General features: G+C 66.3%; 53 protein-coding genes and 1 pseudogene (1 of these 54 running past the window's edge). 35 read left to right on the top strand and 19 right to left on the bottom strand.

Annotated elements, in window-relative coordinates; translation table 11 throughout:
- On the top strand, positions 1-425 hold the 3' portion of the coding sequence (locus ACESMO_RS10065) for a cryptochrome/photolyase family protein (protein WP_372708025.1). Its footprint begins 1,138 nt before the window's first position; only the last 425 of its 1,563 coding nucleotides appear in the window; its start codon lies beyond the left edge, outside the window; the stop codon is at positions 423-425.
- Here the strand turns inward: ACESMO_RS10065 and ACESMO_RS10060 are convergent.
- Positions 412-1,632: a class I SAM-dependent methyltransferase gene (locus tag ACESMO_RS10060; RefSeq protein ID WP_372708024.1), complete on the bottom strand. Its 1,221-nt coding sequence runs from the start codon at positions 1,630-1,632 to the stop codon at positions 412-414. The two genes, ACESMO_RS10065 and ACESMO_RS10060, sit on opposite strands and share 14 nt — an antisense overlap.
- 33 nt (positions 1,633-1,665) lie before the next feature.
- Positions 1,666-3,126 (bottom strand): deoxyribodipyrimidine photo-lyase, encoded by a 1,461-nt coding sequence (locus tag ACESMO_RS10055; RefSeq protein ID WP_372708023.1) that lies wholly within the window; start codon positions 3,124-3,126, stop codon positions 1,666-1,668.
- Positions 3,127-3,184: 58 nt separating this feature from the next.
- Between ACESMO_RS10055 and kdsA the strand changes: the two genes are divergently transcribed.
- From kdsA to ACESMO_RS10035, 4 genes are read left to right on the top strand one after another with little or no spacing between them, the layout of a single operon-like run.
- On the top strand, positions 3,185-4,117 hold the full coding sequence (kdsA, locus tag ACESMO_RS10050; RefSeq protein ID WP_372708022.1) for a 3-deoxy-8-phosphooctulonate synthase: 933 nt from the start codon (positions 3,185-3,187) through the stop codon (positions 4,115-4,117).
- 18 nt (positions 4,118-4,135) lie between these two features.
- A complete protein-coding gene (gene rfaE2, locus ACESMO_RS10045) occupies positions 4,136-5,587 on the top strand; it encodes a D-glycero-beta-D-manno-heptose 1-phosphate adenylyltransferase (RefSeq protein ID WP_372708021.1) in 1,452 nt (483 codons plus the stop codon).
- Complete coding sequence (gene rfaD / locus ACESMO_RS10040; RefSeq protein WP_372708020.1) at positions 5,587-6,588, top strand: ADP-glyceromanno-heptose 6-epimerase; 1,002 nt, start codon at positions 5,587-5,589, stop codon at positions 6,586-6,588. Before rfaE2 ends, rfaD begins: the two co-directional genes overlap by 1 nt.
- Positions 6,585-7,691, top strand: coding sequence for a DUF3089 domain-containing protein (locus ACESMO_RS10035; RefSeq protein WP_372708019.1), 1,107 nt, complete (start codon positions 6,585-6,587; stop codon positions 7,689-7,691). Before rfaD ends, ACESMO_RS10035 begins: the two co-directional genes overlap by 4 nt.
- Here the strand turns inward: ACESMO_RS10035 and recG are convergent.
- Entirely contained in the window at positions 7,688-9,775 is a 2,088-nt protein-coding gene (gene recG / locus ACESMO_RS10030) for an ATP-dependent DNA helicase RecG (RefSeq protein WP_372708018.1), read from the bottom strand. The genes ACESMO_RS10035 and recG overlap by 4 nt on opposite strands.
- Before the next feature lie 83 nt (positions 9,776-9,858).
- On the opposite strand from recG, the gene ACESMO_RS10025 reads away from it, so the two are divergent.
- Both ACESMO_RS10025 and mfd read left to right on the top strand, forming a co-directional pair.
- Positions 9,859-10,179 carry a succinate dehydrogenase assembly factor 2 gene (locus ACESMO_RS10025; RefSeq protein ID WP_372708017.1) on the top strand — a complete coding sequence of 107 codons (321 nt, stop codon included), beginning with the start codon at positions 9,859-9,861 and terminating at the stop codon, positions 10,177-10,179.
- The gene (gene mfd / locus ACESMO_RS10020) at positions 10,179-13,646 is read left to right on the top strand and encodes a transcription-repair coupling factor (RefSeq protein ID WP_372708016.1); all 3,468 of its coding nucleotides are present in this window, start codon (positions 10,179-10,181) and stop codon (positions 13,644-13,646) included. Before ACESMO_RS10025 ends, mfd begins: the two co-directional genes overlap by 1 nt.
- Positions 13,647-13,655: 9 nt before the next feature.
- Here the strand turns inward: mfd and ACESMO_RS10015 are convergent, their stop codons facing one another.
- Positions 13,656-14,975 carry a diguanylate cyclase domain-containing protein gene (locus ACESMO_RS10015; protein WP_372708015.1) on the bottom strand — a complete coding sequence of 440 codons (1,320 nt, stop codon included), beginning with the start codon at positions 14,973-14,975 and terminating at the stop codon, positions 13,656-13,658.
- A 143-nt stretch (positions 14,976-15,118) separates the two neighbouring features.
- On the opposite strand from ACESMO_RS10015, the gene ACESMO_RS10010 reads away from it, so the two are divergent.
- Complete coding sequence (locus ACESMO_RS10010; protein WP_372708014.1) at positions 15,119-16,093, top strand: YihY/virulence factor BrkB family protein; 975 nt, start codon at positions 15,119-15,121, stop codon at positions 16,091-16,093.
- Here the strand turns inward: ACESMO_RS10010 and ACESMO_RS10005 are convergent.
- Together ACESMO_RS10005 and ACESMO_RS10000 are read right to left on the bottom strand one after the other, a co-directional pair.
- Positions 16,056-16,286: a sulfurtransferase TusA family protein gene (locus tag ACESMO_RS10005; RefSeq protein ID WP_372708013.1), complete on the bottom strand. Its 231-nt coding sequence runs from the start codon at positions 16,284-16,286 to the stop codon at positions 16,056-16,058. The genes ACESMO_RS10010 and ACESMO_RS10005 overlap by 38 nt on opposite strands.
- Positions 16,283-16,774 (bottom strand): CinA family protein, encoded by a 492-nt coding sequence (locus tag ACESMO_RS10000; RefSeq protein ID WP_372708012.1) that lies wholly within the window; start codon positions 16,772-16,774, stop codon positions 16,283-16,285. Before ACESMO_RS10000 ends, ACESMO_RS10005 begins: the two co-directional genes overlap by 4 nt.
- Before the next feature lie 83 nt (positions 16,775-16,857).
- Here ACESMO_RS10000 and ACESMO_RS09995 point away from each other — a divergent pair, with 83 nt between their 5' ends.
- Complete coding sequence (locus tag ACESMO_RS09995; protein ID WP_372708011.1) at positions 16,858-19,155, top strand: fused MFS/spermidine synthase; 2,298 nt, start codon at positions 16,858-16,860, stop codon at positions 19,153-19,155.
- 1 nt (position 19,156) lies between these two features.
- Here ACESMO_RS09995 and ACESMO_RS09990 read toward each other — a convergent pair whose 3' ends face one another.
- Complete coding sequence (locus ACESMO_RS09990) at positions 19,157-20,308, bottom strand: bifunctional 2-C-methyl-D-erythritol 4-phosphate cytidylyltransferase/2-C-methyl-D-erythritol 2,4-cyclodiphosphate synthase (protein WP_372708010.1); 1,152 nt, start codon at positions 20,306-20,308, stop codon at positions 19,157-19,159.
- A gap of 63 nt (positions 20,309-20,371) precedes the next feature.
- Here ACESMO_RS09990 and dusB point away from each other — a divergent pair, with 63 nt between their 5' ends.
- The 7 genes from dusB (at position 20,372) to ACESMO_RS09955 (ending at position 28,707) form a co-directional block, all read left to right on the top strand.
- Positions 20,372-21,424, top strand: coding sequence for a tRNA dihydrouridine synthase DusB (gene dusB / locus ACESMO_RS09985; protein WP_372708053.1), 1,053 nt, complete (start codon positions 20,372-20,374; stop codon positions 21,422-21,424).
- Entirely contained in the window at positions 21,421-23,718 is a 2,298-nt protein-coding gene (locus ACESMO_RS09980) for an ATP-binding protein (protein WP_372708009.1), read from the top strand. Before dusB ends, ACESMO_RS09980 begins: the two co-directional genes overlap by 4 nt.
- Before the next feature lie 9 nt (positions 23,719-23,727).
- Positions 23,728-25,143, top strand: coding sequence for a sigma-54-dependent transcriptional regulator (locus ACESMO_RS09975; protein ID WP_372708008.1), 1,416 nt, complete (start codon positions 23,728-23,730; stop codon positions 25,141-25,143).
- Positions 25,140-26,003, top strand: a complete 864-nt coding sequence (locus tag ACESMO_RS09970) for a D-amino-acid transaminase (protein WP_372708007.1) — start codon at positions 25,140-25,142, stop codon at positions 26,001-26,003. Before ACESMO_RS09975 ends, ACESMO_RS09970 begins: the two co-directional genes overlap by 4 nt.
- Before the next feature lie 119 nt (positions 26,004-26,122).
- Entirely contained in the window at positions 26,123-26,368 is a 246-nt protein-coding gene (gene hfq / locus ACESMO_RS09965; protein ID WP_372708006.1) for an RNA chaperone Hfq, read from the top strand.
- Positions 26,369-26,484: 116 nt separating this feature from the next.
- Entirely contained in the window at positions 26,485-27,798 is a 1,314-nt protein-coding gene (hflX, locus tag ACESMO_RS09960; protein ID WP_372708052.1) for a GTPase HflX, read from the top strand.
- 288 nt (positions 27,799-28,086) lie between these two features.
- Complete coding sequence (locus tag ACESMO_RS09955; RefSeq protein ID WP_372708005.1) at positions 28,087-28,707, top strand: hypothetical protein; 621 nt, start codon at positions 28,087-28,089, stop codon at positions 28,705-28,707.
- Between the two features lie 97 nt (positions 28,708-28,804).
- On the opposite strand, the gene mazG is transcribed toward ACESMO_RS09955, so the two are convergent.
- Together mazG and ACESMO_RS09945 are read right to left on the bottom strand one after the other, a co-directional pair.
- Positions 28,805-29,617, bottom strand: a complete 813-nt coding sequence (mazG, locus tag ACESMO_RS09950) for a nucleoside triphosphate pyrophosphohydrolase (RefSeq protein WP_372708004.1) — start codon at positions 29,615-29,617, stop codon at positions 28,805-28,807.
- A complete protein-coding gene (locus tag ACESMO_RS09945) occupies positions 29,614-31,035 on the bottom strand; it encodes an MFS transporter (protein ID WP_372708003.1) in 1,422 nt (473 codons plus the stop codon). Before ACESMO_RS09945 ends, mazG begins: the two co-directional genes overlap by 4 nt.
- Positions 31,036-31,177: 142 nt before the next feature.
- On the opposite strand from ACESMO_RS09945, the gene ACESMO_RS09940 reads away from it, so the two are divergent.
- From ACESMO_RS09940 to wrbA, 3 genes are all read left to right on the top strand, one after another.
- The gene (locus tag ACESMO_RS09940; protein ID WP_372708002.1) at positions 31,178-32,056 is read left to right on the top strand and encodes a D-alanyl-D-alanine carboxypeptidase family protein; all 879 of its coding nucleotides are present in this window, start codon (positions 31,178-31,180) and stop codon (positions 32,054-32,056) included.
- Entirely contained in the window at positions 32,020-32,514 is a 495-nt protein-coding gene (locus tag ACESMO_RS09935) for a hypothetical protein (protein ID WP_372708001.1), read from the top strand. Before ACESMO_RS09940 ends, ACESMO_RS09935 begins: the two co-directional genes overlap by 37 nt.
- Positions 32,515-32,617: 103 nt before the next feature.
- Positions 32,618-33,220 carry an NAD(P)H:quinone oxidoreductase gene (gene wrbA, locus ACESMO_RS09930; protein ID WP_372708000.1) on the top strand — a complete coding sequence of 201 codons (603 nt, stop codon included), beginning with the start codon at positions 32,618-32,620 and terminating at the stop codon, positions 33,218-33,220.
- Between the two features lie 72 nt (positions 33,221-33,292).
- On the opposite strand, the gene ACESMO_RS09925 is transcribed toward wrbA, so the two are convergent.
- Complete coding sequence (locus tag ACESMO_RS09925; RefSeq protein WP_372707999.1) at positions 33,293-34,852, bottom strand: AMP-binding protein; 1,560 nt, start codon at positions 34,850-34,852, stop codon at positions 33,293-33,295.
- A 168-nt stretch (positions 34,853-35,020) separates the two neighbouring features.
- Between ACESMO_RS09925 and lipA the strand changes: the two genes are divergently transcribed.
- From lipA to ACESMO_RS09905, 4 genes are read left to right on the top strand one after another with little or no spacing between them, the layout of a single operon-like run.
- On the top strand, positions 35,021-35,983 hold the full coding sequence (lipA, locus tag ACESMO_RS09920; protein ID WP_372707998.1) for a lipoyl synthase: 963 nt from the start codon (positions 35,021-35,023) through the stop codon (positions 35,981-35,983).
- 7 nt (positions 35,984-35,990) lie between these two features.
- A complete protein-coding gene (locus ACESMO_RS09915; RefSeq protein ID WP_372707997.1) occupies positions 35,991-36,446 on the top strand; it encodes a type II toxin-antitoxin system RatA family toxin in 456 nt (151 codons plus the stop codon).
- Positions 36,443-37,555: an NAD(P)/FAD-dependent oxidoreductase gene (locus tag ACESMO_RS09910; protein WP_372707996.1), complete on the top strand. Its 1,113-nt coding sequence runs from the start codon at positions 36,443-36,445 to the stop codon at positions 37,553-37,555. Before ACESMO_RS09915 ends, ACESMO_RS09910 begins: the two co-directional genes overlap by 4 nt.
- Positions 37,548-38,078: a GNAT family N-acetyltransferase gene (locus tag ACESMO_RS09905; protein WP_372707995.1), complete on the top strand. Its 531-nt coding sequence runs from the start codon at positions 37,548-37,550 to the stop codon at positions 38,076-38,078. The genes ACESMO_RS09910 and ACESMO_RS09905 overlap by 8 nt, the downstream gene beginning before the upstream one ends.
- Here the strand turns inward: ACESMO_RS09905 and ACESMO_RS09900 are convergent.
- Positions 38,072-38,779 carry a cytochrome c biogenesis CcdA family protein gene (locus ACESMO_RS09900; RefSeq protein ID WP_372707994.1) on the bottom strand — a complete coding sequence of 236 codons (708 nt, stop codon included), beginning with the start codon at positions 38,777-38,779 and terminating at the stop codon, positions 38,072-38,074. The genes ACESMO_RS09905 and ACESMO_RS09900 overlap by 7 nt on opposite strands.
- A 21-nt stretch (positions 38,780-38,800) precedes the next feature.
- Entirely contained in the window at positions 38,801-39,214 is a 414-nt protein-coding gene (locus ACESMO_RS09895) for a thioredoxin family protein (RefSeq protein WP_372707993.1), read from the bottom strand.
- Positions 39,215-39,356: 142 nt separating this feature from the next.
- On the opposite strand from ACESMO_RS09895, the gene ACESMO_RS09890 reads away from it, so the two are divergent.
- From ACESMO_RS09890 to lpdA, 10 genes are all read left to right on the top strand, one after another.
- Positions 39,357-39,887, top strand: coding sequence for a GNAT family N-acetyltransferase (locus tag ACESMO_RS09890; RefSeq protein ID WP_372707992.1), 531 nt, complete (start codon positions 39,357-39,359; stop codon positions 39,885-39,887).
- Positions 39,888-39,998: 111 nt separating this feature from the next.
- Positions 39,999-40,181 carry a 50S ribosomal protein L32 gene (rpmF, locus tag ACESMO_RS09885; protein WP_372707991.1) on the top strand — a complete coding sequence of 61 codons (183 nt, stop codon included), beginning with the start codon at positions 39,999-40,001 and terminating at the stop codon, positions 40,179-40,181.
- A gap of 236 nt (positions 40,182-40,417) precedes the next feature.
- A complete protein-coding gene (gene eno, locus ACESMO_RS09880) occupies positions 40,418-41,698 on the top strand; it encodes a phosphopyruvate hydratase (protein ID WP_372707990.1) in 1,281 nt (426 codons plus the stop codon).
- A 130-nt stretch (positions 41,699-41,828) separates the two neighbouring features.
- Entirely contained in the window at positions 41,829-42,146 is a 318-nt protein-coding gene (locus tag ACESMO_RS09875) for a septum formation initiator family protein (protein WP_372708051.1), read from the top strand.
- A 113-nt stretch (positions 42,147-42,259) separates the two neighbouring features.
- Positions 42,260-43,279, top strand: a complete 1,020-nt coding sequence (gene pdhA / locus ACESMO_RS09870) for a pyruvate dehydrogenase (acetyl-transferring) E1 component subunit alpha (protein WP_372707989.1) — start codon at positions 42,260-42,262, stop codon at positions 43,277-43,279.
- A 2-nt stretch (positions 43,280-43,281) separates the two neighbouring features.
- Positions 43,282-44,652 (top strand): pyruvate dehydrogenase complex E1 component subunit beta, encoded by a 1,371-nt coding sequence (locus ACESMO_RS09865; RefSeq protein ID WP_372707988.1) that lies wholly within the window; start codon positions 43,282-43,284, stop codon positions 44,650-44,652.
- Positions 44,649-44,960 carry a DUF5076 domain-containing protein gene (locus ACESMO_RS09860; RefSeq protein ID WP_372707987.1) on the top strand — a complete coding sequence of 104 codons (312 nt, stop codon included), beginning with the start codon at positions 44,649-44,651 and terminating at the stop codon, positions 44,958-44,960. The genes ACESMO_RS09865 and ACESMO_RS09860 overlap by 4 nt, the downstream gene beginning before the upstream one ends.
- Entirely contained in the window at positions 44,957-46,273 is a 1,317-nt protein-coding gene (locus ACESMO_RS09855) for a pyruvate dehydrogenase complex dihydrolipoamide acetyltransferase (protein WP_372707986.1), read from the top strand. The genes ACESMO_RS09860 and ACESMO_RS09855 overlap by 4 nt, the downstream gene beginning before the upstream one ends.
- Positions 46,274-46,286: 13 nt before the next feature.
- Positions 46,287-46,766, top strand: a complete 480-nt coding sequence (locus tag ACESMO_RS09850; RefSeq protein ID WP_372707985.1) for a glutathione peroxidase — start codon at positions 46,287-46,289, stop codon at positions 46,764-46,766.
- Position 46,767: 1 nt separating this feature from the next.
- Positions 46,768-48,186 carry a dihydrolipoyl dehydrogenase gene (gene lpdA / locus ACESMO_RS09845; protein WP_372707984.1) on the top strand — a complete coding sequence of 473 codons (1,419 nt, stop codon included), beginning with the start codon at positions 46,768-46,770 and terminating at the stop codon, positions 48,184-48,186.
- 174 nt (positions 48,187-48,360) lie between these two features.
- Here the strand turns inward: lpdA and ACESMO_RS09840 are convergent, their stop codons facing one another.
- Both ACESMO_RS09840 and ACESMO_RS09835 read right to left on the bottom strand, forming a co-directional pair.
- Entirely contained in the window at positions 48,361-49,224 is an 864-nt protein-coding gene (locus ACESMO_RS09840; protein ID WP_372707983.1) for an NAD(P)-dependent oxidoreductase, read from the bottom strand.
- A complete protein-coding gene (locus ACESMO_RS09835) occupies positions 49,221-49,730 on the bottom strand; it encodes a flavin reductase family protein (RefSeq protein WP_372707982.1) in 510 nt (169 codons plus the stop codon). The genes ACESMO_RS09840 and ACESMO_RS09835 overlap by 4 nt, the downstream gene beginning before the upstream one ends.
- 134 nt (positions 49,731-49,864) lie before the next feature.
- Between ACESMO_RS09835 and ACESMO_RS09830 the strand changes: the two genes are divergently transcribed.
- Together ACESMO_RS09830 and ACESMO_RS09825 are read left to right on the top strand one after the other, a co-directional pair.
- Positions 49,865-50,767 (top strand): flagellar motor protein MotB, encoded by a 903-nt coding sequence (locus ACESMO_RS09830; protein WP_372707981.1) that lies wholly within the window; start codon positions 49,865-49,867, stop codon positions 50,765-50,767.
- A gap of 127 nt (positions 50,768-50,894) precedes the next feature.
- Positions 50,895-51,629: an arginyltransferase gene (locus ACESMO_RS09825; protein WP_372707980.1), complete on the top strand. Its 735-nt coding sequence runs from the start codon at positions 50,895-50,897 to the stop codon at positions 51,627-51,629.
- Here the strand turns inward: ACESMO_RS09825 and ACESMO_RS09820 are convergent.
- From ACESMO_RS09820 to ACESMO_RS09800, 5 genes and pseudogenes are all read right to left on the bottom strand, one after another.
- Entirely contained in the window at positions 51,626-52,648 is a 1,023-nt protein-coding gene (locus tag ACESMO_RS09820) for a M48 family metallopeptidase (RefSeq protein ID WP_372707979.1), read from the bottom strand. The genes ACESMO_RS09825 and ACESMO_RS09820 overlap by 4 nt on opposite strands.
- Positions 52,649-52,660: 12 nt before the next feature.
- Entirely contained in the window at positions 52,661-53,239 is a 579-nt protein-coding gene (locus ACESMO_RS09815; RefSeq protein ID WP_372707978.1) for a LemA family protein, read from the bottom strand.
- Positions 53,240-53,317: 78 nt separating this feature from the next.
- Positions 53,318-55,519, bottom strand: a complete 2,202-nt coding sequence (gene parC / locus ACESMO_RS09810) for a DNA topoisomerase IV subunit A (protein WP_372707977.1) — start codon at positions 55,517-55,519, stop codon at positions 53,318-53,320.
- Positions 55,520-55,551: 32 nt separating this feature from the next.
- On the bottom strand, positions 55,552-56,130 hold the full coding sequence (locus ACESMO_RS09805) for a hypothetical protein (RefSeq protein ID WP_372707976.1): 579 nt from the start codon (positions 56,128-56,130) through the stop codon (positions 55,552-55,554).
- A 110-nt stretch (positions 56,131-56,240) separates the two neighbouring features.
- Positions 56,241-56,381 (bottom strand): annotated as a pseudogene (locus ACESMO_RS09800) (IS5/IS1182 family transposase); the annotation flags it as partial.

The raw sequence follows: 56,381 nt of genomic DNA, 5'->3' as shown, positions 1-56,381 counted from the left end.
TGACCGGCAACCTGGCCATGTTGTTGGGCGTGCATCCGGACGCGGTCGATGATTGGTACCTGGCGGTCTATGCCGACGCCTATGAATGGGTCGAGATGCCGAACACCCGCGGCATGGCGACATTCGCCGACGGGGGCATCATGGGGACCAAGCCCTATGCCGCGTCCGGGGCCTACATCAACCGCATGAGCAACTATTGCGCGGGCTGTCAGTACGACGTGAAAGCCAGGGACGGCGAGGCGGCCTGTCCGTTCAACCGGCTGTACTGGGGGTTCCTTGAGCGCAACCGGCACCGCCTCTCCGGAAATCCGCGGCTTGCCATGCCCTACCGCACGCTGGACCGCTGGGACGCCTCGCGGCGGCAGGCCCTGGTCGAAGACGCCGACGCCTGCCGGGAGACCTTGGGCGCGGTTAGGCGCGAGTAAGGGCCAGCTGGATCACATCGGTCCGCGCGGACCGGAACCCGGCCTCGCAATAGGAGAGGTAGAAGCGCCACAGGCGGCGGAAGCGTTCGTCGAAGCCGCCCATCTTGCGGATGTCAGGCCACGATGCCTGAAAACGCTCGTCCCAGCGATGCAGGGTGTCGGCATAGTCCTGGCCGAAGCGTTCGACCGCGTCCCAGCTCAGGCCGGCCTGCTCGACTACGGGCTGAAGCTGTCCCTCGGACGGCAGCATGCCGCCGGGGAAGATGTATTTCTGGATGAAGTCGGTGCGGGCGTTGTACTCTTCGAACAGGGCATCCTGGATGGTGATGATCTGAAGGCCGGCCCGCCCGCCGGGTTTCAGGACGGCGGTGATCTTGTCAAAATAGGCCGCCCAGTATTCCTTGCCCACGGCCTCAAACATCTCGATCGACACAACCCTGTCGAAGCGGCCCGCGACGTCGCGGTAGTCGACCATCTGGATTGAGGTCCGATCCGACAGGCCGGCGTTGAAAAGCCTCTGGCGGGCAAGGTCGTGCTGTTCCTGCGAAATGGTGATGCCGGTGACATGGGCCCCGACCTCGCGCGCGGCATATTCGGCGAAACCACCCCAGCCACAGCCGATCTCCAGCACGGTGTGACCGCGTTCAAGGCCGATGAGGCGGGCCAAAGTGGCGTATTTGCGGTCCTGGGCGGCCTCAAGGGCCTCGTCGGGCCTTTCGAACCGGGCCGAGGAATAGGTCATCGTCCCGTCCAGCCACGCGCGATAGAAGGCGTTGCCCAGGTCATAGTGGGCGTGGATGTTCTTCTTCGAGCCGCGGCGGCTGTTTCGCTTGAACTTGTGCGACATCCAGTTGAAGGCGAGCATCACAGCATTGCCGTCGAACAGGCGCCGGATGTGGTCGTAATTGTTGGCCAGCGTCTCCAGCAGGACTGCCAGGTGGGGGCTGTCCCACTCGCCGGCCACATAGCCCTCGGCATAGCCGATGTCGCCGTTGGCGAGTACGCGTCGGGCGAAGCGGTAGTCGATGACGTTCATCACGGCGGCCGGGCCAGGCGTCGCGCCGTTCAGTTGGTGCACCTCGCCGTTGGGCAGGGTCAGGGTCAGGCGGCCCCAGGTCCAGTTGTCGCGCAACAGGCGTAGCAGCAGGGCGAACACCGGCGGCGTGCGGGGGGCGGCGATATTGCTCTCTGCCGTGACGGAGCTCATGAGCCGAATCCTGCCGGGAAAGTGGAATGCCGGTCAATCCCCGTCGGGGCGAGCGGCGCTGACGGTCTTGAGCGCGCCGAGCGCTCGCTCTCGAGCAGAGCTGTGTTCGACGAGCGGTCGAGCATAGTCCTGACCCAGACGAACGCCTGCGTCCCGCAGGACTTCAGGCGGCGCGTTCCAAGGCTCATGGAGCCAGCGATCCGGGACGCGGCTGAGCTCTGGTATCCAGCGGCGGACATAACGACCGTCGGCATCGAATTTCTGTCCCTGTGTGATCGGGTTGAATATGCGGAAATACGGTGATGCATCCGCACCGGATCCCGCGACCCACTGCCAATTCTGCACATTCGACGCGAGATCTGCATCAACGAGCATATCCCAGAACCAGAGTTCACCCTCCCGCCAGTCGATCAGCAGGTGTTTGATGAGGAAGGAGGCAACGATCATCCGCACCCGGTTGTGCATATAGCCGGTCTTCCAGAGCTCGCGCATGCCAGCGTCGACGATGGGATAGCCGGTCCGGCCGCGCTTCCAAGCCTCGAGGCTCTGCGGGTCGTCTCGCCACGGCATGGCGTCGTATTCCGGTCGGAAGGCGGCGTCGGTCATCCGGGGGAAGGCATGCAGCAGGTGAGCGGAAAACTCGCGCCAGCCTATCTCGGCGACGAATTTATCGACCTCTGCGGCCGGGACGCGGCCATCGTCGCCGGCGCGGCGCGCCTGTTCGATCGCTCGCCAAGGACCGATCTCGCCGAAATGGAGGTGGGGCGACAGGCGGCTGGTCGCGGCTTCGGCCGGGACGTCGCGACCCTTCGAGTAAGACTTCAACCCACCGGACAGGAAGATGGAAAGGGACCGGCTCGCGCCGGTCTCTCCCGGCATCCAGTCGACGTCGCCGGACCAGTCGGGTCGGTTGGGATGAAGCGCCCAGTCGTCGATGGCATCGGAGGCGAGGCCGACAGGCGTATCGATCACGGTGGGCGACGACAGGGCAGGTGCGGGGGTGGTGGAGGCCAGAAGCGCCTTCAGGAAGGGCGTGAAGACCTTGTATGGGCCGCCCGAGCCATTAAGCACGGAGCCCGGACGCGCCAGCAGCGCGCCGTTGTAGCCCTTGCACTCGACACCTTCGGCTCGCAGGGCATGGGCGACGTCGGCGTCTCTCGAGAAAGCATCGGGCTCGAACAGGCGGTTCATGAAGACCGCACCGGCACCGGTCTCGTCGATCAGACGGCGCAATTCAGATTCGCTGTCGCCGCGCCGCAGGATCAGCCGGGATCCTCGCGCCTCGAGGGACGCGGCGAGCGCGCGAAGCGACTTGTCGAGCCACCAGAGCGACGCGGATCCCATCGGACGCGCCACCGCGCCTTGGTCGAGGATGTAGACCGGCACGATCGATCGTCCGGTCTCGACGGCGTGGGACAGGGCGGGATTATCGGCGAGGCGCAGATCCTGGCGAAACCACAGGATCACGGGACGGTCTTCGGCCTCGGTAGTCATGCGCTCGGGCTCCGTGATAGCTTGCGAACCTCGCCGTCCGACGCCACCTGATCGCCGCATGAGTGCGGCATCAGCCGCGCGTCGCCAAGCCCAGAATCCGGGAAACCCGCCTTTGTCCAAGCCGAACGCCGTCATCAACATCACTGAAGGCCTGAAGCGCCCCGTCAGCATCGGCGGCGGCCAGCGCATTGTCTTCATCGCCGGCCCTTGCCAGCTGGAAAGCCGCCAGCACGCGCTGGAGATGGCCCATGCGCTGAAGGAGATCGGCGAGCGGTTGAACGTCGGGTTCGTCTACAAGACCAGCTTCGACAAGGCGAACCGGACCTCGGCGAGCGCCGCGCGTGGTTTCGGCCTGGAGGGCTCGCTGCCGATTTTCTCGGAAATTCGCGAGGTCACGGGCCTGCCGGTACTGACCGACGTGCACACTGAGGAACACTGCCGCATCGCCGCGGAAGCCGTGGACGTGCTGCAGATCCCGGCCTTCCTGAGCCGCCAGACCGACCTGCTGCTGGCCGCTGCGGCGACCGGCAAGGTCATCAACATCAAGAAGGGCCAGTTCCTCGCGCCTTGGGACATGAAGAATGTCATCGCCAAGGTGGTGGGCGCGGGCAATCCCAACGTCATGGCCTGCGAGCGCGGTGCCAGCTTCGGTTACAACACCCTGGTGTCGGACATGAGGGCCCTGCCCATCTTGCGCGAGATCGGCTGTCCCGTGGTGTTCGACGCGACCCACAGCGTGCAACAGCCGGGCGGGCAGGGGACGTCGTCGGGCGGCCAGCGGGAATTCGTGCCGGTGCTGGCGCGCGCCGCCGTGGCCGTGGGCGTGGACGCGGTCTTCATGGAGACGCACCAGGACCCCGATAACGCGCCGTCGGATGGGCCGAACATGGTGCCGCTGGACCAGTTCGAAGCCCTGTGCGCCGACCTGATCGCTTATGACGACCTGACCAAGGCGCGGATGGCGAGCATTCTGCTTTCTGGGGCGCACTGAATCCGTTAGGCCAAGGGGATGGCTGAACGGACGCTCGATCTCGGACGGTTGCAGGCGCTGCTGGAGAGCGTGCGTGGGCTGAAGGTTGCCTGCGTCGGCGACCTGATGCTGGACCGCTACGTCTATGGAGAGGTCAGCCGCATCTCGCCCGAGGCACCGATCCCCGTGCTGCAGCAGCGACGGACCACGGCCATGCTCGGCGGCGTCGGTAATGTGGCGCGCAACACTGCGGCCCTGGGCGGGATCGCCCGGCTGGGTGCGGTGATTGGGCGGGACGCCGCCGGAGACGAACTGGCGGCCCTGATCGCCGCCGAACCGGGAGTCGAGGACGCGGTCGAACGGCGGGCCGGCGCGGCCACAATAGTCAAGACCCGCTTCGTCGCGGCGGGCCAGCAACTGTTGCGGTTGGACCAGGAGGCGGAAGCATTTCTTGGAGATGAAACGAGTGCCTTTACCGGAGCTTCCGTCTATCTGTTGTCTGATTATGCCAAGGGCGCCGTAAGCGATCTGGTTATCGGTCAGGCCCTGTCGGAGGCGGAAAAGACTGGCGCGCCGGTGGTGGTCGATCCCAAGGGCCGCGACTTCGCTCGTTATGGCGCGGTCGATCTGATCAAGCCGAACGCCAGTGAACTGGCGTCAGCGACGGGCCTGCCTGTCGAGACCGACGCCGAAGTCGAGGCGGCGCTGAAGGCACTGCTGCACGCCACGACGGTCATGGCGGTCGTGGTCACCCGAGCCGGCAAGGGCATGAGCCTGATGCGGCGCGGCGAACCTGTGAAACACTTCCCCGGCCGGGCGCGAGAGGTGTTCGACGTGTCCGGCGCGGGAGACACCGGACTGGCCGCGCTGGGTCTGGCGTTGGGCGCGGGCGTGTCGCTGGAGACGGCGGTGGAATTCGCCATCCTCGCCTCTGGCGTGGTGGTCGGCAAGGCGGGCACAGCGGTCGTGACCCCGGCCGAGCTGATCGACGCCGAGATGAGCCAGCACGCGGCCGGTGCGCACGCCAAGGTCCTGCCGCTGGATGAGCTGGCGCACGTGGTCGAGGGGTGGAAGCGGCAGGGGCTGAAGGTAGGCTTCACCAACGGCTGTTTCGACATCCTGCACCGGGGGCACGTAGCTTATCTGGCGCAGGCGCGGAGCTGGTGCGACCGGCTGGTCGTGGCTCTGAACACCGACGCGTCTGTGCGGCGGCTGAAAGGTGAGGGACGGCCTGTCAATGATCTGGACAGCCGCGCCGTCGTCATCGGCGGTCTGCAGTCCGTGGACCGGGTGACGGCCTTCGACGATCCTACGCCACTGGCCTTGATCGAGCGGCTGCGACCCGATGTGCTGATCAAGGGCGCGGACTACAATCGTGAGGGCGTTGTTGGCGGCGATCTGGTCGAGAGCTGGGGCGGCGAGGTCAGGCTGGCGACCTTCGAAGACGGCTACTCCACGACCAACACCATCCAGAAGATGAAGGACGACTGATGGCGCGGCGCATGATCGTGGTGACTGGCGGCGCGGGCTTCATCGGCTCCAACATCGTCGCGCGTCTGTGCGCCGAGGACCGGCGCGATATCGTGGTCTGCGACCGTATGGAGACGGCGGAACTGGCCAAGTGGAAGAATCTGGCCAAACATTCAATCGCCGACTTCTGGCAACCGGAAGAGTTGTTCGAGCAACTGGAGCGGCACGCCGGGGCGATCGAGGCTGTGGTGCATATGGGGGCGATCTCGTCGACCACGGAGGCCGATGCCGACCTGATCATGCGCACCAACTTCACCCTTTCCCGAGACCTGTGGGACTGGTGCGCCCTGCGCGACGCCCGGCTGATATACGCTTCGTCGGCGGCCACCTATGGTGATGGCGAGGGCGGGTTTGAGGACGACGACAGCCTGGAGGCCTTGTCTGCCCTTCGACCTCTGAACGCCTATGGCTATTCGAAAATGTTGTTCGATCAGTATGCGGCGCGCCAGTCGGATCGCGGACAATCGCCGAGCCAGTGGGCGGGGCTGAAATTCTTCAACGTCTATGGCCCCAACGAATACCACAAGGGCGGCATGAAGTCAGTCGTCGCCCAGATCTGGCCGAAGCTTCAGGCCGACGAGCCGTTAACGCTGTTCCGGTCGCACAACCCGGCATATGCCGACGGCGGCCAGATGCGCGATTTCGTTTTCGTCGACGACGTGGTCGATTTGGTCGAGTGGCTCTTGGACGCGCCGGGGGTGTCGGGGGTGTTCAACGCCGGATCAGGACAGGCGCGGTCCTTCCTCGACCTGGCCAACGCCACCTTCGCTGCGGCGGGCAAGACGCCGCGTATCGAATACGTCGATACGCCCGAGACCATCCGCGACAAATACCAGTACTTCACTGAAGCCCGTATGGAGCGTGTCCGCGCCGCCGGGTTCAGTGGGCAGGCGACCCCGCTGGAAGAAGGCGTCCGTCGCTATGTACAGGAGTTCCTCGCCACGCCGGACCCGTATCGATGACACGGTCCAGGCTGACCGTGCGCCAGTGGGCCGGCTGGGTCGGCCTGGCGCTGGTGTTGCTTTTGACCATTGGGCTCGCGGTCTGGCGCGGCGACATTCTGAGAGCCGGCCTTGATCCCCAGGTTCCGTTCCAGACCTATGAGCCGCCGCCCGCGCCTGACTACGCGGCGGCGTCGGGCTGGGCGCTGAGCGAAACCCGCGCGCCCGGCGCTGGTCCGGCAGCGATCTTCTTCGTACATTCAACCACCTACGACGGGGGACGCGAGTGGAACGGGCCGATCGGCGATGGCAAGGCCGACGCCTATCTGAATCGCGTCGTGCTGCCGAATTATGCAGGACCGTTCGCCCGAACCGGAGCCATCAGCGCGCCGAGATATCGGCAGGGTAGCCTCTATACCCGCCTGACGCTGCGAGAAGACGCGCGAGAGGCGCGGATGTTCGCCTATGGCGATGTCGCGCGGGCCTTTGACGTTTGGATCGCGCGGCATCCAACCGGACCCATCGTTCTGGCGGGGGTGGAGCAGGGCGGCGAGGCGGTTGAGCGACTGATACGCGAGAAGGTCGCTCCGAACCCGGGTTTGAGCCGCCGTCTGATCGCGGCCTACATGACCGACGTCGTGGTCGCCGCCGACGGGCTGGCCGCGCAGGTTCCAGCCTGCACCTCGCGCGAACAGACCGGATGCGTGGTCGCCTATTCGCCCGTCAGCGACGGCAACGACGGCGCGGCGAGCCGTCGGCTGCGACGCGCGCTGGTCTGGGATGAGCGTGGTCATCTGGTGGAACTGCGCGACCAGACCGCTCTGTGCGTGAACCCGGTGACGGGCTCGCAAACGACGGCCGCCGTTCCCGCCCGCGCGCATCGTGGCGCGACCAACGCCACCGGCCTCGAATGGGGGGCGAGACCGGCCTTGATCGCGCGTGAATTTTCGACCCAGTGCCGCCGAGGACTGCTACGACACTCGGAGCCAAGACTGGAATCCTTCCAGGAAACAGGCAATTGGGCTGATCGACGAAAAGCCCGACATTACAATATGTTTTACGGAGATATTGAAGAGGACGTCGAGGCACGTCTGGCTGTCTGGCTCGCCGACCGAAAGCGCTAGTCGATGCCGGACCGGTCGTTGCGCCAGTCGAACAGGGCCTCCAGCACCTTAACCGCCTCGCCGCGCGCGCTGGTCAGGTCGGGGTCGCGGCCCAGCACCAGCCGGGCGTCGTCGGCGGCGGCGAGCAACAGGCTGCGATGCTGGACAGGGTCGGCGAAGCGGTAGGCGGGGAAGCCGCTCTGCTTCAGGCCCAGCGGATCTCCGCCGCCGCGCAGCCGGAAATCCTCCTCGGCGATCTCGAAACCGTCGTCGGTTCGGCGCAGGGTCTCCAGTCGCTCGCGAGCGGTCCCGCCCAAACCGGTGTCGCCGCCGCCATACAACAGGATACAGGCGCTGACCTTTGTCCCTCGCCCGACGCGGCCCCTGAGCTGGTGCAACTGGGCCAGGCCGAAACGGTCAGCGTGCTCGATGACCATGATGGTGGCGTTTGGCACGTCCACGCCGACCTCCACCACGGTCGTGGCGACCAGCAACGGGATGCGGCCGTCGGCGAAATCAGCCATCACCACCTCGCGCTCGGCGCCGGGCATCTGGCCGTGAGCGAGACCGACCTCGATCTTGAGGATGCGGCGCAGGTCCGAGGCCCGGGCCTCGGCGGCGGCGAGGTCCGAGGCCTCGCTGTCGGCCACCAGCGGGCAGATCCAGTAGGCCTGCGCGCCGGCGTCGAGAGCGGCTCGGAGGCGTTTGGCAACCTCGCCGATGCGGGTCAGCGGCAGGACGGCGGTCGTCACCGGCGTGCGTCCGGGCGGCTTTTCAGTCAGGCGTGATACTTCGAGTTCGCCGTACTGGGTCAGTTCAAGCGTGCGCGGGATCGGGGTGGCCGACATGGTCAGCAGGTGGACGCCGCCGGTGCGCGGGTCACCCTTGGCCTGCAGGCGCTGGCGTTCATTGACGCCGAAGCGGTGCTGTTCGTCAATGACGGCGAGCGCCAGTCGGTCGAAACGGACCGCGTCCTGGAACAGGGCGTGGGTGCCGATGGCCACCTGGGCGTCACCCGAGGCGAGGGCGGCCAGGCGGGTGCGGCGCTCGGCCGGGGTGTCGCGGCCGGTCAGCAGGACGGTCGGAACACCGGCGGCCTCCAGCATCGGCGCCAGCCTTTGCCAGTGCTGGCGGGCGAGGATTTCCGTCGGCGCCATCAGGGCGGCCTGGAAGCCCGAGGCGGCGGCGTCGGCGAGCGCCAGCGCCGCCACAGCGGTCTTGCCCGAGCCGACGTCGCCTTGCAGCAGTCGGCCCATCTGCTCGCCGGAGGCCAGGTCGCGACGGATCTCGGCGACGGCCTGAACCTGGGCGCCGGTCAGGTCGAAGGGCAGGGCGGCCAGCAGATGGGCCGAGGCACCGCCGGGCACGATGCGCGGCGCCGGCGTGATCTGGCGCGCGCGGCGGCGGCGGGCGAGGGCCAGTTGATGGGCCAGAAGTTCGTCATAGGCCAGCCGCTGGCGGGCCGGGGCGTCGAGCGACAAATCTGTCTCGGTCGTCGGCGCATGAAGCGCTTCGATCGCGGCGCGCCAACCCGGCCAGCGCATCTTCGCCTGCCATGCCGCGTCCTGCCATTCCGGCAGGTCTGGGGCGTGAGGCAGGGCAGCTTGCACCAATTTGCGCATGACGCGCGAGGTCAGGCCCTGCGTCGCCGGATAGACCGCCTCGACGGCAGCGATCTCGCCGGCCTGTTCGGGCGTGAAGATATCCGGGTGGACGATCTGTACCTCGTTGTTGAACCGCTCGACCTTGCCAGACACCAGCCGCTTCTGGCCCTTGGGCAGCAGGCGGTCGATATGCTGGGCCGAGCCGCCGAACCAGATCATGTGCACGAAGCCCGTGTCGTCCAGCGCCTGGACCTTGATCGGGACGCCGGGCTTTCCGGGCACGATCAGCCGATCAATCACCACCTCGAACACCCCGACCAGCCCCTCGACGGCATTCGCCGCCGTCATCGGCTGGCGCACGATCAGGCCGGACGGCGACAGGAACAAGACGTCGCGCACCAGCGGCCCGGCAAGTTTCTGGACGAGCGGCAGGATTTTGGGCCCCACGCCCTTCAGGCTGGAGACTTCCGCGAACAGGGGAAAGAGAATCTGCGGCCGCATGACGCCTCAGCATAGCTGGCGAAACGGCCGGGGGAACGCTATCTGACGCGTCCTGTTTACTGACCGACCGGGCAAGGAACCTTGTGGCCGATATCGACGCACGCCTGACGGATGTTTCCACCAAGGAAAGGTTGGGCCGGATCATGTTCCGGGCCTGGCGGCGCGGGTTCCGCGAGGCCGATCTGGTCCTGGGTCCGTTCGCCGATCAGGTCGGGCCAGCGCTGGGAGACGACGAACTGGATTCACTGGAGGCTCTGCTGGCCGAGGACGACGATCACCAACTCTACGCCTGGATTATCGGGACCGAGCCGACGCCGGCCCGGCACGAAACGCTCGTCATGAGCAAAATTCGCAGTTTCATGCGCGACCACGTCGCCGCCGCCGTGGCCGAGGGGGCGGGTTGATGGACGGCGCGGTTCCCAGGCGGGGCGATCAGGCGCTATGCGGCGCACCCGAGGGGCTGGACGCCCTGACCGTAGCCGAACGGCTGAAGGCCGACGGGGGCGTCGGCGTCTTCGTCGCACGCGACTACGCGCGCATGGGCGAGTTCATCCAGGCCTTCGGATTCTTCGCCAATACCATCGAGATCGTGGAGTTTCCGGCCTGGGATTGCCTGCCCTATGACCGCTTGAGCCCAACCTCGTCGGTATCGGCCGAGCGGATGGCGGCGCTGACGACGCTGGCCCAGCGCGGAGCAGGCGACCGCCGGCCGATACTGGTCGTGACCACGGTGGGCGCGGCCATGCAGCGGACGCCGCCGCGCGAGGTGACCAGCGGCGCCGGGTTTCAGACCACGGTCGGCCTGGAACTCAATACGACGGCGCTGGAGCGTTATTTCGCGGCCAACGGCTACATGCGCGCCTCGACGGTGTCGGAGAAGGGCGAGTTCGCCGTGCGCGGCGGCGTCATCGACGTCTATCCGCCGGGCTTCGAGGAGCCGGTGCGGCTGGACATGTTCGGCTCGGAGCTGGAATCGATCCGCAGCTTCGATCCGGCGACCCAGAGGTCGACCGGACAGCTGCGCGAGGTGTCGCTGGCGCCTGTGTCGGAGGCCCTGCTGGACGCGGAAAGCATATCACGGTTTCGCACGGGTTATCTGGCTCTGTTCGGTGCCGTGGGGGACGACCCGTTTTATTCGGCGATCAGCGAGGGCTCGCGCAGACAGGGCATGGAGCACTGGCTGCCGCTGCTCTACGACCGATTGGAGACGCTTTTCGACTATCTGCCCGACGACGCACGCCTGTTCCTGGACAATCAGGTCGAGGCGGCGCGCGGCGAGCGCTGGGCCCTGACCCGCGACGCCTATGAGGCGCGGCGCGACGCGGCCTTGGGCAAGGGGGGCGCCGCCTACCGCGCCCTGCCGCCCGAACGGTTGTATCTGGGCGAAAACGACTGGAACAACGCTCTGGCCGGCCGGTGGGTGCGGAGGCTGTCGCCGTTCAGCGGCCCCGGGGAGGACGCGGGCGGGCGGCTGGGCCGCAGCTTCGCGGCCGAGCGGGCGCAGGACAGCGTCAATCTGTTCGAGGCCGTCGCGCGCCATGCCGAGGCGGTGAAGGCGGCCGGCAAGCGGGTACTTTTCGCCTCCTGGACGGAAGGCTCGTCGGAGCGGCTGGCGGCCATGCTGGCGGACCACGGACTGGAGCATGTCGTCGCGGTGCGTGGCTGGGCCGACGTACAGAAAGCGCCGAAGGACATCTATCTACGCGGTGTCCTGCCGGTCGAGCACGGGTTTGAGACGGACGCGGTCGCCGTCATTTCCGAGACCGACATTCTCGGCGATCGCCTGGCGCGACCGAGGAAGAAGCGCCGGGCGTCAAACTTCCTGGCCGAAGCCTCAGCCCTGACCACGGGCGATCTGGTCGTCCACCTCGACCACGGCATCGGCCGCTATGAGGGGCTGAAGACGCTGGAGATCCAGGAGGCCCCTCACGACTGCCTGGAACTGCTCTACGCCGGAGACAGCAAGCTGTATCTACCGGTCGAGAACATCGATCTGCTAACCCGTTATGGCTCCGACACGGACGGTGCGCAGCTGGATAGGTTGGGCGGTGCCGCATGGCAGGGGCGCAAGGCCAAAGCCAAGGCCCGTCTTCGCGACATGGCCGAGGGTCTGATCGCTCTGGCGGCCAAACGCTTATTGCGGACCTCGGCTGCCATCGTGCCGCCACAAGGGTTGTTCGACGAATTCTGCGCTCGTTTCCCGTATGAAGAAACGGACGACCAGCTGAACGCCGTCGGGGATGTGCTGGAGGACCTCGGCAAGGGCACGCCGATGGATCGGCTGATCTGCGGCGACGTCGGCTTCGGCAAGACCGAGGTCGCGCTTCGGGCCGCCTTCGTGGTGGCCATGACCGGGCAGCAGGTGGCCATCGTCTGCCCGACGACCCTGTTGGCGCGGCAGCATTTCAAGACCTTCAGCGAGCGGTTTGCCGGCTGGCCGATCAAGGTGCGGCATCTCTCGCGCATGGTCACGACGAAGGACGCTGCCGAAACGCGGGCGGGGCTGAAGGATGGCGCGTTCGAGATCGTTGTCGGCACCCATGCGGTGCTGAGCGAGCAGGTCGGGTTCAAGGATTTGGGCCTTGTAATCGTTGACGAAGAGCAGCATTTCGGTGTCAAGCACAAGGAGAAGCTGAAGTCTCTGCGCGCCGACGTTCACCTGTTGACCCTGACAGCGACGCCGATCCCCCGCACGCTGCAGATGGCGCTGTCGGGCATCCGCGAGATGTCAATCATCGCTACACCTCCCGTGGATCGTCTGGCGGTTCGGACATACGTAACGCCGTGGGACCCCGTGCTTGTCCGCGAGGCCCTGCTGCGTGAGAAATACCGTGGCGGTCAGGCCTACTACGTCGTGCCGCGCGTGGCCGATCTGCCGGACATCGAACAATTCCTTCGCGAGAAGGTGCCCGAGATCAAATTCGTCGTTGGCCACGGCCAGATGTCGCCCACCCAGCTCGAAAACGTGATGAGCGCCTTCTATGACGGCAGCTACGACCTGCTGCTGTCGACGACGATCGTTGAGTCCGGACTGGATGTGCCGACCGCCAACACTCTGATCGTGCACAAGGCCGACATGTTCGGGCTGGCCCAGCTGCACCAGATCCGGGGACGGATCGGCCGGGCCAAGGCGCGGGCCTTCGCCTATCTGACCACGCCGCCGAACAAGCCGATCAGCCTGTCGTCCGAGCGGCGGCTTCAGGTGCTTCAGTCGCTGGACAACCTCGGAGCCGGCTTCCAGCTGGCCAGCCACGACCTGGATCAGCGCGGCGGCGGCAATCTACTGGGCGACGAACAGTCCGGTCATATCCGCGAGGTCGGGGTCGAGCTCTACCAGCAGATGCTGGAGGACGCCGTGGCCGAGCTACGCCAAAAAGGAACCGGGCCGGGCGAAGGCGGGGGTCTCGTCGACCGCGGCTGGTCGCCGGCCATCAACGTCGGCGCTGCCGTATTGATTCCAGAGGAATACGTCCCGGACCTCAATGTTCGCCTGAGCCTGTATCGCCGCCTGTCCGACGCCGAGAACTCGGAGACGCGAGAAGCCCTGGCCGCCGAACTGATTGACCGGTTCGGCCCCCTGCCGGACGAGGCCAAACAGCTGCTGCGCATCGTCGGCATCAAGGCCAATTGCAAGATCGCCTCCATCGAGCGCATCGACATCGGGCCCAAGGGCGCGGTTCTGACGCTGCGCGACAATGCCTTCCCCAATCCGATGGGGCTGGTCGGCCTGATCCAGAAGAACCATGCCTTCTGGAAAATCCGGCCGGACCAGAAGATCGTGGTCAAGGGCGAGTGGGACACGGCGGCTGACCGGCTGAAGGTCGCCGAGCGGATCACGGCCGATCTGGCGCGGGTCGCCCGAGCAGCCTGACGTTACGAATCAGGCTGCGGTGGCTTGTTTCAAGGCGTCGGACGCGCGGGTCAGGACAGAGGCGGGCGATTCGCCCGGCGAAATTTCAGCTACGCCGACGTCGAACTCCACCACGAACGGAGCGCGCTCGGGGCCCGCGTCGAAAGCAGTGCAGCCGATGACGGCGGCGATGCGCTCGGCGGCGATGCGGGCAGCCTCGCCCCGCGTCGCGGGCAGCGCCAGGGCAAACACGTCGGGGGACAGTCTCGCGGCGGTGTCTTCGGTGCGAATCAGGCGCGACACCATGGCGCCGATCTGGGGCAAGGCGCGATCAAGCCACCCCCCCTCGCGCGCTTCGGTGAGCGTTTCTGACCCGCCGACGCGCAGGACGGCAACGGACAGCGGCCGACGACGCAGACGCGCGCCCTCCGCCACGCGGGCGAGGTGGCTGGCGAACAGTTCCGGCGTGAACAGGCCGGTCGTCGGGTCGGTCAGGCCGGACCCCCTCGCGCTCTCCAGGGCCTTGCGAATGGCGACGTGTCGGCGATGCGCCCGGGCCAGGGTAGCGATCCGCTCCGCAGTCTCGACCTCCGGTGTGTCCGCAGCAGCGACATCAGCGAAGCCGCGATTGTAGAGTTCGGACAGGTTTATCTCACCCGCGCCGCGCAGATAGAGGACCGCCGGGATGTGATAGAGGCGCGTATTCCGCTTCATGCCCGAGGCGATCGACAGAGCCGGAGCGTGGTCCTCGGCGCCCCACAGGACGGCGGCGTCGAAAGGGCGCTCATGCAGATAGTCGAAGGCCGTATAGGGCGTCGGCGCGGCCACGACCTCGCAGCCCCGGTCGGTCAGGGCATTGGACAAGGCCAGGAAATGCAGGTCCGGCTTGCCCGCCGCGAGCACCCGCAACGGGGTCGCGTCGAGATGGGGCGGCGTCAGCGGCTCGCCTCGCGCCGCGAAGGTGGCCTCGCGCACGGAGACCTCCTCTTCGGCGATGGCCGAACGCACGAGATTTTCGAGCCGGAGCGCGGCCTGGGCGGCGTGGGGCGCGATGGACATGGCGATATCGGCGATGCCGGGCGCCCAGTCGACAGCGTCCGCGCCGATGGCCAACACCGGCAAGCGGCGGGGCGTGACGGCCTGGCGCAGGGCCCCGACGCCATCCGCCGCGTCCGGAATACGAGCATCGATGATCACGGTTTCCAGCGGCCAGTCGATCAGGACCTGAATCGCGCCGGCCAGAGTCCGCGCCGTCACCGTGCGCCAGCCCAGGGCGTCGAGCCCCTGACACAGGGAGCCGATCAGGTCGTCGTCGGGCGCGACGACCAGAATGCGCGGATCGGAAGACAATATGGAATCTCCAGCCGCGGACCAGCCCGCAGCCCCGGACGAACAGGTGTCGAGCATAGCGAGGGTGGGGGGGGCGAAGCAACGGCGACGGCCGTCCTTTCCCCGACGACGAAATCGGTTAAACGTGCGGATTCGGGGCGGCTATGGGAACCGGATTGCAAGCCAAGGCTGACATTGAAGAGGCCATTCGCTGGGCCTCGCCCAAACTCTGGGGGCGGCTGGCCGTCAAGGCGTTCGCGCGCAGCTGGGGTCGCGACGTCATGTTGTACACGGGCGGGGTGTCCTTTTTCGCCCTGTTGGCGGTCTTTCCGGCCATCGCCATCCTGATCGGCTTCTACAAGGCGGTGCTGTCCATTGGACAGGTCAGCGAGCAGGCCGCAGCTCTGGCCGACGTCATGCCCTATGCCGCGAGGGCCATCTTCCGCGCCGAGGTCGAGCGACTGGCCAATGCTTCCGCCAGCACGGTTTCGGCCCAGAGCGCCTTCGCCCTGATCATTGGCGGATACGCCGCACATAGAGGATTCAAGGCTTTGTTGGCCGGTCTTAATCTTATACACGACGAAACCGAGCCACACGGATTTCTAAAGTTCAACCTGTTGGCATTTATCGTGGCCTTGTTCGCCTTCGCCTTGTTCACCGTGGTGTCGGGAGCGGTCGTGACGTCCCGCCTGCTGGATGCCGCAGCCATGACGGCGGGCGACGGCGGTGGCGGCGGCGGCGGCCTGCCGCTGGCGGGATTGTGGCCGGCGCTTGGGCTAGGGGTCGGACTCACCCTGATGTACCGATACGCCATGTCACACCGCACGCCGGTCGCCTGGTTCCCGGCGGTGACGGGTGGGGCGGTGGCCACCGTAATGTCCACGGTCTCGTCCTGGCTGTGCGCCATATACGTCGAGCAGATCGCTCCGCTGGGCGCGACCTACGGCTCGGTCGGCGCTTTCGTGGTCCTGCTGATCTGGTTGTCGTGGAACGTCAACGCCATCTTCTACGGCGGGGCCTTCGCCACCGAGATGGAGATCGCCGAAAGGTCGATGGGCGCGCCGGAGCTGGAACCGACCGAACCCCTGCCGGAATCGGTCGTCAGTTTGTCAGAGCGGCGGGCATCCCGACAACGATAGTCAGGACGCCGTCAGTCTCATCCATCGAGACCACCTCGCCGCCCAGATCCTCCATAAGGAAGGGCACGTCGATCCGGGCCATGGCGTCGGTCGCCAACAGTGTCACCCGGTCTCCCGGCCGCGTCTCCAGCAATGTCTTGCGCAGCATCAGGCTGGGGACCGGACAGCGGTGACCCCGTGCGTCGACAATCACGCGCCGATCCTGTCCAGCAGAAGGTCGAGCGCCACGCGCGTGCTTTCCAGCCGCACCCGGTCGCGGCCCAGGTCGCCGAACCGATGTTCGACGTGGATCGTCCCCGCAGGACCCACGGCTGCGAAATGAACCAGGCCCACGGGCTTGTCGTCCGTGCCGCCGCCCGGTCCCGCGACGCCCGTGACGGCCACTGAAACGCTCGCCCCGGACCGGGCCGTCGCGCCCTCGGCCATGGCGCGCGCGACGGGTTCAGAAACCGCGCCACGTGCTTCGAGCGTTTCGGCCGGCACCCCGAGCAGATCGATCTTGGCGGCGTTGCTGTAGGTCACGAATCCCCGGTCCAGCACGGCGGACGAACCCGGCACGGCGGTGAGTGCGGCGGAGACGAGGCCACCGGTGCAACTCTCGGCCGTGGCGACCAAAACACCTCTCGCCGCGGCCGCAGCGACCACGCGCGCCGCCAAGTTCTGGATGTCGTCAGCAAACATGGATCCGGGGCCTTTCCGAAGCGGGCGCGAGTCGGTCTAGGATGGTCTGCGCGCCCTTGACGGTGCCAGCATACGGGGCGGGCATGAGCGACACCACCATGGACACCGGCGCGAAAACCGGCGACCGCCTCACGCCTTTCCTTTTCGCCGTCACCATCTTCACCTCGGCTTCGCTGGTCTTTGTGGTCCAGCCGATGGTGACCAAGCTGGTTCTGCCGATGCTCGGCGGATCGCCGGCGGTGTGGAACACGGCGATGGTCTTCTTCCAGACGGCGTTGCTGGCCGGATACGGCTATGCGCACGCCTTGCAGCGGGTCGGGTCGATCAAGCTGCAGGTGGCGATCCATCTGGTCCTGCTGCTGGCCGCAGCCTTCTTCCTGCCGCTGCAGATTAACGCCCTGATGGGCGAACCCAATCCATCGGCTCCGATCGGCTGGCTTCTGGCCACGCTGGCACTCTCGGTCGGCGCGCCGTTCGCGGTGCTGTCGGCGACGGCGCCGCTGCTTCAGGCCTGGTATGCGCGCGTCCGGGCGGGATATGCCGACGGCCAGAACCCTTACGTCCTCTATGCCGCTTCAAATCTCGGCAGCTTCCTGGCTCTGCTGTCCTATCCGCTGCTGATCGAGCCGCTTTCGACCCTCTCGGCCCAGCGGCTCGGGTGGAGCGGCGGCTACGCGGTGTTCATGATGATGGTCGTGGCGCTGGCCGCCGTGGTCTGGAGCCGAAGACTTGATCGCTCGGCCGAGCCTGCGCCCCTGGCCCATAGCGCGCCCATGACCTGGCGCGACAAGGCCATCCTCGTCCTGTTGGCCGCCGCGCCGTCCAGCCTGATGTTGGGGGTCACCGCCCACCTGTCGACGGATGTGGCCTCCGCGCCCTTCCTGTGGGTCGCGCCGCTGGCGCTCTATCTGCTGACGTTCGTCATCGCCTTCCAGAACAGGCCGTGGATTCCGCTGAACGTGACGCTGATCATCCAGGGCGCGGTCGGGGCGCTGTGCGTCGTCATCGTGGCATTCCGCTCGCTGGACTGGTTTATCGCCTTCCCGCTGCACCTGCTGGCCTTCTTCTTCGCCACCCTGATGTGCCACCAGATCCTGGCGTCGCGACGCCCCGCACCAGACCGGTTGACGGAATTCTACCTGCTGATGTCGCTGGGCGGCGTGGTCGGTGGTGCCTTCACGGCTCTGCTGGCACCCGTGATCTTCAACATGGTCTGGGAGTATCCACTGGTGCTGGTCCTTGTCGGACTGGTCCGCCCCTGGGGTCGTGGGCGGCTGCGTGGCGAGGAAGTCGGCACCCTTGTGGCGGCGGCGGCCCTCTGCCTGCTTCCCGTCGTTTTGTCGATGTGGCTGACGGCAGACGACGACGCCCGCGCCGCCTTTTACCGGATGGTGCCCGGCACCACCTTCTCGCAACTGGGCATGATCATCCTGGCCCCGGCCGCTATCTGCGCCTTCCTGCTGAGAGACCGCGCCCTGGCCTTCACGGCCACACTGGTGATGATCACCCTCTCGGCCCAGTACGTCGCGCGCGGCTATGACTGGGGCTATTCGGAACGCAGCTTCTTCGGCGTGATGCGGGTGGCCAACACGCAGGACCCACGGATGGGCGGCGATGTCCATGTGATGATGCACGGGACCACCCTGCATGGAGCGCAAGCCCGCGACGAGCGGTTCGATTGCCAACCCGTTCTCTACTACGACCGTGTCACGCCCATCGGTCAGGCGGCCGAGATCATCGCGGCGCGGGGTCCAGCCAACATCGGCGTCGTCGGGCAGGGCTCAGGCGCAATGGCCGCCTACAAGCGCGCCGAAGATCAGATGACCTTCTTCGAGATCGACCCCATGGTCGATCGGCTGTCGCGCGACCCGCGCTGGTTCACCTACATCTCGACCTGCGCCGTTGGCGACATCAAGACGGTGCTGGGCGATGCCCGGCTGACGCTCGCGAAAGAGCCGGTCGGAAGCTATGACCTCTTGATCATCGACGCCTTCTCTTCGGACGCCGTGCCGACGCACCTGATGACCATCGAGGCGATCGAGGGTTATCTGCGGCTGGTGAAACCGACCGGCGTCGTCCTGCTGCATCTGTCGAACCGAAACCTGGACATCACTCTGCCGGCCATCGCCGCGGCCAATGCGCTCGGCAAGCCGAGCATGCACGCCCTGTACCTTGAGGACGACAGTCGGCCCGACATGGCGGTGGCGTCCACCGAAGCGGTGATCATATCGCCGACGGAGCAGGGACTGGCCGACTTCAGGACGAACCCCGACTGGACGGCCTCGCCCAAGGCCACGGTCCAGCCCTGGACCGACGACTATGTCAATCTATTCGGAGCGTTATGGCGAACCTTTAATCCGCCGCCCGAACGCCCGATGTAGGTCAAGCCGGCAGCTCGATGGTGGCCAACGCCTGGGCCGCCAACCCTTCGCCGCGCCCGGTGAAGCCCATGGCCTCGGTCGTCGTGGCCTTGACGCTGACGGCGTCGAGCGGAAGCGACAGCAGGGCCGCCAGCCGCTCGCGCATGGCCTGACGGTGCGGCTTCACCTTGGGGCGCTCGCAGATCAGGGTGACGTCGACATTGACCAGACGACCGCCACGCGCCGTCAACCGTTCCACCGCATGGATCAGGAACAGGTCGGACGACGCGCCCTTCCACTGCGGATCGGTGGGCGGGAAATGATCGCCGATGTCGCCATCGCCCATGGCGCCGAGGATGGCGTCGGTGAGGGCGTGCAGTCCGGCGTCAGCGTCGGAATGGCCGATCAGGGTCTGGTCATGGGCGATCTCGACGCCGCAGAGCCAGACCGAGGTCCCGGGACCCCAGCGGTGGGCGTCAAAGCCCTGACCGACGCGAATCTGTCGGGGAATGAGCGCTTCGGCCATGGCGAAATCCTCAGGGTAGGTAAGTTTTAGCAGGCGGGCGTCGCCTTCGACGATGCGCACCCGGCCGCCGGCGCGCTCGACCACGGTCGCCTCATCGGTCGCGGTCTCGCCCGTGGGCCAGGCGGCATAGGCATCGACGAGTGTCCGAAACCGGAAGGCCTGGGGAGTCTGGGCGCGCCACAGGGCCTCGCGATTCACCGCGCCCGCCATCACCCCGTCGGTCGCGCGGCGCAGGCTGTCGGCCACCGGCAAGGCGGGCAGGGCACCGTCGGCGTCCTCCAACGCGTGCAAGACGCGACCAATCACGGACGCAGTGAGCAAGGGCCGCGCAGCGTCGTGGACCAGCACGGCTCGAGTCTCCGGCCCACCGAGCGCTTCCAGTCCGTTACGGACCGAATCCGCCCGCGTCGCGCCGCCGTCAGCCAACCGCCATCCCGTCAGGTCGGACAGACACGCCTCGGCGTCCGGACGGGCTTCGGGCGCGACGACTAGGACGAGGTCCTCCGCACCGCCGTCGAGCAGCGCCTCGATCGACCAGCGGACCACAGGCTTGCCCGCAAGGCTGCGCCATTGCTTGGCACCGCCCGCGCGCATACCCGAGCCGGCGGCGACGACGACGGCGGCGAAGGGGGGAAGTGATCTGATCATCCAGGCCTTCTAATCGCCGTGGTCAGGCTTGACGAGAGGGAGATGCGGCGCGGTAAGGGGCCGATGAAGACAGGTTTGCAAATCGGCGACGTGTGGGTGCCCGGACGGGTGCTGACCGCCCCCATGACCGGTATCACCGACCTGCCGTTCCGCCGGCTGGCCTGTCGGCTGGGCGCGGCCTATGTCGCGACCGAGATGGTGGCCTCGGCCGAGCTGGCGCGCGGACGACCCGACGTGGTACGCCGCGCCGCCGTCGGCGACGGCCTTCCCCTGACCGTCATCCAGCTGGTGGGGCGCGATCCCGCGATCATGGCGGAGGGCACACGCATGGCCGAACAGGCCGGCGCGGACATCATCGACCTGAATTTCGGCTGCCCCGCCAAGGAGGTCACGGGCTCGGCCTGCGGCTCGGCCTTGATGCGAACGCCGGATCTGGCCTGTCGCCTGATGGAGGCGGCGGTGAAAGCCACCAGCCGTCCCGTAACCGTGAAGATGCGCCTGGGCTGGGACGACGCCCACCGCAATGCGGCCGAACTGGCGAAACGAGCCGAGGCCATTGGAATCAAGGCTGTCACCGTTCACGGCCGCACGCGCCAGCAGTTCTACACAGGTCGCGCAGACTGGGTGGCTGTGGGCGAGGTCAAGGCGGCGGTTGGAATACCTGTCATCGTCAACGGCGACATCCTGAACGCCGAGGACGCGCGCGAGGCGCTGAAACAGTCGGGCGCTGATGCCCTGATGCTGGGCCGGGGCGTCTATGGCCGTCCGTGGCTGGCGGCACATTTGGAGCGCGCGCTGGCGGACGGGACAGTGCTCGATGAACCCGGCGTTGACGCTCGGTTGGGTATCGTCCTGGCGCATCTCGACGCCTCGATCGACTTCTACGGCATGCCACTGGGGCTGAAGATGTTTCGCAAACACCTCGGCTGGTATGTGGAACAGGCACCATGGCCAGCCGATCCGCTCGACCGACGCGCCGCCAAGTCGCACCTGTGCAGGTTGGACGAGGCTTCGGACATCAAACGAGAGTTGACCGCCCTGTGGCTCAATGTGACGCTTTCTGGCAACTCGGCTGTTGAAATCAAGTCACAGTTGGTCGAAGCTGGAAAGGCATGACGCAAGCGCCTACCGCCGCTGAGCCTGCCGCCGCCGGACCGCAAGGCCCGGCGCGCTGGTTCTCCGGCTGGTCTGACGACAGACGACGCAACGCCTTCCTGATTGCCTATGCCGTGGCCCTTCTGATCACGGCCGCCGCCATCTGGTTGGTCGCCGCCGCGCCGGGCGTCAGCGGGGAGGGGGCTCGCGCGACGGCCAGCCGGGCCGTGATGGCCATTCTCCTGGTCAATCTGCTGCTCATCCTGGCACTGGTTTTCATCGTTGGGCGCCGCGCCTTTACGTTATTCCAGCGTCGGACGGATGCAGGCGCGCGTCTGCATCTGCGGTTTGTGACGATGTTCTCGCTGGTCGCCCTGGTGCCGGCGGTGCTGATCGCGCTGGTGTTTGGCGTGCTGGTCAACCGGGGCGTTGATCAGTGGTTCAGCGACAATGTTCAGTCGGCGGTCGAGAACGGAGCTGGCATAGGGCGCGCCTACGTGAGGGACGTCAACCTGACGGTGAACTCGGACCTCGAGGCGATCGCCAACGCGTTGAGCGCGCCAGAAGTTCGATCCGGTTTTGAGGACCGCATCTGGTTTTCCCAGTCGTTGTCGCAGATCGCTGACTTCTTCGGCTATCCAGCACTCTACATCATCGACGAGCGGGGCAATGTCCTTGCTCAGACAGAGATTGCAGGCGCGCCGCCCTATCTCGCGCCGTCCAGAACGGATCTGGAGATCGCTATCGAAGGAGAGACGGCACCGGGTGCCGTAACGGAGAATCCTGATGCCCTTCGCGTCATCTATCCACTGCCGGACTATGGCAACGTGTTCCTGTATGTCGTCCGGCCCTTGCAGCCGGGGCTGATCTCCACGCTCAGGAACGCTGAGGAATCGATCGTCGCCTATCGAGAAGCGAAGGAGAGCCGGGAGCGTATTCAGGCGGCGTTCGCCCTCAGCTATCTCGAGACCGCCCTGCTGGTGCTGGTAGGCGCCATCTGGCTGGGCATGTCGGCGGCCAGCGCGATCTCGGCCCCCATCGGCCGGCTGGTCGAGGCGGCGGACCGCGTCGCCGGCGGTGATCTGACGGCGCGTGTCGTGGGAGATGAGGGGCCCGGCGAGATCAAGGCGCTGACCGCCGCCTTCAACCGCATGACCGGCGATCTGGAGGCGCAGCAGGCGGCGTTGAGGACCGCCAGTGAGGAGGCAACCGGGCGGACCCTGTTCATCGAGACCGTGCTGTCCGGTGTGTCCGCCGGCGTCATCGGCGTCGACAAGCAGCGGCGGGTATCGGCCATCAACGACAGTGCGGTGGAACTGCTGGGTCTGTCGGCCGACGCTGAGATCATCGGTCAGCCCCTGGGCAAGGCCGCGCCGGAACTCAGCGAACTGGCCGGCCGCGCCGAGGCCCACATCGAGGAAGAGATCGACGTCATCCGCGACGGCGAGACCCGACGGCTGCGCGTCCGCATTGAAGGCGGTGTCGGGGGCGAGATGGTGCTGACCTTCGACGACATCACCCGACTGGTGACGGCCCAGCGCAACGCGGCCTGGCGGGACGTGGCGCGGCGCATCGCGCACGAGATCAAGAACCCACTGACGCCGATCCAGCTGTCGGCCGAGCGGTTGCGGCGGCGCTATCGCAAACAAGTCGGAGACGACGTCGAGGTGTTCGATCGCTGCACCGAGACCATCATTCGTCAGGTGGGCGACATCGGTCGGATGGTGGACGAATTCTCGTCATTCACCCGTATGCCCGCGCCGCGCTTCACGCCGGTGCACCCGGCCGAGCTGCTGCGGGAGGCGGTGTTCGCTCAGCGCGTGGCGGCGGCCGACATCGGCGTCGCCCTGATCGACCCTTTGCCGGAGGTCATGATGCAGGCGGATCGACCGATGGTCGGTCAGGCGCTGGCCAATATCCTCAAGAACGCGGGCGAGGCCGTGGCTGCCCGGCGGGCCATCGCGCCGAAAGACGGTGACGGTGAGCGTCCGGGCATATCGGCGCGCCTGACCATCGACGACGACAATGCGACCTTCATCATCGAGGACGACGGTATCGGCCTGCCCGCCAAGGACCGTGACCGGTTGACCGAACCCTATGTGACGACCCGCGAGAAGGGCACCGGCCTGGGCCTCGCCATCGTCAAACGCATTTGCGAAGAACACGGCGGAGAGCTGAAGCTGGCCGACGCCGAACTCCTGTCAGGCGCGCGCGTGTGCCTGATCTTCCCATTGAAATCCCCAGTGCAACCGGCCGCCGCGAGCGGGCTTCGAGACGCCAAGGTGTCCCGGGCCGCGACCGCGCGGGTCCAATAGCGAGGCGTCATGCGATCCACGGGAGCCGACATTCTGGTCGTCGACGACGAGGCGGATATCCGCGAGCTGGTCTCGGGCCTGCTGGAGGACGAGGGCCACGCCGTGCGTGTGGCGTCAAACTCCGACGAGGCGCTGGCGGCGATCCGGGCGCGCAAGCCGTCGCTGGCGCTGCTGGACATCTGGATGCAGGGCGGAGGGCTGGACGGCCTTGAGCTTCTGGATGTCATCAAGGCTCTGGACCCCGATCTGCCGGTCGTGATGATCTCGGGTCACGGCAATATCGAGACGGCAGTCACGGCGCTGCAGCGCGGCGCTTATGATTTCATCGAAAAGCCTTTCAAATCCGATCGGTTGGTTGTCGTCGTGCAGCGCGCGCTGGAAGCCACGGCGTTGAAGCGAGAGAACCGACGGCTGCGGGCTCAGGTCGCGGCGCCGACCGGCTTCATCGGACGCTCCACCGCCGCCCAAACCCTGCGCAACACCATCGCCAAGGTCGCGCCGGCCAACAGCCGTGTGCTGGTTTCCGGCCCGCCGGGATCGGGCAAGGAGCTGGTCGCGCGTCAGATCCACGAGGCCAGCGCCCGTTCGCGCGGGGAGTTTGTCGCCATCGCCGCCGCCGGCATGACGCCCGAACGCCTGGACCTGGAGCTGTTCGGCGAGGAAGGACACGACGGCCGCCCGCGCAAGATCGGTGTCTTCGAGCGCGCGCACAATGGCACCCTGTATCTCGACGACGTCGGCGACATGCCGCGCGAGAGCCAGAGCCGTATCCTGCGCGTGCTTGTCGAGCAGCGGTTCCGCCGCGTCGGTGGCGAACAGGACGTGCAGGTCGACGTGCGCGTCGTGACCTCGACCTCCCGCGACCTGAAACACGAGATCACCGAAGGGCGGTTCCGCGAGGACCTGTTCCACCGCCTGAATGTCGTGCCGATCCGCGTGCCGGCCCTGTCGGAACGGCGCGAGGACATTGTCGAGCTGGTCGAGTATTTCATCGACACCCTGTCGGCGTCGCAAGGGCTGACCAGGAGACGACTGGGCGACGACGCCATCGCCGTGCTGCAGGTGCATCCCTGGCCGGGCAACGTTCGTCAGCTGCGCAACAATGTCGAGCGGCTGCTGATCCTGGCCACCGGCGACGTCAATGAGCCGATCAGCGCCGACATGCTGCCGCAGGAGGCGACCAACGCCAATTCGACGGGAACGCTGGGCACCGAGCGGATCATCGCCCTGCCGCTGCGCGAGGCCCGAGAGGTCTTCGAGCGTGATTATCTCACGGCCCAGATCATGCGCTTCGGCGGCAACATCTCGCGCACGGCGGCTTTCATCGGCATGGAGAGGTCGGCTCTGCACCGCAAGCTGAAGTCGCTGGGCGTGTCCCCGGCGCGCGGCGGCGACGAGGACATCGAGGAGATCGTCGGGGCATGAGCCGCGTCGCCTACGTCAATGGCCAGTACGTGGCGCACGGCCAGGCCACGATCCATGTCGAGGATCGTGGCTTCCAGTTCGCCGACGGCGTCTACGAGGTCTGGTCGGTGTTCGACGGTCGACTGGCCGACTTCGACGGTCACATGACGCGTCTGCACCGCAGTCTGACCGAGCTGCGGATCGACATTCCGATGAGCGGCGAAGCCCTGACGCGGGTGCTGAAGGAGACCGTCCGGCGCAACCGGGTCCGCGACGGCATCGTCTATCTGCAGGTCACGCGCGGAACGGCGCGGCGCGACCATCCCTTCCCGGCCGAGGGTACGCCGCCCAGCGTCGTCGTCACGGCGAAATCCATCAGCGCGGCCCTTAGCGAAGCGACGGCGAAAAGGGGCGTGGCCGTCGTCACCGTGCCCGACATCCGCTGGGGCCGCTGCGACATCAAGACCGTGGGCCTTTTGCCCAATGTTCTGGCCAAACAGGCTGCCCGCGAGCGCGGTGCCTATGAGGCATGGATGGTCGACGAGATGGGGCTGGTCACCGAGGGCTCATCGACCAACGCTTGGATCGTCGACGAGAACGGCAAGCTGCGGACGCGGGACACCCAGGCCAACATCCTGAAAGGCATCACTCGCACGGCGATCATGGCCTTGATTGAGGCGGAGGGGGTCGAACTGGACGAACGGCCGTTCAGCGTCGATGAGGCCAAGCGGGCGAAAGAGGCCTTCTTCACCGCCGCCGGTGCCTTCGTCATGCCGGCGGTGTCGATCGACGGAGTCAAGATCGGCAACGGCAAGCCGGGCCCGATCACGGTCCGCCTGCGGACCCTGTATCTGGATCAGGCGAAACGCGACGCGGTCTGACCTGGCGGAATGAATTTGATCACCCGGCGCTGACGCTTATGCTGAGATCGCCGGACATCCGATCCAGCCCCGCGCCGCTCCCTCGGCCGGAGAACAAGCAAGAACAGGCTGAACCTGCCATGTCGCAAGACAAGTCCAAAAACCTTCAGGACACCTTCCTCAACAGCGTCCGCAAGACAAAGACGCCGCTGACCATCTTCCTGGTCAACGGGGTCAAGTTGCAGGGCATCGTGACCTGGTTCGACAATTTCTGCGTCCTGCTGCGTCGCGACGGCCAGGCCCAGCTGGTCTACAAGCACGCCATCTCGACCATCATGCCGTCGGTGCCCGTGCAGATGTACGAGCCGGAGGCGGATGAGGACTGACCGGTTGCCCGACGTGAAAAGTGCTAGTGAGCAGGAGGTGAGCCGCGGCGGCCACCATCCTTGCTCACCTCTTGCTCACTAGCATTCCTCACCCAAAGCCCGCAGAGACCCAGGCCCTGACTTCCAAACACATCGACCACGCCGTTCCCCTGATCCGGGCCGTCGTCATCCATCCCGAACGCTCCGGCTTCGGCGCGAGCGAGAGTTCGCGTCAGTCCGTCGAACGTCTGGAAGAGGCCGTCGGCCTGGCCCGGGCGCTGGACCTCGACGTCCGCGCCGATGAGATCGTACGCGTCCGCAAGCCTACGCCCGCGACCCTGTTCGGCACCGGCAAGGTCGAGGAACTGGCCGCCCTGGTGCGCGCCGCCGAGGCCGAGGCCGTGGTCGTCGACGACGACCTGTCGCCTGTGCAGCAGCGCAATCTGGAAAAGGCCTGGGACTGCAAGGTCATCGACCGCACCGGCCTGATCCTCGAGATCTTCGGCCGCCGCGCCCGGACCAAGGAAGGCCGTCTGCAGGTCGAACTGGCCCGGCTGGACTATGAGAAGTCGCGGCTGGTGCGCACCTGGACCCACCTTGAGCGGCAACGCGGCGGCACCGGAAGTACGGGCGGCCCCGGCGAGACCCAGATCGAACTCGACCGCCGCCTGATCGCCGACCGGATCGTCAAGCTGAAGGTCGAGCTGGACGACGTGCGCCGGACGCGGGGTCTGCACCGCAAACAGCGCCAGAAGGTCCCGTTCCCGTCGATCGCCCTGGTCGGCTACACCAACGCCGGCAAGTCGACCCTGTTCAACCGGCTGACCGGCTCGGACGTGGTGGCCAAGGACCTGCTGTTCGCCACTCTCGACACGACCCAGCGGACGATCCGTCTGCCACAGGGCCGGCCGGCCATCGTGGCCGACACCGTCGGCTTCATCTCCGACCTGCCTCACGAACTGGTCGAAAGCTTCCGCGCCACGCTGGAAGAGGTGGGTGAGGCCGACCTGATCCTGCACGTCCGCGACATCGCCAGCGCCGACAGCGAAGCCCAGTCCAGGGACGTCGAGGCGGTGCTGAAACAGATCGAGACGCCGGAGGGAAAGACCCGCCGTGTGCTGGAGGTCTGGAACAAGACCGACCTGCTGGCCGAGGACGTGCGCGAGGCCGTGCTGGGCCAGGCCGAACGCCTGGCCCGCGAAGGCAAGGCGGTCGCCGTCTCGGCCTGGACCGGGGAGGGGGTCGAGGCCCTGCGCGAGGTCATCGCCGGCCTGATCGACGACGACCCGGAGACCGAACTGGTGCTGGACCCGTCAAAGGGCGAGGCGCTGGCCTGGCTCTACGAGAACGGACGGGTGACCGGGCGCGAGACGGACGCCGCGGGCCGGACGCATGTGACGGTGCGCCTGCACCCGGCGGCGCTGGGGCGGTTCGAGCGGCAGTTCGGCTAGGCGGCTAGCCCTTCCCCATCATTCATGGAGGAAAGCGGTCCGTCGATCGCGCAGTCATCCAGGACCGACGGGGGAAGTTTTGCTTGCCTGCTTTGCCCTCAACACGAAAATTCCCCCATCCGTCCTGTTCGGCCTGCGGCCGAAGACGCACATGAACGCCCCGCAGCCCAACCGCATTCTGGATGAACCAGGCCACAAGCCGACCATGCAGCGGCCACTTGCCTCATTTTCTCCCGGGAACCCGCCCCCACGACCGTTTCTGCCGTAGGCGCATGTCAGGCTGTCCCCATGTCGATGAGCACGCAGATCAATCCCGACGACCTCGACGGCCTCGGCGGCACCTACTGGGACCATGCCAGGCGGGAGTATCTCGCAGGCGTGAAGGCGACGCACATTTGCCAGCGGTATGGCATGTCGCTCAGTTCGTTTCGGCTGCATGCGCGGGTCGGGGGCTGGCGGCGGATGGATCAGCCCGTGTGCGACGCGCCGCCCGAGGCCGGTGAATATCATCCCGACGACGCCGTCAGCTTCGCCGATCTGGCAGAAGAGGCCTTCCTGAACATCCGCCGCGCCCTGGGCATGGGCCGCGCGTCCGAGGCCTCGACCTGGCTGCGCGTCTACGACAAGCTCGCCGACCGCGCCCGCGCGCACGTCATGGCGGAGTTGCCCGACATCGTGACGCCCCGGATTGAGTCCAGTCGCGAACCGCTGACCATGATCGTTGTAGAGAGTAAGAAAGTCAACAAGTTGAACGCGGTGACCGAAGGTTCAAACGCAGTGCTTCAGGAATTGGACTCCTTGCACCCGGTTTTTTCTGAGTCCGATTCGCATTCAGAATCCCTTCTCCCATTGGGAGAAGGTGGCTCGCGTAGCGAGACGGATGAGGGTCGGGTGTGGCCTTCGGCGTAAGCCGTCGCAGGGACGGCGGACACAGCCGACCCTCACCCTTTCGCGCCAGAACGACGGCTACGCCGTGCGCTCAAGCCCTCTCCCCCCGGGAGAGGGGTTACGTCCGCTCCGCCGCCTTCGCCGCGTCCCAAAGCCCGTCCATTTCGGCCAGATCGGACTGTTCCGGCGTCCGCCCGTCCTTGGCCAGTTCCGCCTCAATGAACCCGAACCGGCGCAAGAATTTGGCATTGGCCCCGCGCAGTGCATCCTCCGGCTCGACCCCCAGTTTGCGCGCCAGATTGGCCACCACGAACAGCAGGTCGCCGACCTCGTCGCGGGCCTTGTCCAGATCCCCGGCGGCGATCTCGACGCGCAGTTCCGCCACCTCCTCTTGCAGCTTTTCGAACACCTCGTCGGTCGAGGGCCAGTCAAAGCCGACGCGGGCGGCGCGTTTGGTCAGTTTGGCGGCGCGGGCGAGGGCGGGCAGGCCGACGGGGACGTCGTCCAGCACGCCGTGCTGGGCTTTGGCCACGCGTTCGGCGGCCTTGATGTCTTCCCAGCGCGCCTTCTGGGTCACGCCGTCGGGTTTGGCGGCCTCGAGTTGCCCGTCCTTTGGGAACACGTGCGGATGGCGCTGCTCCAGCTTGTCGGCGATGGAATTGGCCACATCGTCGAAGCCGAACAGCCCCTGTTCCTCGGCCATGCGGGCATGGAAGACGACCTGGAACAGCAGGTCGCCCAGTTCACTTTCGAGATCGGTCATGTCGCCGCGCTCGATGGCGTCGGCGACCTCATAGGTTTCTTCCAGGGTGTAGGGGGCGATGGTGGCGAAGGTCTGCTCCACGTCCCACGGGCAGCCGCCGACCGGGTCGCGCAGCCGCGCCATGATAGCGTTCAGGCGGTCGATGGGGCGTGGCCGGGCGTCGGTCATGAACCCCCCTGCGGAGTCGTTGCGCGCGCTTCGAGGGCGGCTCGGATTTCGGCATGCCGCGCCTGATCCAGCGGATAGCGGTGCAGCGCCAGCGCCGCCAGCAGCAGACACAGGGCCGGCAGGCCGGCGAACATGATCTGCAGCCACATCAGGGCCTGGCTCGAGTTTTGTCCGCCGACGGCCGGGTCGAACCCGACCATCTGCAGGCCGGCAAAAGTCAGCACCGAAACGGCATAGCCCAGTTTGGAGGTGGCGGTGAGGATCGAGAACAGCAGGCCGGTGCGGTCGGCACCGTCATCCAGCCGCACCTGATCGCTGACGTCGGCCATCATCGCCCGCAGCAGCAGGTCGCCCGAGGCGAAGGCCAGACCGACCAGGGCGACCATGACCCCGGCCATCAGCAGGTCGGCATAGGGGGCCGGGGCGCCGGTCAAGGCCTCCAGCCCGGACTGCGCCGGACCGACCAGAACCGGGGCCAGGAAGGCGGCGAACATCAGGGTGACCGCGAAATAGACGCAGGCCCAGATCAGCGCCCGGTGCTTGCCCAGCTTCACCGCCAGCCAGCTCCACACCGGCGCGCCGAACAGGCCGAAGACGAAATAGACCAGCAGCAGGATCGAGGTCTCGGCGCGCTCGAAGCCGCGGGCGGCCTCGAAGAAATAGAAGAACAGGGCCCCGACCACCCCGCGCGCGACGCCCAGGGCCAGGTCCGCACCCAGAAGGCGCTGGATCACCGGACGGCGGAACAGGGCCAGATAGCCAAAGCGGTTCCCGGCCGAGGCCGGTGGACCGGGCGGCGGCTCGGGCGTGAAGGCGAAGGTCACGGCCAGGGCGACGGGCAGGGCGATGATGATGAACCACCCCTGCCACTGCACCGCGCGGGCATAGTCGCCGAGCCCGAGGTTCTGCACGAGCACCGGGATCATCAGCACCGCGAGCACCCCGATGATGTTGGCGGTCTGCCACCAGCCGTAGATTCGCGACCGCTGGTTATAGTCGGAGGACAGGGCCGAGGCCCAACTGATCTGGGACAGCAGGCTGACCGAAAAGCCCAGCGACAGCACCACCAGCCACAGCGTCAGATAGGCTGGTCCGGCCCCTGGTCGGGCCATGAAAAGCATGCCCACTGCCAGCATCAGCACCGGTGCCGCCAGCCCCATCCACAGGCGGTAGCGGCCGAAGCGGCTGTGGGTGCGGTCGATGACCATGCCGAGGGCCGGATCGATGACGATGTCGGCCATGCGGATAAGCAGGAACACCAGACCGACCACAGCCAGGTCGACGCCGACATGGCTGGCGTAGAACTCGGGCAGGGTGACATAGACCGGCAGGCCGAGCGCGGCATAGGGCAGGCAGGCGGCGGAGAAGGCGGCCAGAACGCCGTTGCTGCGGCGCGGAGCGGTCGGGGCGTCGGTCATGGTCGGGTCCGGCGATCCGGCCCGAGTCGACCGTGGCTGCACCATGCCGATTTTACGCTCGACACGCGAGCCGCGAAGCTTCGGTTAAAGCGGTCGCCTAAAGGCCTTGCGGCGAACACACGGCTGGGGTCACCCTCACAACATGTCACTGCCCCGCGCCCTCCTGCCGCTGAGCGCCGCCCTCGCCCTTCTTGCGGGTGGTGAGGCGGCGGCGCAATCGCAGAGTCAGCAAGGCCAGTGCGACTTTCACACCGCGGCCTGGGGCGGCCCGGCCTTCTCCAACGGCATTTCCCTGTACTCGCTGGAATGGTCGCCGTTCGGAGCGGTGGAATGGGGATGGGAGACCTATGTCCCGCTGATCCAGAAGACGCTGGGAACCGACTGTGTCGCGATTTCACCTGACTTCGCGCGGGCCCTGTCCGAATTCCAGACGGCGTACCAATTGCCGGCGAGTGGAATCTTCGACCAGGCCACGTTCCAAGTGTTCCGCGGTCTTTGGCAGGAAACCCGACCCTTCGTCATGGCGCGTGTGCGCAAGGAGCCATGCCCCGATCCGCCGCCCCTTTATCAGCTCGGCTATCTGGTCGAGTCCGAGGAGCATGCCGACCGGCTGACGCGCCTGCTACGCCGCGACGTTCTGGACGCCTACCGCCGGATGATCGCCGCCGCCCGCGCGGAGGTCCCGGAGATCGCGGCTGACCCGGAACTGCTGCAGATCTTCTCGGGTTTCCGCGATCCAGAGGCCGACGCCGCCCGTTGCTCGGCCCAGGGCAATTGCGACGGCCTGCGCCGCGCCGTCTGTTCGCCTCACCGCACCGGGACGGCGGTCGATCTCTATGTTGGTCAGATCGAGGGACTGGGCGTCGACAACACCTCGCCCCCAAGCCGCCTGCACATGACGCGCGGCGCGACGTATCGCTGGCTGGTCCGCAACGCCGGCCGATTCGGCTTCGTCCCTTATGTCTATGAGCCCTGGCACTGGGAGTGGGTCAGCCCAACGGGCGGCTACGCCGGGCCATGATGCGGGCGCTGACGGCGGGGGAGCGGGTCTTGGCTGAGGGGGCGTTCGGCGACGGGCTGAAACTCGATCCGATCCGGCTGCTCGGCACGCCATGGCCTTTCGACCGCGCCTTCGTGCCGGGTCGCTGGTTCGGGCGGGACTGGATTCTGTGGCCCGGTAATGGCTTGCCGGAAGACTTCGCCTACTCGCCGCTGAACTTGCAGGCAGTGCTGATCCACGAACTGACCCACATCTGGCAGGCCCAACAGGGGATCAATCTGCTGAACGGGAAGATCAGGGCAGGAGACCGTCCCGCCTCCTATTCATACCCCGTCGGCATGGACTGCGATTGGGGCGGGTTGAACATCGAGCAGCAGGCCATGGTGGTCGAACACCGCTTTCGCTTGGCGCGGGGGGGAACGGTTCCGGGCGATGCGGCCTTCTATGATCGCGTCTGTCCACTCGGGGCCCGGCGCTAGCTTCCCCAGCAAATCCACCGGGACCTTACGCCCACATTGCGGAAGGCCATGTCAGCCACACGCGCGGTTTCCAATCGAGGCAGCCTTCGCAGCGGAGCACGTGATGACCAAGGTTCTCGTCCTGTATCATTCCACCTACGGCCACATCGAAACCATGGCCGAAGCGATCGCCGAGGGCGCGCGGTCAGTGGACGGCGTGACCGTGGACATCAAGCGCGTACCAGAACTGGTGCCCGAAGCGCTGGCGAAGTCCAGCGGGTACAAAATGGACCAGGCGGCGCCGATAGCCGTGGTGGCAGACCTCGAAAACTATGCCGCGGTCATCATCGGCGCGGGCACGCGTTACGGCACCGCGTCGTCGCAGATGCGCAATTTCTGGGATCAGACCGGCGGCGTCTGGATGGAGGGGACCCTGGTTGGCAAGGTCGGTTCGGCCTTCACTTCGACCGCCACCCAGCACGGTGGCCAGGAGACGACGCTGATTGGCCTGATCCAGACCCTGATGCACCACGGCATGCTGATCGCGGGCCTGCCCTATGCCTGGGCCGGTCAGTCGCGGATCGACGAGATCACGGGCGGCTCGCCCTATGGAGCGACGACCATCACGGGCGGTGACGGCTCGCGCATGCCCAGCGAGAACGAACTGGAAGGCGCCCGCTGGCAGGGTCGCTATGTGGCCGAGACGGCGAAGAAGCTCGTCGGCTGATCCGAGGCGGCGACGCGGAGGTCTTCAACGACGTCATCGGGGGCGGATCGATCTCGATGACGGGCGTTCGGATCAGGCGGCGGTATCGACTTCCACCATCCGCTGGATCGCGACATAGTCGGTCTTGCCCGTGCCCAGCACGGGCACCTCGCCCACGCGCATGATCTTTTTGGGCACGGTCAGTTCCGGGGCTCCGTGGCTGCGGGCCCATTCGGCGAGACGCGCGACGTCGGCGTCAGTGCGGTCGGTGACCAGAACCAGCTTTTCGCCCTTGCGGCTGTCTGGGATGGAGACGACGGCGTGACGAGAGTCGGGCCATACGGCGCTGGCCAGACCCTCGACCGCGGTCAGGGAGACCATCTCTCCGCCGATCTTGGCGAAACGCTTCACCCGACCCAGGATGGCGACATAGCCGTCCTTGTCGATGTCGACGATGTCACCCGTGTCGTGCCAGCCGCCGACCAGCGGCTCGATCGACTGCGGATCGTCGGCCGACAGATAGCCCCGCATGACGTTGGGACCGCGCAGGAAAAGCCGACCGCCCTCAGAGATGCCGTCAACGGGATCGATGCGCCATTCCATGCCGGGCAGCATCTGACCGACGGTGCCGGGGCGATTGCGGTCCGGATGGTTGACCGCCACCACGGGCGCGGCCTCGGTGGCACCGTAGCCCTCGAGCAGCTTCAGCCCGTGAAACCTGGTATTGTAGAGGTGATAGGTTTCGTCCTTTACCTTTTCCGCCCCCGCCACAACGAACTGCAGACTGGCGAAGTCGTCCGACCCGGCCACGCGCGCCCACTGGTTCAAGAAGGTGTCGGTGGCGAACAAAAGCGATACCTTCAGCTCGTGGACCAGTTCGACGATCTGCTTGGCATGCAGCGGAGACGGGTACTGAAAGGCCTTCAACCCGTTCAGGATCGGCAAGAGGACCCCGCCGGTCAGACCGAAGCAGTGGAAGGTCGGCAAGGGATTGAACACGAGCCAGTCGGGGTCCAGCGGGATATGCTGGTGCACCTGGCGGCAGTTGGCGACGAGGTTCCATTGGCTGAGCACCACGCCCTTGGGTGCACCGAAACTGCCCGAGGTGAACAGAACCACGCCCGGCGACGACGGTTCTGTCTTCACCCGGAAGCGTTTGGGCATCAGCCCAGCCATCAGGCCGTAAACCTTGTCCTGAAGGCCGATGGTCGCGCGCACGTCGTCCAGCCAGACGATTTCGGCGACCGTGGCCAGATCGCCCACCAGAGCATCCAGCTTGGCCTGATCAATGAACCGTTTGGCGGTCAGTATCTTCTTCACGCCCGCGGCCTTGATCGCCGCCTTGATGTTGGCCTCGCCCGATGTGAAATTCAGCATCACCGGCACGCGCCCGTGGGCGTGCAGGCCGAAGTAGGTGACCACTACGCCCATGCTGGACGGAAGCAGGATGCCGACCCGCTCGGCCGGTTCGGTCATGGCGGCGATCTTGCGCCCCAGAACGAAGGCGGCACGTATCAGGCCGGTGTACGTCAAGGGCTTGCGATCCTGGTCTTCCAGGATCTCCTTGTCGCCGTACTTTTCGCGGGCCGCGATCAGGGCGTCGAAGATCGTCTCCTCGACGGCCTTGGGGTCCAGGGGTACGCGCAAAGACATCCTCCGTGCGGACGAGGTTCAATCCCCGCCATTTATGCTGAACACCCAAACTAGGGCCCGGAAGCCGTATTGAAAAGATGCGTTACACGGCGTGAACTCTGGACCCACCTTGCCTTCGCCGTGCGGAAGGACGACATAGCGTTCGCACAGCCCGGAGCCCGCGACGCCTTGGTCACGCTGATCGACACCCTGACGAAGACGCCCGCTGAACTGCGTCACCCGGAAAAGCAGAACCGACCGGAAACGGCCGTGCTGAGGAAGCCCGACTGGCTGCGGGTCAAGGCACCCGGCTCGGGCCAGTACAATGCGACCCGGGCCATCGTGAAGGCCAAGGGCCTCGTTACTGTTTGTGAAGAGGCGGCCTGCCCGAACATCGGCGAGTGCTGGAGCCAGAAACACGCCACCCTGATGATCATGGGCGATACCTGCACGCGGGCCTGCGCTTTCTGCAACGTCAAGACCGGCCTGCCTCAGCCGCTGGACGCCGAAGAACCGGCCAAGGTCGGCCTGGCCGTGGCGCAACTGGGCCTGAACCATGTCGTTATCACCAGCGTGGACCGGGACGACCTGTCCGACGGCGGCGCCGCCCATTTCGCCGAGGTGGTGCGTCAGATCCGGCTGCAGGCTCCAAACACCACTATCGAGATCCTGACGCCCGACTTCCTGCGCAAGGACGGCGCGGCCGAGGTGGTGATCGACGCCACGCCCGACGTGTTCAACCACAACCTTGAGACCGTGCCGCGGTTGTATCTGAAGATCCGGCCTGGGGCCCGCTATTTCCACTCCCTGCGCCTATTACAGATGGTCAAGGAGCGCGACCCCAACCAATTCACCAAGTCCGGCATCATGGTCGGTCTGGGCGAGACCCGTGAAGAAGTCATGCAGGTGATGGACGACATGCGTTCGGCCGGCGTCGATTTCATCACCATCGGCCAATATCTGCAGCCGACCCGCAAACACGCCGCCATCGACCGGTTCGTCACGCCGGAAGAGTTCAAGGCCTATGAGGCCATCGCCCGGGCCAAGGGCTTCCTGATGGTATCGTCGTCTCCCCTGACCCGCAGCTCGCATCACGCCGGCGACGACTTCGCCCGGCTGAGGGCGGCGCGTCTGGCGCAGACGGGGCGCTGACCCGCGCTTGGCCGTTCACCGCGTCACGAAAATCCTGCCGTACGCGCCCGATCAACTGGCCGAGCTGGTCGCTGACGTGCGCGCCTATCCCGAGTTCGTTCCGTGGGTGACGGCCCTGCGGACCTGGAGCCCGCGCGAAGAGTCGGCCGGCGTCTCGCTGCTGGACGCCGAGGCGGCTGTGGGTTTCTCTTTCCTCACCGAGCGGTTTTCGACCTGGGTGCGGCATGACCGAAACCGCGACATAGTCGAGGTCGGCCTCATCCGCGGGCCGTTCAGACATCTGAACAACCGCTGGGAATTCTTTCCCGACCCGGCCGGGACGCGGCTCGAATTCATGATCGACTTCGCCTTCAAGTCGCGGCTGCTGGACGGCATGCTACAGGCCAATTTCGACCGTGCGGTCAGCAAGCTGATGGTCTGTTTCGAGGCTCGCGCTGCCGCTCTCTACGGTCTGAAGGCGTGAGTTTCGACTTCGAAGCCACGGTGGTGGGTGCCGGCGCAGTAGGCCTGGCCTGCGGTCGCGCACTCGTAAGGCGGGGGCTGTCCGTGCTGGTGCTGGAAGCCGCGCCGCACATCGGACAGGGCGTGTCGTCGCGCAATTCCGAGGTCATTCACGGCGGTCTCTACTATCCGATCGGTTCGCTGAAGGCGCGATTCTGCGTCGAGGGGCGGCGGGCGCTGTACGCCTTCCTCGACAGCCACAAGGTCGATCATCGCAAATGCGGCAAGCTGATCGTGGCTACCGAGGACGCCGAGGTCGAGCGCATCGAGGCTATCTTCCAACAGGCAATAGCCAATGGCGTTGAGGGGCTGGAGCACCTGACCGGTGCCAAGGCGCGCGCCTTGGAGCCCGGCCTGAACGCCTATGCCGCCATCCTGTCGCCCGAGAGCGGTGTGTTCGACAGCCACGGCTATATATTGGCGCTGCAGGGCGAGATCGAGGACGCGGGCGGCTCGGTCGTCGTCTCGACGCCGTTCGAAGGGGCAGAACCGCTCGCGGACGGCGGCTTCCGGCTGACGGCCGGAGGGGAGGGCGGGGCGACCCTGACCACGCGGTTGCTCGTGACGGCTCCCGGCCTTCAGGCCCAGGGCGTCGCTGGCCTGATCGCCGGCTATCCGGCGGATCGCATTCCGGCGGGTCATTTCGGCAAGGGGGTCTATTTCCGCCTGACCGGCAAGGCACCGTTCGAGCGGTTGATCTATCCGCCGCCGATTCCCGGCGCGTTGGGCACCCACTATCGCAAGGACCTGGGCGGCCAAGCCGTATTCGGCCCGGACCTGACCTATGTCGAGACCGAGGACTATTCGGTCGATCCGGCCAAGGCGACCGAGTTCGAGCACTATGTCCGCCGCTTCTGGCCCGGCCTGCCGGACGGGGCGCTGACCCCGGACTACGCCGGCATCCGCCCCAAGCTGCACGGGCCGGGTCAACCGCAGCCGGATTTCCAGCTGCACGGGCAAGACGTCCACGGCCTTGACGGACTGGTCGCCCTGTTCGGCATCGAAAGCCCCGGCCTGACCAGCTCGCTGGCCATCGGCGAGGCCGTCACGGCGATGTTGACCGATGACTGAACTGTCTATTCGCGAGGGTACGGCGGCGAACGTTCCCGCCCTGCACTGCCTGATCGAAAGCGCCTATCGCGGCGAGGCCTCGCGCGCCGGCTGGACTACCGAGGCCGACCTGCTGGACGGCCAGCGCACCGATCCCGATGATCTTGCCGACATCCTCGCCGATCCGAAACAGGCCCTGCTGTCCGCCTGGCGCGGCGAGGGTCTGGTCGGCTGCGTCCTGATCGCCGACCGCGGCGAGGGGACTGGCTATCTCGGCATGTTGTCCGTTAGCCCGACCTTGCAGAACGGTGGCGTTGGCCGTGCGCTGGTCGAGGCAGCCCATGCGGAGTTGGCCCGGCGATTCGGCGCTCTGCGGGTCCGCATCTCGGTCCTTCCCCGGCGCGACACACTGATCGCCTGGTATGAGCGGCTGGGCTATGCTTGCACCGGCGAGACCCTGCCGTTTCCCTACGGCGATCCTCGCTTTGGCCTACCCAAGCGTGACGATTTGTTTTTCCTCGTCCTCGAACGCCCGCTTCAGTAGCGGGTCGTCAACTCCGTCAGCCACATCGGTGAAATATCAACCAACGAGGTCTCCAGCTCGCGGTCGACGCCGCTGAAGATCAGCAGGCCCATAATGAGCAGAAGGGTGCCGAGCAGCATCTTGCCGGCCCGACCCGCGCCGGCCAGCCGCCCACGCAACCGGGCCAGAAGCGATCGTGATGCCAGTCCGACAAGCACCAGAGGAAGCGCCGCGCCGACGCCGAAGACTAACATTGTCAGGAAGACGAGGCCAAGGTTCTCGCCCTGCGCCGCCAAGACCGACGCCGCCCCGAGCGTCGGTCCGACGCAAGGCACCCAAACCAGTCCCAACAACAGACCCATGGCCGCCTGTCCGAACGGTCCCTTCTCCTCAAGTTGGCGCATCGGGCCCTGGGCCCATTCGGTCAGGGGGCCGCCGGCGGTCGCCAGGGCGCGTTGCGCCTGGGGGATGACCAGAATCGCGCCCACCAGGATCATGATCGCGCCGCCGATCGTGCGGAACAGGTCCGCATCCAGGCCAATGGCGAATCCAACCGTGGCGACGAAAAGTCCGACGAAGGTGAAGCTCAACGCCAGTCCCAGCCCCAGAGCCACAGGTCCCAGCCGGTGACTGGACTGGGCCGAGCCCAGGACGATCGGCAGCAGCGGCAGGACACAGGGCGACATCATGGTCAGGACGCCCGCCACGAAGGCGAGGGTCAAGTTGAGATCAACGCCCATCCGTCAGCGGGTCGTCGCAACCAGGGCCGCGATCCGGTCGGGGTTGGTGTCGGCCACCAGCCGGCCCGTCTCACGCGAACCACGATAGGCGATCAGGGTCGATTGGCGCTGGGCTCCGAAGCGGCGCACCTCGGCCTTCTGGTCATCGAAATGCACCTTGAAGACGACAAGGTCTTCGTTGCCACGAGCGGCGGCGACGGTTTTGATGATCGGCTCCTGCGCCCGGCAGGTCGGGCACCACGGAGCCCAGATATCGATGAGGATGCGCTTGTCGGCGGCCTGGGCCTGTTCGAAGGCGGCTCGGTCGAAGGCGACCGGCGCGGGCGCGGCGGCCGCGGTGAAGGCGAAGGCCGCCGCAGCGATGGCGATCAGGCCGATCCCGGAAAGGCTTGCGGTGACGAGATGGCGTCGGTTCATGGTGGGCTCCCGATGATTGCAGCGTCCCGGCCCGTTGACAGGGTCGGTCCGGTTCATGACCCATTCGCCAGAGGACCGCGTTGGGTTACATCGAACCTTGTCGGGGCTTGACCGGGCAGGGGGCGAAGCGGCACTCGGCCCTATGTTTTTGTATACCCCCCGCCTGATCCTGCGCCGCGCCGTTCCGGACGATCTGGAGGCGATACACGCCGTCATGTCCAATGCCCGCGCCACGCGCTGGTGGTCAACGCCGCCGCATGCGGACCTGAAGCAGACGTCCGCCTGGCTGAACGGCATGATCGCCAGCCCGCCGGAACTCAGCGAAGATTTCGTCGTGGAGAAGAACGGCCGCGTCATCGGCAAGGCTGGCTTATACCGCCTGCCCGACGTCGGCTATATCCTGCACCCCGACCACTGGGGACAGGGGTTGGGGAAGGAGGCGGTGGGTGCGGTCATCGACCACGTCTTCCAGACCCGCGCCCTGGATGCGCTGACGGCCGACGTCGATCCCGAAAACGTCGCATCGATTCGTCTGCTCGAGGGTCGAGGATTTGTCCGCACGGGCTTCGCCGAGAAGACCTGGGAGATCGCGGGCGAGTGGAAGGACAGCGTCTACTACGGTCTTTCACGGTCGCATTGGGCGGAGCGGCGCGACAGGCACGCCAAGACTTGAAGTCCGGGGCATGATCAGGCATAAGCCCGCGCTCGCTGGCGGCTCTTTCGGGCCGCCGCTGTTGTTTTCGCGCCGTTCCCGGCGCCGCACTCTTGGAAGATTGAGACGGACATGGCCGTTCCGAAGCGCAAAGTATCGCCCTCGCGTCGCAACATGCGTCGCGCCCATGACTCGCTGGGCACGAACCCTCACACTGAGGACAAGGACACGGGCGAACTGCGTCGCTCGCACCACATCGACCTGAAGACCGGCACCTATCGCGGCCGCCAAGTCCTGACGCCCAAGCAAGACTAGGTTTTTCCAGTCCGTCAGCGGATTGAATGACGGCGCGCGGTTCACCGCGCGCCGTTTTCGCGTCCAGAGCCCGCCGCGCGGGGTATCAACGACCACACCGGGGTTGAGCAAGTCGCCGCCGGCGGACCCATCATCCGCTATGTCGAGGCCCGCACCTGATCTGCGCCGGTCATGGTTGGCGATTCGGCGGGGTCTGCGTTAAACCCCGCCAAACTCCCTGACAGCAGAGCGCTCCCATGACCGACATCGCCGACATCGTCGCCCGCCAGATTCTCGACAGCCGGGGCAATCCGACGGTCGAGGTGGACGTGACGCTGGAAGACGGCAGCTTCGGCCGCGCGGCTGTGCCCTCGGGCGCTTCCACCGGCGCGCATGAAGCCGTCGAACTGCGCGACGGCGACAAGGACCTGTGGGGCGGCAAGGGAGTCGGCAAGGCCGTAGACGCCGTCAACGGCGAGATTTTCGACGCCCTCAGCGGTATGGACGCCGAGGACCAGCGCCGCATAGACGAGGTCCTGATCGCTCTCGACGGCACCGCCAACAAGGCCAGGCTCGGCGCCAACGCCATCCTCGGCGTCAGCCTGGCCTGTGCCAAGGCCAGCGCCATCTCGTCGGCCCTGCCGCTGCACCGCTATCTGGGCGGCGTCTCGGCACGGGTCCTGCCGACCCCGATGATGAACATCATCAACGGCGGTGCCCACGCCGACAATCCGATCGACATCCAGGAGTTCATGATCCTGCCGACCGGGGCCGAGAGCTTCTCGGAAGCCCTGCGCATGGGGTCGGAGATCTTCCACGCCCTGCGCAAACAACTGAAGGACGCCGGCCACAATACCAACGTCGGCGATGAGGGCGGCTTCGCCCCTAACCTCGGCTCGGCCGAAGAGGTGCTGAGCTTCATCACCAAGGCCGGGCAGGCGGCGGGCTATCTGGCCGGCGAGGACTTTCACCTGGGCCTCGATGTTGCCGCGACCGAATTCTTCAAGGACGGCAAATACGTCATGGCGGGCGAGGGTAAGACGCTCGAGGCCGAGGCCATGGTCGGCTATCTGGCCGATCTGTGCGAACGCTTCCCGATCGTTTCGATCGAGGATGGCTGCGCCGAAGACGACTTCGACGGCTGGAAGCTGCTGACCGACCGTCTGGGCGACCGCGTCCAGATCGTCGGCGACGACCTGTTCGTCACCAATCCGGCGCGTCTGGCCGCCGGTATCGGCGAGGGGTTGGCCAACTCCATCCTGATCAAGGTCAATCAGATCGGCACGCTTTCCGAAACCCTGGACGCGGTCGAAATGGCCCATCGCGCGGGCTACACCGCCGTGATGAGCCATCGCTCGGGCGAGACCGAGGATTACACCATCGCTGACCTTGCCGTCGCCACCAACTGCGGGCAGATCAAGACCGGATCGCTGGCCCGATCGGACCGCACGGCCAAATACAACCAGTTGCTGCGCATCGAGGAGATGCTGGGCGACCAGGGCGTCTATTTCGGCGATGGCATGTTGCTGAACCGGTAGTGACCTTTCATTCCCCGCTGCGATGGAGAAAGAAGCTGCTGCGGCCAAGCTACGGTTTGTTAGGCATTTCGGTCATGATTCATCAATCGTGAGTCCACGCTCAGAAGGAGCGTCGTGAGTGCCGGAACGGATGAAGCCTTATTTTCCAGCCGCAGCCCTGCTGTTGTTGATCAGCTATCTGGGCGTCCAGGCTCTCACGGGCGAGCGCGGTCTGCTGGGTGGCGGCGAGCGCGACGCCATGCTGGTGATGCGCGAGGCCCAATTGGCCCGGATCATGGAGCAACGGCGCGATCTCGAGGTTCGGGTCCGCTATCTGCGCACCGACAGCCTGTCGCGCGATCTTCTGGAAGAGCGCGCCCGCGCCGTGCTGGGGTTCAGCGACCCGCGCGATTATGTAATCAGGGTGTCGGCGCCCGACGCCAAAGCCGCGTCCGCACCCGCCGCGTGAACTTTGGTTACAGCTTGACCGGGGCGCTTTGCCTTTCGGGAACGAAGGCTGCTAAAGCCCCTTACCGTAACGACAAGAGGCTCTGAGACCGGAGCCCAGCCGGGAGATGACGGATGGCGAAAGCCCCCGCCGCGAAGACTGCGTCCAAAAAGATTCCCAACACCCCGGCGGCTTCGAAAGAGGACCTGCTGCGCTTTTACCGCGAGATGGTCCTCATCCGCCGGTTCGAGGAGCGCGCGGGCCAGCTATACGGCATGGGGCTGATCGGCGGCTTCTGCCACCTCTACATCGGTCAGGAGGCGGTGGCCGTGGGCGTTCAGGAAAGCGTGCGCCAGGGCCACGACAAGATCATCACCGGCTATCGCGACCACGGCCACATGCTGTGCGCCGGCATGGACCCCAAACAGGTCATGGCCGAGCTGACCGGCCGTATCGGCGGTTCGTCCAAGGGCAAGGGCGGGTCGATGCATATGTTCGACACCGCCACCGGCTTCTACGGCGGCCACGGCATCGTCGGGGCGCAGGTGGCGCTGGGCACGGGTCTGGCCTTCGCCGGGCGCTATCGCGGCGATGACTCGGTCGCGTTCATTTATTTCGGCGATGGCGCGGCCAACCAGGGCCAAGTCTATGAGAGCTTCAACATGGCCCAGCTTTGGAAGCTGCCTGCCATCTACATCATCGAGAACAACCAGTACGCCATGGGCACGAGCATCGAACGCTCGTCGGCCACGACCGACCTCAGCCAGCGCGGTGCCAGCTTCGGCATTCCCGGCGAACAGGTCGACGGCATGGACGTGCTGGCCGTGCGCGACGCCGTGGCCCGGGCCGTCAAGCGCGCCCGCGAAGGCGGCGGCCCCTTCATCCTTGAGATGAAGACCTATCGCTATCGCGGTCATTCCATGAGCGATCCCGCCAAATACCGTGCCAAGGAAGAGGTCGACGAGGTCAAGAAGACCCGCGACCCCATCGACCACGTCAAGATGCTGCTGGACCAGGCTGGCGCGACCGAGCACGACCTCAAGGCCATCGACGCCGAGATCAAGACCATCGTCGCCGAGGCCGTCCAGTTCGCCCAGGAAAGCCCGGAGCCGGACCCTTCCGAGCTCTACACCGACGTTTACGTGGAGGCCTGACCGTGACCGACATCCTTATGCCGGCGCTGTCGCCCACGATGGAAGAGGGCACGCTGACCAAATGGCATATCAAGGCGGGCGACACGGTCAAGGCCGGGGATGTCATCGCTGAGATCGAGACCGACAAGGCCACGATGGAGGTCGAGGCCGTCGACGAGGGCGAGGTGCTGGAAATTCTGGTGGCCGAGGGGTCGGAGAACGTGAAGGTCAACACGCCGATCGCGCGTCTGGCGGGTGAAGACTTCGTGGGGAATTCGAAGACAGAATCCGTGGCGACGATGGAGACGACGAAGACAGACGATACGCCCGCCGCAGCCGCACCGGAGAAGGCTCACGCTCCCGCCGCCGCGCCCAGGGTCGAACTGCGCGATACCGAAATCCCCGCCGGTGCCAAATTGGTCAAGACGACCATCCGCGACGCCCTGCGCGACGCGATGGCCGAGGAGATGCGGCGCGATGAAAAGGTGTTCCTGATCGGCGAGGAGGTCGCCCAATACCAGGGTGCCTACAAGGTCAGCCGCGAACTGTTGCAGGAGTTCGGCGACAAGCGCGTCGTCGACACCCCCATCACCGAGCACGGCTTCGCCGGTCTCGGCGTCGGCGCGGCCATGGCGGGGCTCAAGCCGATCGTCGAGTTCATGACCTTCAACTTCGCCATGCAGGCGATTGATCACATCATCAACTCGGCGGCCAAGACCCTTTACATGTCGGGCGGCCAGATCACCGCCAGCGTGGTGTTCCGCGGCCCCAACGGCGCCGCCAGCCGCGTCGGGGCCCAGCACAGCCATGATTATTCGGCCTGGTACGCTCAGGTGCCCGGCCTGAAGGTCATCGCCCCCTATGACGCCGCTGACGCCAAGGGCCTGCTGAAAGCGGCTATCCGCGACCCCAACCCGGTCGTCTTCCTCGAGCACGAGATGATGTACGGGCTGGAGTTCGATGTGCCGGACGTTGACGACTGGCTGGTCCCGATCGGCAAGGCCAAGGTCCGCCGCGAGGGCACGGACGTGACCATCACGGCCCACAGCCGGATGGTCGGGTTCGCTCTGCAGGCCGCAGAACAGCTGGCCGGGGAGGGGATCTCCTGCGAGATCGTCGATCTGCGGACTCTGCGTCCGCTAGATCACGAAACCATCGTCGAGAGCGTCAAGAAGACCAGCCGCCTGGTCTCGGCCGAGGAAGGCTGGGGCCCCATGGGCGTCGGCGCCGAGGTCGTGGCCCGGGTGATCGAACACGCCTTCGACTATCTCGACGCGCCGCCGCTGCGGGTGCATCAGGAAGATGTGCCGTTGCCCTATGCCGCCAATCTGGAGGCGCTGTCGCTGCCGGGCGTGGACAAGATCGTCGCCGCCGTGAAGCGGGCGATGGCATGAGCCAGCCCGAGGAATACCAGCTGAAGACTCCCGACAGCGTCGCCGCCGACGCCGAGGCCGTCGAGATCGTGCGCATCTGGTGGTCGAAGGGCGAGCCGGTCATGTCGGTCAAACCGGCCTTCAACGATCCGCGCCAATTCGGTCAGGTGCTGGCCATGGCCGCCAGACATATGGCCCACGGCTACTCCGTCCGGCACGGCCATGACGAGAAGCAGGCCTACAACAAGATTCTCGCCGGCATCTCGGACGTGTTGAACGGACCCGGCGTCGAGACCGTGGTCGAGGAACCGACGGGGAGCGTGCAATGACTGAAATCCTGATGCCCGCCCTGTCGCCCACGATGGAAGAGGGCGTGCTGTCCAAATGGCACGTCAAGGTCGGGGACGTGGTCAAGGCCGGCGACGTCATCGCCGAGATCGAGACCGACAAGGCGACCATGGAGGTCGAGGCCGTCGACGAGGGCGAGGTGCTGGAAATCCTCGTCGCCGAAGGGTCGGAAGGCGTGAAGGTCAATACGCCGATCGCGCGGTTGAAGGACGAGGGTGGGGCGGTTGCTTCAGCGCAGAAAGCCGCTGCGGCGTCGCCCCCCTCGAACCCGCCTACGGCGGCTTCGGTCCCCCCGGCGGGGGGACAATCACCCGTTGTCTCTCCCCTCTCCGGGGGGAGTACCGGCGAAGCCGGGGAGGGGGGGAAGTCCGCAACACCCAAAAACGACGCCACCCGCGTCTTCGCCTCGCCGCTGGCCCGCCGCCTCGCGGCCCAGGGCGGGATCGACCTGTCCTCAATCAAGGGCTCAGGCCCGCACGGCCGGATCGTCAGGCGCGACCTCGAAGGCGCCCCGACCGGCGCGGCCAAACCCGCCGCCTCGTCTGCCCCCGCCGCCGCCGAGCCCCGCAAGGTCCAGTCGCTGGCCCAGATGGGCATCCCCGACGGCAGCTACGACCTGATCCCGCTGGACGGCATGCGCAAGGCGATCGCCCGGCGCCTGACCGACAGCTTCCGCGACGTGCCGCATTTCCCGCTGACCATTGACTGCGAGATCGACGGCCTGCTGGCCTCACGCGCCAGGGTCAATGCGATGCTCGAGACGTATGGCGTGAAGGTCTCCGTCAATGACTTCGTCATCAAGGCCTCGGCCATGGCCCTGAAGGCCGTTCCGGAAGCCAACGCCAGCTATACGCCCGAGGGTATCGCCATGCACCACCATGCCGATGTGGCGATGGCGGTGGCGATTGACGGTGGACTGATCACCCCGATCATCCGCGCGGCGGAAACGAAATCCCTGTCGCAGATCGCGACCGAGTCCAAGGACCTCGCCAAACGCGCCCGCGACCGCAAGCTGAAGCCCGACGAGTTCCAGGGCGGCACCTTCTCGGTCTCCAACCTGGGCATGTTCGGCATCAAGTCTTTTGCCTCGATCATCAACGAGCCCCAAGGCGCGATCATGAGCGTCGGCGCCGGCGAGCCGCGGCCCGTCGTGGTCAACGGCCAACTGGCGGTGGCCACGGTGATGACCGTGACCCTGACCTGCGATCACCGCGTCGTCGACGGTGTCATCGGGGCCAAATTCCTGCAGGTCTTCAAGGCAATGATCGAAGATCCTGTGACGATGCTGGCCTGAGCGGAGGCGCGCTGTGACCACGGTCTATGATTTCAGCGCCCAGGCCATCGACGGCACCGAGCAGGCGCTGGAGAACTATCGCGGCCAAGCCCTGCTGATCGTCAATACGGCTTCCAAATGCGGTTTCACCGGCCAGTATACGGGGCTGGAGACGCTGCATCGCCTCTACAGCGACAAGCCCTTTCAGGTCCTCGGCTTTCCCTGCAACCAGTTTGGCGCGCAGGAACCCGGCAAGGCGGCCGAGATCGCCAGCTTCTGCGCCTCCACCTATGGCGTCGGTTTCCCCATGTTCGACAAGGTCGAGGTCAACGGTCCGAACCGCCATCCTCTCTACGCCTGGCTGACCAGTCAGAAGAAGGGCTTCCTCGGCAGCCGGGACATCAAGTGGAACTTCACCAAATTCCTTACGGACCGCGAGGGGCGGGTGGTCGCGCGCCATGCCCCCCAGGTCGAACCCGAGGCCATCAAGGCCGACATAGAGAAGCTGATCTGACATGGCCGCCACGCCCGGTTCTGAATTCGACCTCATCGTCATCGGTTCGGGCCCCGGCGGCTATGTCGCCGCCATCCGGGCCTCGCAGCTGGGCCTGCAGGTCGCCATCATCGAGCGCGAGAGCCTGGGCGGCATCTGCCTGAACTGGGGCTGTATCCCGACCAAGGCCCTGCTCAAGTCGGGCGAGAAATACGAGAGCCTGTCGCACCTGGCGGACTACGGCCTGTCCGCCGACAAGGTCGCCTTCGACTTCGACGCCATCATCCAGCGCTCGCGCGGGGTGGCCGCCACGATGAACAAAGGCGTCACCTTCCTGATGAAAAAGAACAAGATCGAGGTGATCGAGGGGACGGCCAGGCTCGAAAAGAGTGTGGCGGCACCGAAGGTGGTCATAGCGTTGAAAGCCGGCGGATCGCGGACCGTCGGGGCCAAGGCGGTCATTCTGGCTGTGGGCGCACGCGCCAAGGCCATCCCGCAGATCGGCCTTGAGGCCGACGGCGACCGCATCTGGGCCTATCGCGAGGCCATGGCACCGAAAACCATGCCCGCCTCGATCATCGTCATAGGGTCTGGGGCCATCGGCGTTGAATTCGGCAGTTTCTACAGGGCCTTGGGAGCCGAAGTTACCGTCGTGGAAGCGGTCGATCGCATCCTGCCGGTCGAGGACGAAGAGGTCTCCGCGGCGGCCCAGAAGGCCTTCGAGAAGCGCGGCATGACGTTCCGCGTCGGCTGCAAGGTGACTAGGGTCAGCAAGGGCGGGAAGGGCGTCCAGGTCGCCATTGAAGCGGGCGGGAAGGCCGAGACGCTGGAGGCCGAGGTCTGCATCTCGGCGGTCGGCATCACCGCCAACACCGACGGCATCGGGCTGGAGGCGCTGGGCGTCAATATGGACCGCGGCCACATCACAATTGACGGCCACTGCCAGACGAATGTGAAAGGGCTTTACGCCATCGGCGACTGCGTAGGCGCGCCATGGCTGGCCCACAAGGCGTCGCATGAAGGCATCCACGCCGCCGAGCACATCGCCGGCTACAAGACCCCCAACGTCCAGTCGCCGATCGCCGGGTGCACCTACGCCCAGCCGCAGGTCGCCTCGGTCGGCATCACCGAACAGGGCGCGCGCGAGGCGGAACGCGAGGTTAGGATCGGCCGCTTCCCGTTCCGGGTGAACGGCAAGGCCGTGGCCGCAGGCGAGATCGAGGGTTTCGTGAAGACCATATTCGATGCCAAGACCGGTGCCTTGATTGGCGCGCACATGATCGGTGCGGAAGTTACGGAAATGATACAGGGTTACGTCACCGCGATTGCCATGGAAGCGACCGAGGAAGACATCCACGGGATCGTCTATCCGCACCCGACCATGTCCGAAGCCGTGCACGAGTCAGCGCTGGACGCCTACGGGCGGGCCATTCACCTGTAAGCATAGGACCTGAAGCGCGCAGTTGACGTCACCGCGCTGCACACTCGGGGTCATCGGCTGCTCCCGCGCCCAGTCGAGGAGGCGGGACGGAATCCCGGTCTTGGCTCGGGGCTTCAGTTTATCGCCTAAGATATATTATGCGAAACGTAATGCCGGGGTTGGGCCTGACGCCGGCTATTTGCGCCGATCCTGCAGGCGCGCCGCCAGACTGGACGTGTCCCATCGGGAACCGCCCATCCCCTGCACCTCCGAATAGAACTGGTCGACCAGGGCCGTGACGGCCAGATGCGATCCATTGGCGCGCGCCTCGTCCAGCACCAGACCGAGATCCTTTCGCATCCAGTCGACCGCGAAGCCAAAGTCGAACTCACCGGTGGCCGCCGTCTTCCAGCGATTGTCCATCTGCCATGACTGAGCCGCGCCCTTGGAGATGGCGTCATAGACCGCTTCGGCGTCCAGTCCGGCCGACTGGGCGAAATGCACGGCCTCGGCCAGCCCTTGGACGACGCCGGCGATGGCGATCTGGTTGACCATCTTGGTCAACTGACCAGAGCCGGAAGGCCCCATGTGCTTGACCGCCTTCGAATATGTCTTCAGCGCTGCAGTAGCCCGCTCCAGCGCCGCCGCGTCGCCACCGGCCATCACGCTGAGCTGGCCGTTCTCCGCCCCGGCTTGCCCCCCGGACACCGGCGCGTCGATGAAGGCCACGCCCTGCCGCCCGGCCAGCGCGGACATGTCGCGCGCGACGCGGGCGGAGGTCGTGGTGTGGTCCACGATGGCGGCGCCGCGCGCGAGATGCGGCAGCGCCTCGGCCACGACCCGGCGAACGTCGTCGTCGTTGCCCACGCAGAGGATGAACAGGTCCGCGCCCTCGGCCGCATCGGACACCGTCGCGCAGTATCGCCCGCCGGTTGCCGCAGACCAGGCCTCGGCCTTCGCGGGCGAGCGATTATAGCCCGAGACCTCGTGCCCCGCAGCGACCAGATGCCTGGCCATGGGCGCGCCCATGACGCCCAGCCCGACGAAACCGATCTTCATGCTTCAGGCTCCGACGCGACGCCGTATTGTCCACGATAGTAGGTCAGGGCGTCGCCCGGCCGCGTCTCGAAGGCCTCGACCGCGCCGACGATGGTCAGATGGTCGCCCATGACGATCCGTTCGTGCGCGCGGCAAACCAGACGCGTCAGAGCGTTCTTCAGACGCGGCGGCTGGGCGCTGGAATTGTCGAACTCTTCTTCCGACAGACGACAGACGCCCCAGGCGAAGCGGTCGGACATTTCGCGGTCCTCGACCGGGAGCATGTGGACGGCGAAGCGCTCGGCGCCGGCGAAGGCGTCGTGGCGGTCCGAAGCGCGATCGAGACACCACAGGATCATCGGCGGCCTCAGGGACACCGAGGTAAAAGAGTTGACGGTGATGCCGTACGACCCCTCGACGGTATGGGCCGTCACGACGCAGACCCCGGTCGCGAATCCGCCGAGCGCCCGCCGATACAGGGCGGCGTCGAAGGCGGCGTCTGACGCGAAATCCTGGTCTGTGCTCATCCGCCGACGACTAGGCGACCACTCGCGGGCGGGCAACGACAATCGTACGCGCGGCTTGCGACCCGATTGCATACCGCTTCTTAACGCGGGCCGCCGATGGTGTGGCTAACGAACTGCGTTAAGGCCCCTGCCCGATGTCGATGAACGACCGCCCGATCCTGATCAAGAAGGTGAAGAAGGTCGTCGGCCACGGCCACCACGGCGGTGCCTGGAAGGTCGCCTACGCCGACTTCGTGACGGCGATGATGGCCTTCTTCCTGCTGATGTGGCTGATCAACACGACCGACCCCGAGCAGAAGCGCGGCATCGCCGAATATTTCGCTCCGGCCAGCGTGTCGCAGACGACGTCGGGCTCGGGCGGCATACTGGGCGGCACCTCGCTGGGCGACGACGGCGACAAGAGTTCGGGCTCAATGTCGGTCATCACCCAAATGGCTCCCGAAGCGCCCCAGGACGCGCCCCAGGACGCCGGCCAGAACTCCACTCTCACCGCCGCCAGCGAAGAGGCGCTGCGCGAGGAGATCGCCCGTCGCGAAGCCGCACAGTTCGCCTCGGCCGCAGAGTCCCTGCGCCAGGCCATGCAGTCCATGCCGGAACTGGCAGAACTGTCGAAACAGCTGATCATCGACCAGACGCCCGAGGGGCTGCGCATTCAGCTGGTCGATCAAGAAGGCCGCTCGATGTTCGAGCCGAACTCGACCCGACCCAACCCGCGCGCCCAATTGCTGCTGCGGGCTGTGTCGAAGGTCATCACCCAACTGCCGAACCGGATTTCCGTGACCGGCCACACCTCGGCCCAGGCCGGTTCCAACCGCGCGACGGCCCCCACCGACTGGACCCTGTCTTCCGAGCGCGCCAATGCCTCGAGACTGGTGCTGCAGGGCGCGGGCGTCGACGCCGATCGGGTCTATCAGGTTTCGGGCAAGGCCGGCTCCGATCCGCTCTATCCCGACGATCCGTCTCTGGCGGGCAACCGGCGGATCGCCATCGTGCTGTTGCGCGAGGCGCCGGTCCTGCCCACGGACACCAGTCTGTGATCCGCTCGCGTCTCATCTTTCGGGTGGCGCGCGAAAAGACTTGCGGCTCACGTCAGCGCCCGGCCAAATCGACACATGATGCCAGCGTCGCCAAAATCTGGGCGGATTCGGATGTGGACGTGACGCCGTGACCCAGTTCGTTCCCCAGCGCCAGATTCGTTTCTACATGACCTCGGTGGCCCCCTGCCCTTATCTGCCGGGCCAGACCGAGCGGAAGGTGTTCGCCACCCTGCCCTTCACCGAAGGCGCGCACGTCAATGACGAGCTGACCCAGGCGGGGTTCCGTCGCAGCCAGAACATCGCCTACCGGCCCGCCTGCGAGGCCTGCGACGCCTGCGTCTCTGTGCGGATCCCGACGACGGGGTTCAGCTTCTCGCGGTCCCAGCGCAAGGTCCTGTCGCGCAATGCCGACCTGACGCGCGATCTGGTCGAGGCCGAGGCGACGACGGAGCAGTTCGACTTGCTGCGCCGCTATCTGCAAGGCCGACACCCCGGCGGCGGCATGAACGCCATGGGCTGGCTCGACTACGTCGCCATGGTCGAGGACACGGCGGTGCGCACGCATCTGATCGAGTATCGCCTGCCCTCCGCCGACGGAGGCCCGGGCGATCTGGTCGGCGTCTGCCTGACCGACCTGCTCGGCGACGGCCTGTCGATGGTCTACAGCTTCTTTGATCCGGCGCGGGAGGCGCGCAGCCTGGGCCGGTTTGCCATTCTGGACCATGTCCGTCAGGCGACGACGGTCGGCCTGCCGTTCGTCTATCTCGGCTATTGGGTCCGGGGTTCGAAGAAGATGGACTACAAGGCCGCGTTCAGGCCGATGGAACAGCTGACACGGCTCGGATGGGAGCGGATGAGCTAGCTGGTCATCGGCACGGAGGTCTCGGGCCCGCCCAGGGCGTCACCGGACCACGGCCCCGGATCGCGACCGCCACCAAACCTGGTCAGGGCGTCGACCCGCTTCTGGATTGACGGGTGGGTGGCGAACAAACCCTCCAAGCCCTTGCCGTTCGGCTGATTGTCCAGGAAAAGCTGCTGAAGCTCATCAGGTCCCTTCAGGCTGGAGCGGCCCTCGACCTTGCGCAGGGCCGAAATCATGGCGTCGGGGTTCTTGGTCAGTTCGACCGCGCCAGCATCAGCGACGAACTCCCGTGTCCGCGACAGCATCATGCGCACCACGATGGCCAGGGCGAACCCGACCACGGCGAAGGCGATCCCGATCAGGATCAGCGGCATGGCGTTCTTGTTGCTCCGCCGCCCGCCGCCGCGCGAATAGAGCAGGCCCCGGAAGACCATTTCCGCGATGACGCTGATGATGCCCGCGAAGATCGAGGCGATCACCATCGTCCGCACGTCCTTGTTGATGACGTGGGTCAGTTCGTGAGCCAGGACGGCCTCCAGCTCGTCCCGGGTCAGGGCGTCCACGATCCCCCGGGTGACGGTGATGCTGTACTGGCCCTCGTGCAGACCGGTGGCGAAGGCATTCAGGCTGTCGTCGGCGATGATCCTCAGGGCCGGCGTGCGCAGACCCCTGGAGATCGCGAGGTTTTCCAGCAGGTTGTAGAGCTCCGGTTCGGACTTGCGCTCGACCTTGCGCGCCCCTGTCATCATATCGACCATGGCCTGGCTGCCGAAATAGGCGATGGCGAACCAGACGGCGGCGACCGCGAAAGCCAGAGGCACGGTCCAGCCCAGCCAGGACGCGGCCAGCGCCATGTCGTCGCCCAGTCCCCTGCCCGTGCCCGGCATGAAGCCCAGACCCATCAGGATCAACTGCACCCCGTAGAGGATGCAGGCCACCAGTAAGGGGAAGCTCGCCAGCAGCAGGATGGACCGGGTGTTGTTCGCCCAGATGTGGGTCTGGAGCCCGACGGCGGCCATCGATGCGGTCCCCTACGCTGTGAAGCTGACCTTGGGCGGGGCAGCGGTCATTGAGGCCCGGTCGCCCTCGCCCACGTCGAAGAAGGGCTTGTCGGAGCCGAAACCGACCATGCCCGCGAACAGAACGGTCGGGAACTGGCGACGGACGGCGTTGAACTCGCTGACCGCGTTGTTGAAGAAGCGGCGGGCGGCGGCCAGCTTGTTCTCGATGTCGGAAAGCTCGCGCTGCAGCTCGAGGAAGTTGGTGTTGGCCTTGAGGTCCGGATAGGCCTCGGCGACGGCGAACAGACGACCCAGGGTGGCGGTCAGCATGTTCTCGGCCTGGACCTTGTCGTTGACCGAGGTCGCGCCGGCGGCGGCCGCGCGGGCTTGGGTCACCGCGTCGAGGGTGCCGCGCTCGTGCGAGGCGTAACCTTTCACGGTCTCGATCAGATTGGGGATCAGGTCCTGGCGCTGTTTCAGCTGCACGTCGATGTCGGCGAACGACTGGTCGGCGCGCTGGTCCAGAGCGACCAGCTTGTTGTAGGCGCCGACAATGACGAACAACACCACGGCGACGATGACGGCGATGACGATAAGGGTGGTCAGCATTGCGGTCTCCAGTTCAGCCGATGATCGACCGACCATGATTATCGGGCACCGAGGCGACCCTCGATAGCGAAATCGACGTCACCTGAATTTGCGCAAGCCCCGAGGCCCCTGCCGCCCCGCGCCCGCGCGCTTGCCCAGCCAGTCCCGCCAGTCGGGCCAGTTGCGGCGGCGGGAGCCTCCGTCGACCCATTCGGGACCGTTGGCGCTGTCGAAGACGGCAACATCGGCGAGACCGCCCTGTTTGTAGCCTTGCAGCTTCACCCCCTTGCCGCGGCCCATCTCGGGCAGGTCGGCGAGGGGGAAGATCAGCGCCTTGATGTTGTCGCCGATGGCCGCGACGTGGTCGCCGGTGACGCGCAGGGCGGCCAGCATCTCGCCGTTCAGCACCTGTTTGCCACCGCGCTTCTGGGCCAGCAGTTCGTCTTCGGGGGCGATGAAGCCGTAGCCGGCCTTTGACGCGATCAGCAGCTTCCCGCCCGGCTGGTGCATGAACAGGTTCACGATCCCGGCCTTTTCGTCGAGGTCGATTATCAGCCGCAGCGGCTCGCCGTGGCCGCGCCCGGACGTCAGCTTGTCCGCGCCGACGGTGAAGATGCGGCCGTCCGAGGCCGCGACCAGCAGCTTGTCGATCGTATAGCCGGGCACGAGGAAGGCGAGGCTGTCACCCTCCTTGAACTTGAGCTCCGACGGGTCCTCGACCTTGCCCCGGGTGGCGCGGATCCAGCCGCGTTCCGACAGGATCACGGTGATGGCCTCGCGCGGGATGAAGGCCTCGACCGAGGCGAAGGCGGCGGTGTCGACGGCTTCGGCGATCGTGGTCCGGCGCGGCGAGACCAGGGCCTTGCGCACGGCCTCAAGGTCCTTGCCGACCTGTTTCCACTGTTTGGTGGGCGAGGAAGACAGCGACTGTAGTGCCGAAAGCTCGTCGACCAGTGCCTTGAATTCCTTCTCGATCGTCATTTCCTCGATCCGCGCCAGCTGGCGCAGGCGGGTGTCGAGGATGAAGTCGGCCTGGAGTTCCGAAAGGCCGAAACGGGCGATCAGGACGGCCTTTGGCTGCTCCTCCTCGCGGACGATGCGGATGACCTCGTCGAGGTTGAGGAAGACGATCCGCAGGCCTTCGAGCAGGTGCAGCCGCTTCTCGACCCGGCCGATGCGCCATCCGGCGCGGCGCACCAGCACCTCGCGGCGGTGATCGAGGAAGGCCTGAAGACAGGCCTTCAGCCCCATGACGCGCGGCGTGCCCATGGCGTCCAGCACGTTCATATTGACCGGGAAGCGCACTTCGAGATCGGAAAGCTTGAACAGGCTTTCCATAAGAACTTCAGGTTCTACCGTCCGCAACTTCGGTTCAAGAATCAGCCGGATGTCCTCGGCCGACTCGTCGCGCACGTCACCCAGCAGCGGGGCCTTCTTGTGCTCGATCAGGTCGGCCAGGTCGGCGATCAGCCTGGACTTTCCGACCTGGTAGGGCATCTCGGTGACGATGATCCGCCAGACGCCGCGGCCGAGGTCCTCGGTCTCCCAGCGCGCCCGCAGGCGCACCCCGCCCCGACCCGTCTCATAGGCGTCGAGGATGGAGGCGTGGCCCTCGACGGCCACGCCGCCGGTCGGGAAGTCGGGACCGGGCACGATCTGCGCCAGTTCCGCGGTTGTCGCGTCCGGCCGTTCGAGCAACAGGTGGCAGGCGTCTATCAGCTCGCCGACATTGTGGGGCGGGATCGACGTTGCCATGCCGACGGCGATGCCCGACGAGCCGTTGGCCAGCAGGTTGGGGAAGCCGGCGGGCAGGACGATCGGCTCCTCGTCCTGATCGTCATAGGTGGCCTTGAAGTCTACCGAGTCCTGGTCGATGCCCTCCATCAGCAGGACCGCGGCGGCCGTCAGCTTGCACTCGGTGTAGCGCATGGCCGCGGCGTTATCGCCGTCGATGTTGCCGAAATTGCCCTGGCCGTCGACCAGCGGATAGCGCTGGGAAAAGTCCTGGGCCAGGCGCACCAGGGCGTCATAGATCGAGGCGTCGCCGTGCGGGTGATAGCCGCCCATGACCTCGCCCACGACCTTGGCGCATTTGCGCGCCGCCGCCTGCGGGTTCAGCCGCATCTGGTGCATGGCGTACATGATGCGCCGGTGCACCGGCTTGAAGCCGTCGCGCACGTCCGGCAGCGCCCGGTTGGTGATGGTCGACAGCGCATAGGCCAGGTAGCGACGCGACAGCGCCTCGCTCAACGGCTCGTCGACGATGCGGCCGCCTTCCGGCGGCGGGGTGTGAACGGTCATGGGGTCCGAATCGGCGGTATGGAGGGTGAAGTCTAGCGGCCAGAGTCCGGCCCGCCGCTAATTTCAGCGGACATTGCGGACTCATCGGACTCTTCGAAGGGCTCGACGTCAGTCTCACCGCCGCCGTTGATGGCTGCGATCATCGACGCCCGCAGATAGTCCGTCTTGCTGTAGGGCTGGACATCCACATTGATCCGGGCGCTGACCAGGTCGGCGAGACGCACGACCCTGAGCCAGGCCGCCGCTTCATTGGGACCATCCAGCGCGGCGCACTCGGCCGCCCGTCGGAAGGCATAGCGGCACAGACCGTTCGCGTCCGGCAACAACAGCAGACCGCGCAGATCCTCGTTTGCGATATGGCTGACGTCGGCCAGTTCGGGCCAGGTCGCCTGGTCAGACTGAAATCTGTCGCGAAGGGCATCAAACGCGGACGCCGGTTCGTCGTCACGCCGCCATTGATCGAGCGCCGCAAGGCGTCGGATGCTGCGGGCGGTGAACCCATATCGCTCTCCAAGGACGGTCGAGGAGGTTCCCGCGACATAGTCGCGGCGGACGGCCTCCCAGGTTTCGGGAGAGCGGCGGGTAAGGGGTGGCATGGGCAAGTGGGTCATGGCCGCATTATCCCACGGTCTCGGGCAGTGCTGGACATTCACGGATAGCAACACGGTTTGGCTTTGTTTTGTCTAGGCTCAGGACTCATTGATCATAGCCAGAAGATCACCGTGGCGTCGATCATCAGCCGCTCGGGTCTCGGCCCCTTGGCCGACAGTTCGGCGAAGATGCGGTTGAAGACGCCCAGCCGGCTCCAGCGGATGAAGCGGTTGTAGATCGTCTTGTGCGGCCCGTAGTCCCTGGGTGCATC

The organism is Brevundimonas sp., assembly GCF_041688735.1.
Lineage (GTDB): Bacteria > Pseudomonadota > Alphaproteobacteria > Caulobacterales > Caulobacteraceae > Brevundimonas.
Note: the sequence above shows the minus strand (reverse complement) of the source record. Positions and strands in the feature narration are given on the sequence as shown.

Excerpts from the sequence above, each read along its gene's own strand:
- ACESMO_RS10060 (WP_372708024.1), bottom strand. The coding sequence starts at position 1,632 with ATGAGCTCCGTCACGGCAGAGAGCAATATCGCCGCCCCCCGCACGCCG.
- ACESMO_RS10055 (WP_372708023.1), bottom strand. The coding sequence starts at position 3,126 with ATGACTACCGAGGCCGAAGACCGTCCCGTGATCCTGTGGTTTCGCCAG.
- kdsA (WP_372708022.1), top strand. The coding sequence starts at position 3,185 with ATGAGTGCGGCATCAGCCGCGCGTCGCCAAGCCCAGAATCCGGGAAAC.
- rfaE2 (WP_372708021.1), top strand. The coding sequence starts at position 4,136 with ATGGCTGAACGGACGCTCGATCTCGGACGGTTGCAGGCGCTGCTGGAG.
- rfaD (WP_372708020.1), top strand. The coding sequence starts at position 5,587 with ATGGCGCGGCGCATGATCGTGGTGACTGGCGGCGCGGGCTTCATCGGC.
- ACESMO_RS10035 (WP_372708019.1), top strand. The coding sequence starts at position 6,585 with ATGACACGGTCCAGGCTGACCGTGCGCCAGTGGGCCGGCTGGGTCGGC.
- recG (WP_372708018.1), bottom strand. The coding sequence starts at position 9,775 with ATGCGGCCGCAGATTCTCTTTCCCCTGTTCGCGGAAGTCTCCAGCCTG.
- mfd (WP_372708016.1), top strand. The coding sequence starts at position 10,179 with ATGGACGGCGCGGTTCCCAGGCGGGGCGATCAGGCGCTATGCGGCGCA.
- ACESMO_RS10010 (WP_372708014.1), top strand. The coding sequence starts at position 15,119 with ATGGGAACCGGATTGCAAGCCAAGGCTGACATTGAAGAGGCCATTCGC.
- ACESMO_RS10000 (WP_372708012.1), bottom strand. The coding sequence starts at position 16,774 with ATGTTTGCTGACGACATCCAGAACTTGGCGGCGCGCGTGGTCGCTGCG.
- ACESMO_RS09995 (WP_372708011.1), top strand. The coding sequence starts at position 16,858 with ATGAGCGACACCACCATGGACACCGGCGCGAAAACCGGCGACCGCCTC.
- ACESMO_RS09990 (WP_372708010.1), bottom strand. The coding sequence starts at position 20,308 with ATGATCAGATCACTTCCCCCCTTCGCCGCCGTCGTCGTCGCCGCCGGC.
- dusB (WP_372708053.1), top strand. The coding sequence starts at position 20,372 with ATGAAGACAGGTTTGCAAATCGGCGACGTGTGGGTGCCCGGACGGGTG.
- ACESMO_RS09980 (WP_372708009.1), top strand. The coding sequence starts at position 21,421 with ATGACGCAAGCGCCTACCGCCGCTGAGCCTGCCGCCGCCGGACCGCAA.
- ACESMO_RS09975 (WP_372708008.1), top strand. The coding sequence starts at position 23,728 with ATGCGATCCACGGGAGCCGACATTCTGGTCGTCGACGACGAGGCGGAT.
- ACESMO_RS09970 (WP_372708007.1), top strand. The coding sequence starts at position 25,140 with ATGAGCCGCGTCGCCTACGTCAATGGCCAGTACGTGGCGCACGGCCAG.
- hfq (WP_372708006.1), top strand. The coding sequence starts at position 26,123 with ATGTCGCAAGACAAGTCCAAAAACCTTCAGGACACCTTCCTCAACAGC.
- ACESMO_RS09955 (WP_372708005.1), top strand. The coding sequence starts at position 28,087 with ATGTCGATGAGCACGCAGATCAATCCCGACGACCTCGACGGCCTCGGC.
- mazG (WP_372708004.1), bottom strand. The coding sequence starts at position 29,617 with ATGACCGACGCCCGGCCACGCCCCATCGACCGCCTGAACGCTATCATG.
- ACESMO_RS09945 (WP_372708003.1), bottom strand. The coding sequence starts at position 31,035 with ATGACCGACGCCCCGACCGCTCCGCGCCGCAGCAACGGCGTTCTGGCC.
- ACESMO_RS09940 (WP_372708002.1), top strand. The coding sequence starts at position 31,178 with ATGTCACTGCCCCGCGCCCTCCTGCCGCTGAGCGCCGCCCTCGCCCTT.
- wrbA (WP_372708000.1), top strand. The coding sequence starts at position 32,618 with ATGACCAAGGTTCTCGTCCTGTATCATTCCACCTACGGCCACATCGAA.
- ACESMO_RS09925 (WP_372707999.1), bottom strand. The coding sequence starts at position 34,852 with ATGTCTTTGCGCGTACCCCTGGACCCCAAGGCCGTCGAGGAGACGATC.
- ACESMO_RS09905 (WP_372707995.1), top strand. The coding sequence starts at position 37,548 with ATGACTGAACTGTCTATTCGCGAGGGTACGGCGGCGAACGTTCCCGCC.
- ACESMO_RS09895 (WP_372707993.1), bottom strand. The coding sequence starts at position 39,214 with ATGAACCGACGCCATCTCGTCACCGCAAGCCTTTCCGGGATCGGCCTG.
- ACESMO_RS09890 (WP_372707992.1), top strand. The coding sequence starts at position 39,357 with ATGTTTTTGTATACCCCCCGCCTGATCCTGCGCCGCGCCGTTCCGGAC.
- rpmF (WP_372707991.1), top strand. The coding sequence starts at position 39,999 with ATGGCCGTTCCGAAGCGCAAAGTATCGCCCTCGCGTCGCAACATGCGT.
- eno (WP_372707990.1), top strand. The coding sequence starts at position 40,418 with ATGACCGACATCGCCGACATCGTCGCCCGCCAGATTCTCGACAGCCGG.
- ACESMO_RS09875 (WP_372708051.1), top strand. The coding sequence starts at position 41,829 with ATGAAGCCTTATTTTCCAGCCGCAGCCCTGCTGTTGTTGATCAGCTAT.
- pdhA (WP_372707989.1), top strand. The coding sequence starts at position 42,260 with ATGGCGAAAGCCCCCGCCGCGAAGACTGCGTCCAAAAAGATTCCCAAC.
- ACESMO_RS09860 (WP_372707987.1), top strand. The coding sequence starts at position 44,649 with ATGAGCCAGCCCGAGGAATACCAGCTGAAGACTCCCGACAGCGTCGCC.
- ACESMO_RS09855 (WP_372707986.1), top strand. The coding sequence starts at position 44,957 with ATGACTGAAATCCTGATGCCCGCCCTGTCGCCCACGATGGAAGAGGGC.
- lpdA (WP_372707984.1), top strand. The coding sequence starts at position 46,768 with ATGGCCGCCACGCCCGGTTCTGAATTCGACCTCATCGTCATCGGTTCG.
- ACESMO_RS09840 (WP_372707983.1), bottom strand. The coding sequence starts at position 49,224 with ATGAAGATCGGTTTCGTCGGGCTGGGCGTCATGGGCGCGCCCATGGCC.
- ACESMO_RS09835 (WP_372707982.1), bottom strand. The coding sequence starts at position 49,730 with ATGAGCACAGACCAGGATTTCGCGTCAGACGCCGCCTTCGACGCCGCC.
- ACESMO_RS09830 (WP_372707981.1), top strand. The coding sequence starts at position 49,865 with ATGTCGATGAACGACCGCCCGATCCTGATCAAGAAGGTGAAGAAGGTC.
- ACESMO_RS09820 (WP_372707979.1), bottom strand. The coding sequence starts at position 52,648 with ATGGCCGCCGTCGGGCTCCAGACCCACATCTGGGCGAACAACACCCGG.
- ACESMO_RS09815 (WP_372707978.1), bottom strand. The coding sequence starts at position 53,239 with ATGCTGACCACCCTTATCGTCATCGCCGTCATCGTCGCCGTGGTGTTG.
- parC (WP_372707977.1), bottom strand. The coding sequence starts at position 55,519 with ATGACCGTTCACACCCCGCCGCCGGAAGGCGGCCGCATCGTCGACGAG.
- ACESMO_RS09805 (WP_372707976.1), bottom strand. The coding sequence starts at position 56,130 with ATGACCCACTTGCCCATGCCACCCCTTACCCGCCGCTCTCCCGAAACC.